Annotated in this window: 47 protein-coding genes, 1 pseudogene and 1 riboswitch (1 of these 49 running past the window's edge); of the genes and pseudogenes, 21 read left to right on the forward strand and 27 right to left on the reverse strand. The window is 70.7% G+C overall.

Translation table 11 applies throughout. The features are described from left to right. Nucleotides 1–239: 239 nt before the first annotated feature. Both Q0937_RS03145 and Q0937_RS03150 read left to right on the forward strand, forming a co-directional pair. Entirely contained in the window at nt 240–1190 is a 951-nt protein-coding gene (locus Q0937_RS03145) for a mechanosensitive ion channel family protein (RefSeq protein ID WP_299299675.1), read from the forward strand. Between the two features lie 54 nt (nt 1191–1244). Next, nucleotides 1245–1694, forward strand: coding sequence for a globin (locus Q0937_RS03150; RefSeq protein ID WP_299299678.1), 450 nt, complete (start codon nt 1245–1247; stop codon nt 1692–1694). Between the two features lie 81 nt (nt 1695–1775). Here Q0937_RS03150 and Q0937_RS03155 read toward each other — a convergent pair whose 3' ends face one another. Continuing rightward, complete coding sequence (locus Q0937_RS03155) at nt 1776–2306, reverse strand: thioesterase family protein (protein ID WP_299299679.1); 531 nt, start codon at nt 2304–2306, stop codon at nt 1776–1778. A gap of 40 nt (nt 2307–2346) precedes the next feature. Here Q0937_RS03155 and Q0937_RS03160 point away from each other — a divergent pair, with 40 nt between their 5' ends. Continuing rightward, the gene (locus tag Q0937_RS03160; protein ID WP_299299681.1) at nt 2347–3276 is read left to right on the forward strand and encodes an acyl-CoA thioesterase II; all 930 of its coding nucleotides are present in this window, start codon (nt 2347–2349) and stop codon (nt 3274–3276) included. Nucleotides 3277–3364: 88 nt separating this feature from the next. On the opposite strand, the gene Q0937_RS03165 is transcribed toward Q0937_RS03160, so the two are convergent. The 6 genes and pseudogenes from Q0937_RS03165 to glgP form a co-directional block, all read right to left on the reverse strand. Next, on the reverse strand, nt 3365–4021 hold the full coding sequence (locus Q0937_RS03165; RefSeq protein WP_299299683.1) for a thiamine phosphate synthase: 657 nt from the start codon (nt 4019–4021) through the stop codon (nt 3365–3367). Beyond that, nucleotides 4018–4794: a hydroxyethylthiazole kinase gene (gene thiM / locus Q0937_RS03170; protein ID WP_299300926.1), complete on the reverse strand. Its 777-nt coding sequence runs from the start codon at nt 4792–4794 to the stop codon at nt 4018–4020. Before thiM ends, Q0937_RS03165 begins: the two co-directional genes overlap by 4 nt. Next, on the reverse strand, nt 4791–6179 hold the full coding sequence (locus Q0937_RS03175) for an MFS transporter (protein ID WP_363323192.1): 1389 nt from the start codon (nt 6177–6179) through the stop codon (nt 4791–4793). The genes thiM and Q0937_RS03175 overlap by 4 nt, the downstream gene beginning before the upstream one ends. Before the next feature lie 304 nt (nt 6180–6483). Beyond that, nucleotides 6484–7818 (reverse strand): annotated as a pseudogene (locus Q0937_RS03180) (bifunctional hydroxymethylpyrimidine kinase/phosphomethylpyrimidine kinase); the annotation flags it as partial. Next, nucleotides 7801–7894, reverse strand: a riboswitch (TPP riboswitch). (Overlaps the previous pseudogene by 18 nt.) 53 nt (nt 7895–7947) lie before the next feature. Next, nucleotides 7948–9267, reverse strand: a complete 1320-nt coding sequence (locus Q0937_RS03185; RefSeq protein WP_299299685.1) for an extracellular solute-binding protein — start codon at nt 9265–9267, stop codon at nt 7948–7950. 37 nt (nt 9268–9304) lie between these two features. Beyond that, nucleotides 9305–11869 (reverse strand): alpha-glucan family phosphorylase, encoded by a 2565-nt coding sequence (gene glgP, locus Q0937_RS03190; RefSeq protein ID WP_299299687.1) that lies wholly within the window; start codon nt 11867–11869, stop codon nt 9305–9307. 325 nt (nt 11870–12194) lie between these two features. On the opposite strand from glgP, the gene Q0937_RS03195 reads away from it, so the two are divergent. Further along, entirely contained in the window at nt 12195–13733 is a 1539-nt protein-coding gene (locus Q0937_RS03195; RefSeq protein ID WP_299299689.1) for a hypothetical protein, read from the forward strand. Nucleotides 13734–13838: 105 nt separating this feature from the next. On the opposite strand, the gene ettA is transcribed toward Q0937_RS03195, so the two are convergent. The 3 genes from ettA to Q0937_RS03210 all read right to left on the reverse strand — a co-directional run bounded on the left by ettA (nt 13839) and on the right by Q0937_RS03210 (nt 17570). After that, a complete protein-coding gene (gene ettA / locus Q0937_RS03200; RefSeq protein ID WP_299299691.1) occupies nt 13839–15521 on the reverse strand; it encodes an energy-dependent translational throttle protein EttA in 1683 nt (560 codons plus the stop codon). Nucleotides 15522–15747: 226 nt separating this feature from the next. After that, complete coding sequence (locus Q0937_RS03205; protein ID WP_299299693.1) at nt 15748–16440, reverse strand: HAD family hydrolase; 693 nt, start codon at nt 16438–16440, stop codon at nt 15748–15750. Further along, entirely contained in the window at nt 16437–17570 is a 1134-nt protein-coding gene (locus tag Q0937_RS03210) for a PDZ domain-containing protein (protein WP_299299695.1), read from the reverse strand. The genes Q0937_RS03205 and Q0937_RS03210 overlap by 4 nt, the downstream gene beginning before the upstream one ends. A gap of 122 nt (nt 17571–17692) precedes the next feature. On the opposite strand from Q0937_RS03210, the gene Q0937_RS03215 reads away from it, so the two are divergent. Further along, nucleotides 17693–19264 (forward strand): zinc-dependent metalloprotease, encoded by a 1572-nt coding sequence (locus tag Q0937_RS03215; protein WP_299299697.1) that lies wholly within the window; start codon nt 17693–17695, stop codon nt 19262–19264. Then, on the forward strand, nt 19254–19895 hold the full coding sequence (locus Q0937_RS03220) for an NUDIX hydrolase (protein ID WP_299299699.1): 642 nt from the start codon (nt 19254–19256) through the stop codon (nt 19893–19895). The genes Q0937_RS03215 and Q0937_RS03220 overlap by 11 nt, the downstream gene beginning before the upstream one ends. Nucleotides 19896–19946: 51 nt before the next feature. On the opposite strand, the gene Q0937_RS03225 is transcribed toward Q0937_RS03220, so the two are convergent. Further along, nucleotides 19947–20561: a M48 family metallopeptidase gene (locus Q0937_RS03225; protein WP_299299701.1), complete on the reverse strand. Its 615-nt coding sequence runs from the start codon at nt 20559–20561 to the stop codon at nt 19947–19949. A 538-nt stretch (nt 20562–21099) separates the two neighbouring features. On the opposite strand from Q0937_RS03225, the gene Q0937_RS03230 reads away from it, so the two are divergent. Next, complete coding sequence (locus Q0937_RS03230; protein WP_299299703.1) at nt 21100–21258, forward strand: DUF5679 domain-containing protein; 159 nt, start codon at nt 21100–21102, stop codon at nt 21256–21258. Nucleotides 21259–21523: 265 nt separating this feature from the next. Here the strand turns inward: Q0937_RS03230 and Q0937_RS03235 are convergent, their stop codons facing one another. From Q0937_RS03235 to nudC, 3 genes are all read right to left on the reverse strand, one after another. Further along, nucleotides 21524–21766, reverse strand: a complete 243-nt coding sequence (locus Q0937_RS03235; RefSeq protein ID WP_363323202.1) for a WhiB family transcriptional regulator — start codon at nt 21764–21766, stop codon at nt 21524–21526. A gap of 371 nt (nt 21767–22137) precedes the next feature. Next, complete coding sequence (locus Q0937_RS03240; protein ID WP_299299707.1) at nt 22138–24264, reverse strand: ATP-dependent DNA helicase UvrD2; 2127 nt, start codon at nt 24262–24264, stop codon at nt 22138–22140. Between the two features lie 83 nt (nt 24265–24347). Next, nucleotides 24348–25265, reverse strand: a complete 918-nt coding sequence (gene nudC / locus Q0937_RS03245; RefSeq protein WP_299299709.1) for an NAD(+) diphosphatase — start codon at nt 25263–25265, stop codon at nt 24348–24350. Nucleotides 25266–25313: 48 nt separating this feature from the next. Between nudC and Q0937_RS03250 the strand changes: the two genes are divergently transcribed. Further along, on the forward strand, nt 25314–26279 hold the full coding sequence (locus tag Q0937_RS03250; protein ID WP_299299711.1) for a phosphotransferase: 966 nt from the start codon (nt 25314–25316) through the stop codon (nt 26277–26279). Nucleotides 26280–26340: 61 nt separating this feature from the next. Here Q0937_RS03250 and Q0937_RS03255 read toward each other — a convergent pair whose 3' ends face one another. After that, nucleotides 26341–29706 carry an ATP-dependent DNA helicase gene (locus Q0937_RS03255; RefSeq protein ID WP_299299713.1) on the reverse strand — a complete coding sequence of 1122 codons (3366 nt, stop codon included), beginning with the start codon at nt 29704–29706 and terminating at the stop codon, nt 26341–26343. After that, nucleotides 29703–32870, reverse strand: coding sequence for a UrvD/REP family ATP-dependent DNA helicase (locus Q0937_RS03260; RefSeq protein ID WP_299299715.1), 3168 nt, complete (start codon nt 32868–32870; stop codon nt 29703–29705). The genes Q0937_RS03255 and Q0937_RS03260 overlap by 4 nt, the downstream gene beginning before the upstream one ends. Nucleotides 32871–33023: 153 nt before the next feature. On the opposite strand from Q0937_RS03260, the gene Q0937_RS03265 reads away from it, so the two are divergent. The 4 genes from Q0937_RS03265 (at nt 33024) to Q0937_RS03280 (ending at nt 37698) form a co-directional block, all read left to right on the forward strand. After that, nucleotides 33024–33686 (forward strand): TetR/AcrR family transcriptional regulator, encoded by a 663-nt coding sequence (locus Q0937_RS03265; RefSeq protein ID WP_299299717.1) that lies wholly within the window; start codon nt 33024–33026, stop codon nt 33684–33686. A 58-nt stretch (nt 33687–33744) separates the two neighbouring features. Beyond that, entirely contained in the window at nt 33745–33966 is a 222-nt protein-coding gene (locus tag Q0937_RS03270) for a DUF3107 domain-containing protein (protein ID WP_299299719.1), read from the forward strand. 23 nt (nt 33967–33989) lie between these two features. Continuing rightward, a complete protein-coding gene (locus tag Q0937_RS03275) occupies nt 33990–35720 on the forward strand; it encodes a metallophosphoesterase (protein WP_299299721.1) in 1731 nt (576 codons plus the stop codon). A 73-nt stretch (nt 35721–35793) separates the two neighbouring features. Next, a complete protein-coding gene (locus Q0937_RS03280) occupies nt 35794–37698 on the forward strand; it encodes a DEAD/DEAH box helicase (protein ID WP_299299723.1) in 1905 nt (634 codons plus the stop codon). A gap of 171 nt (nt 37699–37869) precedes the next feature. Here the strand turns inward: Q0937_RS03280 and Q0937_RS03285 are convergent, their stop codons facing one another. Next, complete coding sequence (locus Q0937_RS03285; RefSeq protein ID WP_299299725.1) at nt 37870–38754, reverse strand: PHP domain-containing protein; 885 nt, start codon at nt 38752–38754, stop codon at nt 37870–37872. Between the two features lie 115 nt (nt 38755–38869). On the opposite strand from Q0937_RS03285, the gene Q0937_RS03290 reads away from it, so the two are divergent. Genes Q0937_RS03290 through Q0937_RS03305 form a run of 4 tightly spaced genes read left to right on the forward strand, consistent with a single transcriptional unit; the run spans nt 38870 to nt 43582 of the window. Next, complete coding sequence (locus tag Q0937_RS03290; RefSeq protein WP_299300931.1) at nt 38870–40360, forward strand: aminopeptidase P family protein; 1491 nt, start codon at nt 38870–38872, stop codon at nt 40358–40360. Beyond that, complete coding sequence (locus Q0937_RS03295; RefSeq protein ID WP_299299727.1) at nt 40357–41703, forward strand: magnesium transporter MgtE N-terminal domain-containing protein; 1347 nt, start codon at nt 40357–40359, stop codon at nt 41701–41703. Before Q0937_RS03290 ends, Q0937_RS03295 begins: the two co-directional genes overlap by 4 nt. A 2-nt stretch (nt 41704–41705) precedes the next feature. Next, a complete protein-coding gene (locus Q0937_RS03300; RefSeq protein ID WP_299299729.1) occupies nt 41706–42308 on the forward strand; it encodes a DUF1003 domain-containing protein in 603 nt (200 codons plus the stop codon). After that, nucleotides 42305–43582: a P-loop NTPase gene (locus Q0937_RS03305; protein WP_299299731.1), complete on the forward strand. Its 1278-nt coding sequence runs from the start codon at nt 42305–42307 to the stop codon at nt 43580–43582. Before Q0937_RS03300 ends, Q0937_RS03305 begins: the two co-directional genes overlap by 4 nt. A gap of 57 nt (nt 43583–43639) precedes the next feature. Here the strand turns inward: Q0937_RS03305 and Q0937_RS03310 are convergent, their stop codons facing one another. Then, a complete protein-coding gene (locus Q0937_RS03310) occupies nt 43640–44053 on the reverse strand; it encodes a twin-arginine translocase TatA/TatE family subunit (protein ID WP_299299733.1) in 414 nt (137 codons plus the stop codon). A gap of 129 nt (nt 44054–44182) precedes the next feature. Between Q0937_RS03310 and Q0937_RS03315 the strand changes: the two genes are divergently transcribed. Continuing rightward, the gene (locus Q0937_RS03315) at nt 44183–44836 is read left to right on the forward strand and encodes an O-methyltransferase (protein ID WP_299299735.1); all 654 of its coding nucleotides are present in this window, start codon (nt 44183–44185) and stop codon (nt 44834–44836) included. Nucleotides 44837–44992: 156 nt separating this feature from the next. Here Q0937_RS03315 and Q0937_RS03320 read toward each other — a convergent pair whose 3' ends face one another. The 4 genes from Q0937_RS03320 to Q0937_RS03335 form a co-directional block, all read right to left on the reverse strand. Beyond that, nucleotides 44993–45160 carry a DUF3117 domain-containing protein gene (locus Q0937_RS03320; protein WP_010551467.1) on the reverse strand — a complete coding sequence of 56 codons (168 nt, stop codon included), beginning with the start codon at nt 45158–45160 and terminating at the stop codon, nt 44993–44995. A 292-nt stretch (nt 45161–45452) separates the two neighbouring features. Continuing rightward, the gene (locus tag Q0937_RS03325) at nt 45453–46202 is read right to left on the reverse strand and encodes a TIGR00730 family Rossman fold protein (protein ID WP_299299744.1); all 750 of its coding nucleotides are present in this window, start codon (nt 46200–46202) and stop codon (nt 45453–45455) included. A 16-nt stretch (nt 46203–46218) separates the two neighbouring features. Further along, complete coding sequence (dapE, locus tag Q0937_RS03330; protein ID WP_299299746.1) at nt 46219–47322, reverse strand: succinyl-diaminopimelate desuccinylase; 1104 nt, start codon at nt 47320–47322, stop codon at nt 46219–46221. A gap of 5 nt (nt 47323–47327) precedes the next feature. Then, nucleotides 47328–49103, reverse strand: coding sequence for an FAD/NAD(P)-binding protein (locus tag Q0937_RS03335; RefSeq protein ID WP_299299748.1), 1776 nt, complete (start codon nt 49101–49103; stop codon nt 47328–47330). 89 nt (nt 49104–49192) lie between these two features. Here Q0937_RS03335 and Q0937_RS03340 point away from each other — a divergent pair, with 89 nt between their 5' ends. After that, nucleotides 49193–50101, forward strand: coding sequence for a hypothetical protein (locus tag Q0937_RS03340; RefSeq protein WP_299299750.1), 909 nt, complete (start codon nt 49193–49195; stop codon nt 50099–50101). A gap of 15 nt (nt 50102–50116) precedes the next feature. Here Q0937_RS03340 and Q0937_RS03345 read toward each other — a convergent pair whose 3' ends face one another. Continuing rightward, nucleotides 50117–50452, reverse strand: coding sequence for a hypothetical protein (locus Q0937_RS03345; protein ID WP_299299752.1), 336 nt, complete (start codon nt 50450–50452; stop codon nt 50117–50119). 129 nt (nt 50453–50581) lie between these two features. Between Q0937_RS03345 and Q0937_RS03350 the strand changes: the two genes are divergently transcribed. Genes Q0937_RS03350 through Q0937_RS03360 form a run of 3 tightly spaced genes read left to right on the forward strand, consistent with a single transcriptional unit; the run spans nt 50582 to nt 53251 of the window. Further along, a complete protein-coding gene (locus Q0937_RS03350) occupies nt 50582–51298 on the forward strand; it encodes a helix-turn-helix domain-containing protein (RefSeq protein ID WP_299299754.1) in 717 nt (238 codons plus the stop codon). Continuing rightward, complete coding sequence (gene dapD, locus Q0937_RS03355; protein ID WP_299299756.1) at nt 51295–52278, forward strand: 2,3,4,5-tetrahydropyridine-2,6-dicarboxylate N-succinyltransferase; 984 nt, start codon at nt 51295–51297, stop codon at nt 52276–52278. The genes Q0937_RS03350 and dapD overlap by 4 nt, the downstream gene beginning before the upstream one ends. Before the next feature lie 22 nt (nt 52279–52300). Then, a complete protein-coding gene (locus Q0937_RS03360) occupies nt 52301–53251 on the forward strand; it encodes a hypothetical protein (protein WP_299299758.1) in 951 nt (316 codons plus the stop codon). Between the two features lie 87 nt (nt 53252–53338). Here the strand turns inward: Q0937_RS03360 and pflA are convergent, their stop codons facing one another. From pflA to Q0937_RS03380, 4 genes are all read right to left on the reverse strand, one after another. Next, on the reverse strand, nt 53339–54190 hold the full coding sequence (gene pflA / locus Q0937_RS03365) for a pyruvate formate-lyase-activating protein (RefSeq protein ID WP_299299760.1): 852 nt from the start codon (nt 54188–54190) through the stop codon (nt 53339–53341). 4 nt (nt 54191–54194) lie between these two features. Continuing rightward, nucleotides 54195–54455, reverse strand: coding sequence for an autonomous glycyl radical cofactor GrcA2 (gene grcA2, locus Q0937_RS03370; RefSeq protein WP_363323203.1), 261 nt, complete (start codon nt 54453–54455; stop codon nt 54195–54197). 77 nt (nt 54456–54532) lie between these two features. After that, nucleotides 54533–56659, reverse strand: a complete 2127-nt coding sequence (locus Q0937_RS03375) for a pyruvate formate lyase family protein (protein WP_299299764.1) — start codon at nt 56657–56659, stop codon at nt 54533–54535. Between the two features lie 264 nt (nt 56660–56923). After that, a protein-coding gene (locus tag Q0937_RS03380) for a citrate synthase (RefSeq protein WP_299299766.1) crosses the window boundary here: on the reverse strand, nt 56924–57671 show its 3' portion. The gene runs 605 nt beyond the window's last position; only the last 748 of its 1353 coding nucleotides appear in the window; its start codon lies off the right edge, out of view; it ends in the stop codon at nt 56924–56926.

Raw genomic sequence — 57671 nt, forward strand, 5'->3', positions numbered from 1 at the left:
ACGGCAGGAGCACAGTCCAGAAAGCACAGCTGAGCGACGTGCTGCGAGCTCGCGAACGGCAGGAGCACAGTCCAGAAAGCACAGCTGAGCGACGTGCTGCGAGCTCGCGAACGGCAGGAGCACAGTCCAGAAGGCACGGCTGAGCGACGTGCTGTGAGCTCGGGGCGGGGTGGATCGGTGACCTACCTCGCCCCGGGCACCTCCAGACTTCTGGTGCCCCGGGGGATATCGTCGAAAGCATGTTGGATGACCCTCTGGACCTCGGACCGCTGCTGTCCTCGCCCACCACCGATGAGGCGCTGACCCTGATGGATCAGCTGCTGCGCTGGCTCGTCACCAGCGGTATCAAGATCGTGATCATCGCGGTGGCCGCGGGAGTGCTGAGCGTGCTCGTCGGCTGGCTGCTGCGCCGCTTCTTCCGCACCATGGTGCAGTCCGGTACGAAGATCTCGACGATGACGGGCACCGTCATCCGCCGCGACCCGAGGACTCAGAAGGCCGCGCAGGCCCGTCGCGAGCAGCGCGCACAGACCCTGTCGAACGTCGCCCGCAACATCGCGCACGTGATGATCTGGGCGATAGCCACGATGATGATCCTCTCCGAGATCGGGGTGAACATCGCCCCGGTCATCGCGAGCCTCGGTGTCGTGGGCCTGGCGGCCGGCATCGGCGCCCAGACCATCATCAAGGATGTGGTCGCAGGGGTGGTGATGCTCTTCGAGGACATCGTCGCCGTCGGCGACTGGGTGGACATCGAGTACGCGGAGGGCACCGTCGAGTCGATCAACCTGCGCGCCACCCAGGTGCGCGGCATCGACGGCGTGCTGTGGACGGTGCGCAACGGCGAGATCATCCGGGTCGGCAACTATGCACGCGGCTTCTCCAATGCCGTGGTGGTGCTCGACATCGACGCCGCGGCCGATGACGACCAGGTGACCACGGTGCTCGAGTCGGTCACCGCCGAGCTGGCCGCGGACCCCGCCTGGAACGATCAGATCCTCGCCGCCGCAGACATCACCGGCATGCTCGCCGTGGACGCGAACCGCTATCAGCGCCGTGTCACGGTGCAGACACCGCCCGGTCAGCAGTGGGGCGTGGAGCGAGAGCTGCGCGCCCGGATCCGAGACGGATTCGCCGCCGCGGACATCGCCTTCGCCATGCCCCGTTTCGTCGAGACCGTCCAGAAGTGACAGCCCGCAGTTGATCTTCCGCACCGTGACCCTGAGCATCGGAGAGCACCAGCCATGACCACCCCGTCCCCCCAGCCCGAGCAGATCAGCTTCTTCGACGCCGTCGGCGGTCATGAGACCTTCGTACGCCTCGTGGACCGCTTCTACGAGGGCGTCGCCGGGGACCCCGAGCTGCGCCCTATGTACCCGGAGGAGGACCTCACCGGGGCGCGTCACCGGCTGTGCACCTTCCTCGAGCAGTACTGGGGCGGTCCGAAGACCTACGGCGCGGAGCGCGGCCATCCGCGACTGCGGATGCGCCATGCCGTCTTCCCGGTCTCCCCCTCGGCCCGCGATGCCTGGCTGCGCCATATGCGCGCCGCCCTCGACACCCTGGACCTTGCGCCGCTGCATGAGCAGACGCTGTGGGACTACCTCGAGCGGGCGGCGCATTCGATGCTCAACACGGTCGACGGCGGCGAGGCACCGGCTGCGGGGCAGACGGTCCCGGACCAGTTGAGCTGAGCCGACGCTGAGCTGAGCCGACGCTGAGCTGGGTGGGCGCTCAGATGACGGAGGGACGAGGTTCCCGCCGCTGGTCCGGGCTCAGTCGCGGAAGGGCAGCGGATCGCCGGAGAACTGCTGGAGCTGGTCGCGGGTCTCCTGCTCCAGGCGGACCGGCGCTCCGGACTCTGCGTCGACCAGCACCACGACGGTGCGGGCCCGGGCATAGGGCTCCTTCGCGTCGGGATCATCGCGGGTGAGCACGAGATAGTCGACGCTCAGGCTGGCACCGCCGATCCGGGAGAGCCACAGCCGCACCACCACGCCGTCGCGGCGGTGGCCGAGCGGCCGTGCGTACTCGATCCGCTGCGAGGCGATGACGGTGCTGAGCGCCGCCCCGGCGCCGCTGACCGGAAATGCGGCCAGCGGCAGCGGAGCACCGAGCTCGAGCTGCTCGGCGGGTGGCTGCCAGAAGGCGGCGATGCGCGCCTCCTCCAGCAGGCGCACCACCGCGGCGTTGTTCACGTGGCCATAGGCATCGAGGTCGGTCCAGCGGACGGGGACCGGAATATCCAGCGGATGTGACTCCCCCGGCGTGAGATCAGGAGCATCGGCGAAGGGATGAGGTGCCATGGTTCTCATCGTAGGCGTCTTCGCCAGTACGATCGGCCGCATGACCTCTGCGCACACCGACCCCTCGAAGATCGCCGCCGATCTCGTGGATCTGCTGGATCTGCGCGAGAGCGCCCCCTTCGGCGAGTTCTCGACCACGGCCACCGTCGCCGCCTACCAGGGTGATTCCTCCCCGCATCCCGGCGGGCACGTCTTCGGCGGGCAGGTGATGGGCCAGGCCGTCACAGCGGTGGGCCGCACGGTCTCCCCCGATCGCCGCATCCACTCGATGTACTCCTACTTCCTCGCCCCGGGCGATCCCTCCCACCCGATCCGCTTCCAGGTGGATGCGCTGCGCGACGGCGGCTCCTTCTCGGTGCGCCGGGTGCTGGCCACCCAGCCCGGCAGGGAGGCGGATGAGGAGGAGCGCACGATCCTCGCCATGACAGCGTCCTTCCAGGAGGACCAGGACGGGCTGGAGCATCAGGAGCGCGCCCCCGAGGCACCGGACCCCGAGGGCCTGCCGACCACCGCCGAGGTGCTCGACGGCATCGATCACCCGGTGGCGCGCTACTGGGCCACCCAGCGCCCGATCGACATCCGTCACGTCACCGATCCGATCTATCTGCGCCCCGACGCAGCGGGCGCCGAGTCGCAGATGGTGTGGATGCGGATGCTCGCTCCGATCGAGGCTGATCCGCTCACGCATGACGCGATCCTCGCCTTCGCGAGCGACTACACGCCCTTCGAGCCGATCCTGCGCCGGCAGGGGCTGAGCTGGATGACGCCCGGGCTGAAGATGGCGACGATCAACCACGCGATCTGGTGGCACAAGCACGTCGACACCAACGACTGGCTGCTGTACGTCCAGCGCTCCCCCTCGGCGGCCGGCGGACGCGGTCTCACCCACGGCCAGCTCTTCGACCGCGCCGGCGACCTGGTCGCGACCGTCACCCAGGAGGGCATGATCCGGGCCACGCAGCAGGGCTGAGTCAGCGCTGCGACCGCCGCGCCGAGGGAACCAGCAGGGGCAGCACGAGCACCCCGTCTCCGGACGTGCCGCACGCGCGGAGCTCCGATCAGCGAGAGATCCGCCCGCTCTCGACCGCCAAGACGATCCCCTGGGCGGCGCGAGCCGGATCATCGGCGTCCATGATCCCTCTGACCAGTGCAACGCCGGCGATCCCGGTGCGGGCGAGGGACGGGACGTCCTCGAGGGTGATCCCGCCGATCGCGACGACCGGCAGCCTGGTCGCCGTGACGAGGGATCGGTACCCGGAGACGCCGAGCGGTTCGCGGCCGGAGTCCTTCGTCGGGGTGGGCCGGAACGGCCCAGCACCGACGTAGTCGAGCTGCTCGTGGAGCTCCTCCGCCCGGCGCACCGTCTCGAGGGTGCCCGTGGTCAGGCCGATGATCGCCTCCGAGCCCAGCAGGGCGCGCGCCGCGCCGACCGGCAGATCGTCCTGTCCCAGATGCACCCCGTGCACCGGCGCCCCGAGCCTGCGCGCGGCGAAAGCCACGTCGGCACGGTCGTCCACCACCACACGGGCTGCGGGGCGTGCACAGTGCACAGCGGCGGCCACCGCACAGGTCAGCTCCAGCAGCTCGGCAGCAGTGGCGCCCTTGGCACGGACCTGGATCATCCCCGCACCCCCTGCGGCGGCGGCCGCGGCGGCGGCCACGGTGTGCCGCCCGGTCCCCGAGGTCACCAGGTAGCAGCGCAGGTCCAGGATCATCGTCCCACCTCGTCGAGTGCGTCCAGCAGGTGCATGCGGAACGAGCCCGGCCGGATGGACCGCTGCTCGGCCGTCTCTCCTGCGAGGGCCATCCAGGTCGTCGCGGCGAGCGCAGCGGTGACGTCATCAGCTTCGACGGCCCGACAGGCCGCGGTGAGCGCGGCGAGCAGGCAGCCGGTGCCTGTCACCCGGGACAGCAGCGCCGTGCCCCGCTCCACCTGGGCACGGCGCGTCCTCGAGAGCACCAGGTCGGTGGGGCCGGACACCGCGACGGCGCCGCCGGTGCGTGCCGCGATCCACTCCGCCGCGCACTCCGCGCGCTCGGAGCCCAGCAGGGAGTCCGCCCCGCGTCCCCCGTTCCCTCCACCGGCGAGGGCCAGCACCTCGGAGGCATTGCCCCGCACCACGTCGGGCCGTGAGTCGAGCAGTGTGCGCGCCAAGGGGGTCCGCACCGGGGCGATCCCGATCGCGGTCGGATCCAGCACCCAGGGCCGGGCATCCTGCACGGCGGCGGCGACGGTCGCCGGGATGCCGTCCATCGCGTCGGTGCTGAGAGTGCCCAGGTTGATCACGAGCGCATCGGCCAGCGTCGTGAGGGCAGGGGCCTCCTGGAGGGTCTCGGTCATCATCGGGCGGGCGCCTGCGGCGAGCAGTCCATCGGCGACGAACCCCATGGAGACCGTTGCGGTGAGGCAGTGCACCAGCGGCTGGCGCCGGCGGACGGCATCGAGCACGTGGGCCACCGGGGCGAGGTCCGGGTCCGTCGGGCTCATCGTGCTCCCTCCGTCGTCTGCATCGGCCCGCGCTCGCGGACCCCGTCGGCAACGGTGTCGATGTCCGCGTCGGTGTCCCGTGAGGAGAGTCGGGGCCCGAGCGCGGCGCCGAGCACGAGGAGCCCGCCGCCCAGGCCGATCAGAGCCATCACCGACCCGTTGCGCCCGAGCGGCGCCTCGAGCCACGGCAGATAGAAGGGGTAGAGCGCGGGAAGGACGAGGGAGAGGCTGTAGCCCATGCCGTAGCCGGTCGAGCGCACCTCGGTCGGGAACCGTTCGGAGAGATATGCCGAGACCGGGCCGTAGGCGGAGACGGTGATGACCTGCAGGACGGCCGCGAGCACTGCCGCACGACCGAAGGACTGCGAGGTGACCGCGAGCCACCACACGAGCGGACCGAGCACCGCAGCGACCAGTCCCCAGGCGATGAACAGCGTGCGCCGACCGGTCCGGGTCGACAGGTGACCGGCGAGCGCCATCACGACCGCTTGGACGATGGAGGCGATCCCGATCGCCATCGAGACGCCGGTCGCGGACAGTCCGGTGTCGGTCCCCAGGCGGCCGGTCAGCAGCAGCACCGTCGTGTTGGTGAGCAGCCAGAGTCCCGTCATGAGGAGGAAGACCTGCCAGAACGTCGAGGCCCAGCGGCCGGCGAGCAGGTCCCTCATGCCCGCTCGCGGACGCGCCGACGTGGTCCGGTCCCGTCGGTGGAAGACCGGGGCGTCGCTCACCTGGCGGCTGTAGTAGATCAGCATGCCGATCGAGGCCAGGGCTCCGAGCACGAAGAGCAGCCTCCAGCCCCACGCCGAGTAGACATCCGGGCCCAGCATCATCAGCAGCATCGCCACCGAGAAGGCGATGCTCGCCTGCGCCCACGGTGCCATCGAGAGGATCAGCCCGCTCATGAGGCCGCGCCGCCGAGGCCGGGACCACTCCATGGCGAGCGGGATGGCAGCCGAGTACTCCCCCGCCACGAAGATCCCGCCGAGGAACCTCAGCGCGAGGATCAGGGCAATCGTCCCCGCACCGAGGATCTCGTGGGTGGGCGTCACGGCGATCGCCAGCGCGCAGGCCGCGGTGCCGGCGATCGCGACCCGGGTGGTGCGGGTGCGCCCGAGACGATCCGAGATGCGCCCGAACACGATTCCGCCGACGGGCCGCCCGAACAGCATCGCGACGACGATCAGGGATCCCGTCGAGGCCGCCGCCGCAGGCCCCGCGAGCACCACCATCGCCGGGGCCAGTGCGGTCAGCGGCAGGAAGACGTGGATGTTGTCCACCCAGTTGCCCACGACACCGGCACGCAGGGCGGCCCGGCCGGCCGGAGGGAGGCTCTCCTCGGTGGTCGCGATCGGGGAGCCCGGCAGCATGTGGGTCCCCCTCACAGCGCCTCCTCCAGGACCTTCTCGCGCTGTTCTGCCGGAACCGGCGCCGCCAGGCGCAGCGCCTGGTCGAAGAACTCCAGCTCGTGCCGGCTGGCGCGGAGATAGGCACGGACCGCCGCGGAGCGCGCCGCCGGGGAGGCGGCGTCGAGCTCCCGCTCGACCTGTTCCAGTGCTCCCTGCGTGGCGAGGACGAAGCCCGGGTCGCGATAGGTCTCGAGCCAGTCCGCATAGGGGTGATCGCGGGGACGGAGGGCAGCGTTGCCCCCGTCTGCGCATACAGCCAGTAACAGGGCAGCACGGCGGCGGCTCCGACTGCACGCTCCTCGCCGAGCACGGTGGCCAGCAGAAAATCGGTGTAGGCGCTGGTCACCGGGGAGATCCCGATGTCCTCCTGCACGCCGAGCCGGTCACGGTGCAGCGCAGACTCGACAGTGAGGCAGCTGCTCGCCCCGCGGGCCCAGAACACCTGGGCCACGACATCGGTCGAGGCGGCCGAGAGCGCCGCGAGCGCACGAGAGTAGCGACGCAGGTACAGGGAGTCCTGGGCGAGGTAGAACGCGAAAGCGTTCGGGGGCAGACTGCCGTCGACCAGCTGACGGATGAGGTCGGACTCCGCGATGTCACGGGCGATGGGTTCCCCTGCTGCCCACAGCGCCCGCGTCCAAGGCCCGGCCGGGGTGACGGCAGGCTCCACCCGCGCCGCTGCCGGGAGTGCGGCACCGAGCGCCGCCGGGATCTGGTCCGGGGAGCCGATGACGGGTGGGACGGTTCTCGGCACGAGCCAGGGGGTGGAATCCCCTGCGGCCTGCAGACGGCGGGCGCGGTGGGAATGGTCCACCGGACCGTGGCCGTTCCCGACCCGCAGCGCCTCCCCGTGGGAGATGGCCTCATGCAGCCACTGGGTGGACCAGGCGAGCGCCTCCTGCGGCGACTCGCCTCCGCCCAATCGGGTGGCGAGCGCCGAAGCGAGGGAGCATCCGGTGCCGTGGGTGCTGGTCGAGCTCACACGCATCGAGGGGACCGGGAGGCAGGTGCCGTCGGGGTCCACCCAGGTGTTCGTCACCGTCGCGGAGTCCAGATGTCCGGTCTTCACCACGACGGCGACACCCGTCCGTGCGGCCCATCCTCGGGCCTGGTCGAGGGCGGCCTGCTCGTCGCGGGCGCGCTCGCTCCCCGTCAGGCGCGCGAGCTCCTCGATGTTCGGGGTCACGACGGTGGCGCGCGAGCAGAAGGTGATCATGGCCTGCTCTGCGTCCGGCTCCAGCAGGCTGTCACCACTGGTCGCGACCATCACCGGATCGACGACGAGGATCTGCGGGGGATGCTCGTCGAGCCACTCGGAGACCGTCGCGATGAGCGCGGCGGTGCCGAGCATGCCGGTCTTGACCGCATCGATCACCACATCGTCGCTGACCGCGCGGAGCTGCTGGTCCAGGAACGGGGCCGGCGGGACGTGGATGTCCCGCACGCCGCGGGTGTTCTGGGCGACGAGCGCGGTGACCACGCTCATGCCGTAACCGCCTGCTGCGGTGATGGATTTGAGATCCGCAGCGGTGCCGGCTCCCCCGGAGGGGTCCGTGCCGGCGATCGACAGCACACGGGGAATTCGGGCAGGGTACGACGGAGCCATGGAGGACATCCCTTCGCTAGTACGAACTAGAGCAGGTTCCACGGGTGTGATCTCAGCGTCGTATGACGCACCCCGTGTCCGCGGCCGAGTATAGGCACAGATCTCGGGGCAGCCCTCACCTCTCCGTCGAAGCCCTGCTCAGCCCATCGCCTCCCGGGCGGCCTGCTGCGCCTCCGGGAGCGCTTCGGCGGCGGTCGCTTCGCCACGGAAGATCTTCGCGATGCCCTGCAGTGCCGTGCCGGTGGCGATCGCCGAACGATCCCCCGTCTCGGGGTGCGCCGCGGACTCGGGCACCTCGATCACCGAGACGTCCACCCCGGCCTCCGCCCAGCTCTCCTCCCAGGCGCCGCGCAGATCGCGATGGGCGGGGATGCCCAGACGGTTCTCCGCGAGCGTGCGCTGACCCTCCGCGCCACCGAGCCAGGTCAGCAGCTCGGCGATCGCCGCGGACCGCTCGTCCTCCTTCGCCTCGACGCCGACGGCGGCGATCGCATGGACCAGCGGGCGGGGACCCTGGGAGCCCGCGACGACGGGATGGACGCCCCAGTCGAAGCTGCCACCGATCTCCTCGGCCACGGTGTGCAGATCGTACGTGCCCGTCTGCAGCAGGCCGAGCTTGCCCTGGAGGAACAGGTTCCGGCACAGCATCGGATCCGCCGTGGTCTCTGCCCCTGCCGGGCCGAGGTGCGAGGAGGCGAGATCGGCGAGGTACTGCACCGCAGCGATGCCTGCGTCGGAGGCGAAGGACATCGTCCCCTCCTCGTCCTGCCAGGTACCACCCTGCGCAGCGATGAAGGGTCCCAGCACTGCGGTGCGGTCGGGATGCGCACTGAACCCGAACGTCGCCCGGGTAGCGGGGTCGAAGCCCTCGTCACCGGGGTGGAGCCCTGCCCCGTCGACGGTGACGGCGCGGGAGAGGTCGCGCAGCGGATCCGTCGGCGCGCCGGGGTCGAAGCTCAGCGCGGTCGCGTCGCCCTCGGCCGCCGCGACCAGGCCCTCATGCGCCACCAGGATGCTCTGCTCCCAGAGCTGAGGGACGCCCCACAGCCCGTCCTCGAGCCGGTAGAGATCGGTGGCGACGCTCTCCCATCGAGACGAGCTGTCGCCGACGAGCTCGCCGATCTCGAGCAGCTGCCCGCTGGCATGCACCTGCGCGAGGTTCGCCGTGTTCATCCACAGCACGTCAGGCAGGTTCTCCTCCGCCACGTCCAAGGGCAGCTGGGTCCAGTAGTCATCCCAGCCGAGCACCTCGACCGCGACCTCGATCCCGGTGGCGGCGGTGAACTCCGCGAGGGATTCCTCGTAGGCCACCGCCGCGGCCTCGCTCCACACCCGCATCCGCAGCGTGTCGCCGTCCTCGAGCTCGACGGACGGATCCGAGGAGCAGCCGCTGAGCGCTCCGACCCCGGCCAGGCCCATCGCAGCGGTGGAGAGCAGGAGCTGGCGGCGGGTCGGCACGGGGTCGGAGCCTTTCGTCGGAGGTGCGGTGGCCCGCTCAGGCGGTGGTGACCAGCCCGAGCTCGGCGCGGGAGGCCAGCACCGGGTGCTGCGGGGTGACCCGCACGGTGTAGCCCACCTCGCCGGGAGCGGCGAGCGCGAACCGTGCGGCCCAGCGGCCGTCGTCCGCGCGCTGCAGAGGGATCAGCTGAGGATCGATGATCTCATCCTCCGCGCTGATCTCGCCGAGGGCCGCCTCGATCAGCACATCCGTGTCGCGCAGACCACCCAGCTCGACGTCCGCCACCAGGGTGACCTCGGCGCCGGTGGAGACCGTCGGTCCGTCGACGCCCTCGAGCGTCACACCGCTCACGGCGACCTTCGACCAGGCCTGCTGCACTGCGGCCTTCCATTCGGTGAACTCCCCGGCCAGCGCCGGATCCGCGGTGAAGGCGGAGGCAGCACGGGCAGCGGGCAGATACAGATCGGTGACATAGTCACGCACCATGCGGGCAGCCACGATCTGCGGCGCGACCTTGACGAGCGAGGAGCGGACCTTGGTCATCCAGCCTCGCTGCATGCCGCGCGCGTCACGCTCGTAGTACAGCGGGACGATCGACTGCTCGAGGATCTCGTAAAGGGCATCGGCCTCGATCCGGTTGCGCTCGGACTGGTCGGCGACCTCGGCGGTGGGGATGGTCCAGCCCGCCTCGTCGTCCTTCATCTCGTCCCACCAGCCGTCGGACACCGAGAAGGTGAGCCCGCCGTTGAGGACGGCCTTCATGCCCGAGGTGCCGGACGCCTCCTCCGGTCGAACCGGGTTGTTCAGCCACACGTCCGAGCCGGCGATCAGCACGGAGGCCATGCGGATGTCGTAGTCGGGAAGGAAGGCGATGCGGTGGCGCACGCCGTGGTCGTCGGCGAACTGCACCAGCTCCTGGAGGAACTCCTTGCCGGGGCGGTCGGCCGGGTGCGACTTGCCGGCGACGATGATCTGGACCGGGCGCTCCTCGTCCAGCAGGATCTTCTTGAGGCGCTCGGGGTCCGAGAGCATCAGGGTCAGGCGCTTGTAGGTCGAGACGCGGCGGGCGAAGCCGATGGTCAGGGCGTTCGGATCCAGGATGTGCTCGGTCCAGGCGAGCTCTGCCTCGTCGGCGCCGCGGCGCAGCCACGACTCCTTGACGTGCTGCCGTGCCATCGTCACGAGGTCCGCACGCAGCGCGTTGCGGGTCTCGGTGAGCTCATGGTCGGTGAGGGTCGCCAGGGCGCTCCAGTCGCTGAGCGAGGAGATGTCGACGTCCCCGAGGGCCTTCTTGTACAGATCATCCATGTGCGCCGAGGTCCAGGTGCGGCGGTGCACGCCGTTGGTGACCGAGCCGATCGGCACCTCGGGCACGTCGAAGCCCGGGTAGAGGTCCTGGAACATGCTGCGGGAGACCGCACCGTGGAGCTTCGCGACGCCGTTGGCGCGCTGGGCGATGCGGAAGCCGAGCTGGGCCATGTTGAACACGTCCCCGCCCTCCTCGATCCCGAGCGCGAGGGCGGCCTCGACGGGCAGTGCAGGGATCAGGCGGGCGATGCCGGACTGATCGGCGTCGAGATAGCTGCGCAGCTGAGCGGCGTCGAAGCGGTCGATGCCGGCGGGCACCGGGGTGTGGGTGGTGAACACGGTGCCCGCGCGCACCTCGGAGACGGCTTCGGAGAAGCTGGCGCCGGCCTCGATCCTGCGGCCCACGCGCTCGAGCCCGGAGAAGCCGGCATGGCCCTCGTTGAGGTGGAAGACGGTGGGTGCCGGAGCTCCGGTCACCTGGGCGTATGCCTCGACCGCGCGGACGCCGCCGATCCCCAGCACGATCTCCTGGACGATGCGGTGCTCGTGATCGCCGCCGTAGAGACGGTCGGTGATCTGGCGTGCGTCCTCGTCGTTGGTCTCGACGTTGGTGTCCAGCAGGAGCAGCGGGACCCGGCCCACCTGCGCCTTCCAGACGGCGATGGCGATCTCGCGCCCGCCCGGCATCTTCACCGACACGGTCAGCTGCTCGCCGGCAGCGGTGAGCACGGGATCGATGGGCAGCTGCTCGGGATCGTTGTGGCGGTAGTTCTCCTGCTGCCAGCCGCTGGGGTCCAGCGACTGGGAGAAGTAGCCCCACTGGTACAGCAGGCCGATGGCCACCAGCGGCACCCCGAGGTCCGAGGCGGACTTCAGGTGGTCACCGGCGAGGATGCCGAGACCGCCGGAATAGATCGGAAGGGTCGGGGTGATCCCGAACTCCATGGAGAAGTAGGCGATCGAGGAGCCGTCGCCATTGCCCTGTGCACCAGGGACGGTGCGCTGGAACCAGCGGCCGGAGCCGAGGTAGGTGCGCAGGTCACCTGCTTCGGAACGCATCTGCGCAAGGAACGTCTCATCGCGGGCCGCCTCGGCCAGACGTCCCGCCGGAACCCGGGAGAGCATGGCGATGGGGTTCTCGCCGCTCGCGGCGAACACACGGGGGTCGAGGGAGCGGAACAGGTCGACGGTCTGCCGACGCCAGGTCCAGCGCAGGTTCATCGCGAGATCGCGCAGTGGCGCGAGGACATCCGGGAGGTCGGAGGAGACCGTGATCGTGGAGAGGGGCTTCATGGCTCCACGGTACCCGAGGAAGCTGAAGATTCTTGCACCGTTCTTGCGAGATAGACGACGATATTCCGCCCACCATTCTCCTCCGTGCCACCAGGGGAGACGTAGATCTGTCGGATCCTCCGACACATACCGCGCCCGTGACATGCAACCTTCTTGCAAGATCTTTCCTGTCGGTGGGACTGCCCATCTCCCGTCGACAGCAGCTTTTCCGCCGCTCCTGCATCACCGCCTGCGACAATGGTGCGGCGCCGTGGGGGACGGTGCCCCACGACGAGAGCAGAACGCACGGAGGCGCCCGATGGGGAGCGACATACGGACCGGGGAGATGCCCGCGATCCCGGAGGACACGGTCGATCTCGGCGAGCGCCTCGACCCGACCAGGACGCTGCTGCGTCGAGCCTCGAGCGCGGATCAGCGTGCCGCTGCCGCGCTGGTGGATGTGCTCGGTCCTCGCATCCACGGTCTTGCGGTGCATGTGACGGGCTCCTCGGCACGGGCGGAGAAGCTCGCCGTGACGGTGCTGCGCTCCTGCCTCCGGGATGCCGGCGATCTCGCCACGAGCGGGCTGCCGGGTGAGGCCGCGGTGCTGGATCGGGCTCGACGGGCCGCGGTGGCCACCGCGCCGAGCGGCGATGTGCGCTCGCTGGTCGCACCTGATCTGGTCAACGATCGCACCCGTGATCGGCGCGAGGTGGAGGTGCTGCGGGTGCTGCTGGAGCTGCCGCCTGCGCATCGCGCTCTGGTCGAGTCCGCAGCCCAGGGCCGGTTCTCCTACTCGGGGCACGTTCGTCCGCAGAATGCCGTGGTCCTCTCCCAGGCGCTCGACCGGCTGGTCCCGTTCGGCGGCCCGCTCGATGTGGAGACCCGGGCGCTGGCGGCTCTCGATGCCCTCGCCCTGGCCGACGAAGGAGAGCGGCTGCGGCTGCGGGAGCTGACCCGGTCTCCGGAGACGGCAGGGATCCACCGTCATGCGATCGAGGCCGCGGCACGCCTGGCACTGCTGACCGCGGTCCCGCCCTCGCGCGATCTGCGCCCGGCCGTGCTCGAGGGCTTCGGTGCCCTGCAGCCCGATCGTCCCCGCGCCCCTCTGCGCCCCGCCCGGCCAGCTGGTCCCGCAGAGCCCGAGCCCAACTACCGCGGCGACTATGCCACCCCGGTGCTCGGGACCGATTCCCAGCGCCGGATGGTCGGCCCGCCGGCGATGGCGGGCGGGCGTCTCTCGAGCGCCGCGGAGCCGTCGGCCAGCTCACCGATGACTCCGATGGCCCCGGGCAGCGAGGCAGCCCCGCCGACGGACGCTCCGGGAGGCTCCCGGTCCCCCGCCTTCTCCTTCCGCGCCACGGATGAGAAGCAGCGCTCGCGTCGCGGCCGCCGACGCGAGAAGCGGCGCGCCAGGCAGGAGCGCCGCGGCATCCCGTGGTTCTCCCGCACCATCGCAGCACTGGCCCTGGTCGCGGCACTCGTGCTCGGCGTCCTGCTGTCGGATGCCCACGATCAGCTCGAGGAGTCCGAGCGTCTCGCCTCGGCCTGGGCGGGTCACACCATGACCACCGGCGCTCAGCTGGTCCCCGGAGTCAGCGACAACGGGACCTGGCAGGCGGTGATCACCGAGGAGGGCATCTCGCTGCGTGCCGAGGGAGTGACGGGCTGGGAGGGCGAGGTCCTCGAGCTCTGGGGAGAGACCGAGGGGGTGCAGCGCAGCCTGGGGGTCCTCGATCTCGCAGACGACGGCTCCATAGAGTTCACGACCGCGGAGAGCGACGAACGTCTCTTCGTCACCCGCGAGATGCCCCCGGGGAACGAGTCCGGCACCCCGTCGGAGCGCATGGTGGCGAGCCTGGACCCCGCCGTGTCCGGGATCTGAGGCACCGGCTCCGTCCGGAAGCGACCCGCCTGAGCATGACGCCGCCCCGCTCGCGATGGCGAACGGGGCGGCTGTGGGGCATGAGCGCTCGACGGAGCGTCGGGCTCAGTCGCGGGTCAGGCGACGGTAGGTCACGCGGTGGGGACGGGCCGCGTCCTCGCCGAGGCGATCGACCTTGTTGGCCTGGTAGGACTCGAAGTTGCCCTCGAACCAGTACCAGTTCGCCGGGTTCTCCTCGGTGCCCTCATAGGCCAGGATGTGGGTCGCCACCCGGTCCAGGAACCAGCGGTCGTGGGAGACGACCACAGCACAGCCGGGGAACTCCAGCAGCGCGTTCTCGAGCGAGCCGAGGGTCTGCACGTCCAGGTCGTTGGTGGGCTCATCGAGCAGCAGCACGTTGCCGCCCTGCTTGAGGGTCAGCGCCAGGTTCAGGCGGTTGCGCTCACCGCCGGAGAGGATCCCGGCCTTCTTCTGCTGGTCCGGGCCCTTGAAGCCGAACTGGCTGACGTAGGCGCGGGAGGGGATCTCGACCTTGCCGACCTGGATGTAGTCCAGCCCGTCGGAGACGACCTCCCAGAGATTCTTCTCCGGGTCGATGTTCTCGCGATTCTGGTCGACATAGCTGATCTTGACGGACTTGCCGATCTTCAGCTCCCCGTCATCCAGCGGCTCGAGGCCCACCATGGTCTTGAAGAGCGTGGTCTTGCCGACGCCGTTGGGGCCGATGACGCCGACGATGCCGTTGGGCGGCAGGGTGAAGGAGAGCCCGTCGATGAGCACGCGCTCCCCGAAGCCCTTCTTCAGGTCCTTGGCGTCGATGACCTGGTTGCCCAGCCGCGGGCCGGGCGGGATGGTGATCTCCTCGAAGTCGAGCTTGCGGGTGCGCTCGGCCTCGGTGGCCATCTCCTCGTAGCGGGCCAGACGAGCCTTGGACTTCGCCTGGCGGCCCTTGGCGTTGGACCGCACCCACTCCAGCTCCTCCTTGAGGCGCTTGGCGAGCTTCTGGTCCTTCTTGCCCTGGACGTTGAGGCGCTCTTCCTTCTTCTCCAGGTAGGTGGAGTAGTTGCCCTCATAGGGGTAGAGGTGACCGCGGTCGACCTCGGCGATCCACTGGGCCACATGGTCCAGGAAGTACCGGTCGTGGGTGACGGCTATGACGGCGCCCTCGTACTGCTTGAGGTGCTGCTCGAGCCAGAGCACGCTCTCGGCGTCGAGGTGGTTGGTCGGCTCGTCCAGCAGCAGCAGGTCGGGCTTCTCCAGCAGCAGCTTGCACAGTGCCACGCGGCGACGCTCACCACCGGAGAGGTGGGTGACCATCTCGTCGCCGGGCGGGCAGCGCAGGGCATCCATCGCCTGCTCGAGCTGGGAGTCGAGGTCCCAGCCGTTGGCAGCGTCGATGTCGGTCTGGAGCTTGCCCATCTCCTCCATCAGCGCGTCGAAGTCGGCGTCGGGCTCTGCCATCTCCTCGCCGATGGCGTTGAAGCGCTGGACCTTCTGGAACAGCACACCCATGCCTTCCTGGACGTTCTCCAGGACGGTCTTGGACTCGTCCAGCGGCGGCTCCTGCAGCAGGATGCCGACGCTGTAGCCCGGGGAGAGCTTCGCCTCGCCGTTGCTGGGCGTGTCGAGCCCGGCCATGATCTTGAGGATCGTGGACTTGCCGGCGCCGTTGGGGCCGACCATGCCGATCTTCGCGCCAGGGTAGAAGCTCATGGAGACGTCATCGAGGATGACCTTCTCGCCGACTGCCTTTCGGGCCTTGTACATGGAGTAGATGAATTCAGCCAACTGGGGTTCCTGTTCGGAGAGGGGTTCTGGGGATTCTCACCGGCGCGCCGCGGAGCGGTGCCGCACGGGATGTGTCGCAGGCCCGACTCTACCTGCTGCCGGAGCTCTGGCCCCCGGTGGCGGGGCCGAGATAGACGCGTGCCACCCTCATCGCCCTTCTGGCGCCGGATCGCTCCCGCGCCCGGATCGCTCCCGCGCGAGAGGGGAGAGTGTGCTCAGTGGAGTCTCAGTCCAGCGGGACACCGCGCTCGGCGAGCACGCGGCGCGCCATCGCCGCCCCGTGCTCGATCCCCTCGGGTCGTGCGTCGCCGTTGCGCGGCCAGAGGTGGGCGTCGATGCCGCGCGCCTTCGCGGCGTCCACGTTCTCCTGACGGTCATCGAAGTAGATGACGGCCGAGGGGATGGACACTCCCCCGGTCTCGTGGGCGAGAACGTCCAGCAGCACCTCGTAGAGCTCGCGGTCCGGCTTGACCGCCCGCTCCTCGCCGGAGACCACGGCGAGGGTGAACGCCTCGAACCAGTCCGCGCGGCGCACCTCCTCCGCGAAGGACACCGAGGCGTTGGACAGCAGGGCCAGGCGCACCTCGTTGCGGGCGAGATCGTGGATCAGCGACCTCGCCTCGGGATCCATCCGCAGGAAGTAGCGGTTGTCCGCCTTCTGCAGCTCTGCGACCTCCTCCTCGGAGAGCTCCTCCACCCCGACGGAGGCGGCCACTGCTCCCCAGTACTCGGCGACGGTCGTGTCCCCGCGGTCGTAGGCATCGCGTTCACGCCACAGCGCCTCCTCGAGAGCCGTCTGCTCGCCGCCGAGCAGCTCATGCAGATCCGCCACCGGGTCGTGCCCGGCGCTCAGCACGCCCCCGTAGTCGAAGACCACGGTGGGCTTCGGCGGAGTGCGGCGGCGATTGCGCTTGCTCATTCGTTGTTCACGTCCTCACAGGTGGGCAGGCCTTCGGCGCTGCCGTTCTCGGCAATGGTCTCGGTGGCGCTGAGCGCGTCCTCGAAGTCGGTCACGGCGACGACCTCGAGTCCGTCGGGTTCGAAGCCGACGACCTCGTCGCAGTTTGCGCTGGGCGCGAGGAAGAACTCGGCGTCGGACTCCTCGGCACCCACCATCTTCTGGCGGATCCCACCGATGGGGCCGACGGTGCCGTCCACGGCGATGGTCCCGGTGCCGGCGATCTGGTGACCGCCGGTCAGAGCGCCGGGGGTGAGTTCGTCATAGACGGACAGCGAGAAGATCATCCCGGCGCTGGGTCCGCCGATGTCTCCGACCCCGATCCGGACGTCCATCGGGAACTCATAGCCGGCGGTCAGCACCACCCCCATCCGGGGCGCTCCCTCGGCCATCTCCGAGGGGACCTCGAGGTCCAGCTCCTCACCGCCGCGACGCACCCGCATCGAGACCGTCTCCCCCTCCGGTGTGGCCCGGATCAGCTCGCGGTAGCCCTCGAGGGAGCTCGCGGTCTCTCCGCCGACGGCGACGATCACGTCCCCACCCTCCAAGGTGCCGTCGGCCGGCGCCCCCTCCTCGACCCCCGCGATCATCACCACGGACTCGTAGTCGAGGCCGAGCTCGTCCAGCGCCACGGCGACCGCACCCTGCTGGGAGGTGCTCATGGCGGCGGTGTTGTTCAGCGCGGTCTGCTCGCGGGTCTGGCCCTCCGGGAACACCGCCTCCTTGGGCAGCACCATCTTGGAGCGGTCGAACCAGGCGGCGACGACCTCCACCGGGGTCACCCGGTATCCCGGCCCGCCGTCGACGGAGACCGTGGTCATCATCAGCGCGCCATCGGTCGGATGGGTCTGGGCACCGTCGATGACCAGGATCTCCTCACCGTCCCACTCGCCGAGCACGTCGATCGCAGGCCCCGGACGCTCGATGACATAGGGCACCGGCAGGAAGGAGCCGACCAGGATCATCACGCACAGCAGCAGCAGCGAGACCACAGCCAGCACCGGACGTGCGAGCTGCGCGTCATCGATGGACCGGGCGAGCAGCTTCTGCGCCCGGCGGGCGGGCGAGGGGTCAGTGGGGTCTTCTGTCACCCCGACATTGTGCCCCACCCTCCGTATTCTCCTGGCGGGGTGCTGAACACGTCCGGCGAGGCGCTCAGCGACGATCAGGCGCGGTCGGTACGCTGGGCCTCCACGCACAGCTGGAGGTGGCCATGAGTGATTCCCCGATCCCGGGTGGACCCGGTGATATGGACGAGGAGGCGCTGAAGCGCTTCCTGAAAGAGACGTTCGGAGACGCCCTGCCCGAGGGCGCCCTGGACGGGTTGGACCTCTCCGCGCTCGCGCAGCAGGCCCATCTCCCCCAGGATCCCGCGCAGCTGCGGGCGGCCGCCGCCCAGATGCAGCACATGTTCGCCGCGCAGGGCGATGACCCTGTGAACTGGCAGATGGCGGAGGACATCGCACGGCGCACCGCCGCCGGGCAGGCCGGGATCCCCGGTACCGAGGAGCTTGCGGGGACACCTGGCGATCCCACGCCCGGCGACGCCGCGATCGCGGAGCTGCGCCAGGCCGCGCAGGTGGCGCGGCTGTGGCTGGACCCGGTGATTGCGATCGACGTTCCCACTGCGGAGCTCGGCGTCTACAGCCGCGGCACCTGGCTGCATCGCACCCTGCCGCACTGGAAGCCCATCGTCGAGCCGGTCGCGAAGTACATGGCCGGCGCGATCGGCGAGGCCATCGCCGCCCAGATGGGGCAGATGGGCGATATGGGTGCCGGGATGCAGATGCCCGGCGGTGATCCGGCCGCGATGATGGAACGGATCGGCGGGACCATGTTCGGGGTCCAGTTCGGCCACGCGATCGGTGCCCTGGCCCGCGAGGCGGCCGGCACCACGGATCTCGGCATGCCGCTGGGCCGGGACGGGGAGCCCGCGCTGGTCGCCGCGAACGTCGAGGATCTGATCTCCGCGCACTCCCTGGATCCTGCGGCCGCACGCATCTTCCTCGCCGCTCGCGAGATCGCGCACACCGCACTGTTCAGCGCCGCGCCCTGGCTGGGCAAGGCGCTCTTCTCCGCGATCGAGGACTACTCCCGCGGCATCACCCTGGACCTCGATGCGCTCGATGAGATGGTCCGGGATCTGGATCTCTCCGACCCGGCCGCGATGCAGGCTCGGCGCCCTGAGGAGATGTTCGTCTTCACCCGCCGCGCCTCGCAGGAGCGGGCGCTCGAGGAGCTGGCCACCACTCTGGCCCTGATCGAGGCCTGGGTGGACCATGTGACCACCAAGGCCCTCGAGGGCAAGCTGCCCGATCTCGAGGCCATGCGGGAGGTGCTGCGGCGACGTCGCGCCGCTGGCGGACCCGCCGAGCAGATGCTCTCGAAGACCGTCGGCATCGAGCTGCGGCCTCGCCGGGTGCGCGAAGCGCTCTCCTGGTGGGACAGCGTGCTGGCCACCGAGGGCGAGCCGGGGCGCGAGGCGAAGTGGGACCATCCCGATCTGCTGCCGACCGCCGAGGTGCTCTCCGGCCGCCCGCAGGCTCCGCAGCAGCCCACCTCCGACGCGGAGGCCGAGGGGCTCGCACAGGTCACGATCCCGGAGGACTTCGACGCCGAGCTGGCGAAGCTGCTCTCCGGTGATGGCCAGGAGCAGGCGCCCCGCGAGGATGAGCAGGGCGGACTGCGCGGGTCAGGGTCTGACGGGCCGGAGGGTCCTGCTGATCCCCAGAATCCCGCCGACCCCGGAGGAGACGACGACACCCCCGATGCCGATGGGCGCTGATCTCCCCGAAGCTGCTCCCCCCAGCGCTGTCGGCTCCGTCGACTCCTCCCGAGCGCTCGCTGAACTGGAGCGGGCCCGATCCGCGATCCATGGGCCCGCTCTTGCCGATCATTACCTCGCGCTGCTGCGGGACAATCCCCGTGCGCTGTACCGGGACGGCGGGCCGCGGCATCTCACCGCGAGCGCGATCGTCATCGACGGCCCCGCCGAGCAGGTGGCACTGGTGTGGCACCTCAAGGGGCGCTTCTGGGTGCAGCCGGGCGGTCACCTCGAGGACGACGAGACCAGCCTGGAGACGGCCGCACGCCGAGAAGTCTCCGAGGAGATCGGGATCGATGACCTCGAGACCGTCGGGCAGGGCCCAGCGGTGCTGAACCGCCATGGCCTCGATGCGGCGTTCGGGGCGTGCCGCGAGCACTGGGACGTGCAGTACCTGTTCCGGGCCCCGGCCCCTGCCTCCGAGCTCCCGCTCACGGTGAGCGAGGAATCCGGCGATGTGCGGTGGGTGCCGTGGCCGCTGCTCGGTGCCGGCCCGGCGCGCGACTCCTCTGCCCTGCCTGAGGGCACCGTGCCCGATCTGGCCGAGAACCTCGCGCGATTGGCGCCCTATCTCGCGCGCTGGAGCGACTGAGCGGTCGCCGAACCCTCGTCGGCGGCGCTGTCATCACCATCCCCGCCGTGGTCATTCACCATCGCCGCCGTGGTCAACGCCATCACTGTCCTCGACGTCGCCGTCGTCTTCGCCCTCCTGCGGGAGGTTCTTCGCCCAGGAGACCCCGTCGAGGAATCCCTGCGCCTTCTGCGCCTGCGGATAGTTGGCCATCAGCGCTTTGAACTCCGGCCCGTGGCCCGGCACCAGCAGATGGGTCAGCTCGTGCATCATCACTGAGCGCACCACATAGTCGGGCATCCCCTGCAGGTGATGGGAGAGCCGGATGGTGCCCTCGGACGGCGTGCACGACCCCCATCGATGGTTCTGCCGAGTGGACCAGGTCACGGAACTGGGATGCGCGCGCCCTCCGAGATAGGCCTCACTGACCTCTCGCGCCATCGCGAGCAGCGAGATGTCGCTGCGGCGCATCGGCGCCCGCCGGGCCTCCTTGTCGACCAGCTGGTCGACCATCTTCGTGACCCACTGGCGTTCCTGTCGCGCGCTGAACATCGCCGGGATCGCGATCACCAGATCGCCCTCACGACGGGTGATGGAGACGGTGCGCTTCCGGCGCGCGCTGCGACGCACCAGCACCCGCTCCCCGCGGGGACCGGCGACATGCTCATGGAGGACGAGATCACTCATGGATCACAGCCTGGCACGACTTCGGGGCAAGAAATATTCATCCACAGCTGTGCACTGCAGAAGTGCCGGTCAGAACGTTGCAGCCAGGGAGTTCGACGGTTCCTCCACAAGCTCGACACTGCGATGGACATTCTGTCCACAGTGGAGGAAGGGTTGTCCACAATTGGTCCCCGTCCGCTCTTTGACCGACCCGGTCTGCAGGCGCTAAGTTCTCCAGCACGTGGGACCCCGGGATAACTAGTAGGACGCACACGGGGAAGGTGCGCGTGGTACTGAGCGCCCCCGAGGTCCCACGGCCCTCCCAGGCTTCATGCTGCCTCGGGGCCTCCGATGTCGGCTCGTTGCGCGCACTTCCTCGGCTCTCTCCAGAGCCCCCTTGACCCGAAGCGCGCGACGGGCCGCCCCGATCGGGCCACATCCCACAGCCTCCTGATTCGTGCACGACCATCCCGCACCACTACAGTGGAGCGGTCCCGGCTTCGTGGCGAGAGCAGCGCATCCGGGAATGTTCATCATCGACAAGCAACGAGGAGCGGATATGGCCGACGAGACCTATGCCGGAGAGTTCTACTGCGTCAAGTGCCGCGAGAAGCGAGAGGCCGAGGGCAACGTCGTCGTCTCCAACGGTCGCCGCATGGCCAAGGCCGTGTGCCCGGTGTGCAGCACCAAGCTGAACCGAATCCTCGGCAAGGCCTGACGTACCCCGTGATCGACGTGCTGCGTGGGACGAGCGGCGGGAGCTCAGGCAGGGCGCGCCCCACCTGATCGACGTACCGAGTCCTGCAGCATCGAAGAAGGCCCTGAACCACACGGTTCGGGGCCTTCTTCGATGCTGGGTGCGCGAGCTCCACACCGAGATCGACGTTCGGTGCAGCTTCCGTGACGGAAGCTGTACCGAACGTCGATCTCGTGGACTTCGGAGCCGACCTGGCGGACGTCGGCGCCGGCGCGGCGCGGGCCGCTCATGCGGCGTCCTGCTCCCGGTTCTTCCGGGGCCGGCCACGGCCGCGCTTGACGGCGATGATGTTGCCGCCGTCGAAGATCGCGCCGCCCCAGACACCCCAGGGCTCTGCCCGCTCGAGAGCACCTTGGCGGCACTCCTCGATGAGCGGGCAGCCCGCGCACAGGGCCTTGGCCTGTTCGAGGTCGGCGGGCCGCTCTGCGAAGAAGAGGTCGGCGGCGTCCGTGTCATGGCACGGCAGCATGGTCGCGGAGTCATCCGCGGGGTTCAGGAAAGTGGTCAGAAGTGTAGTCATCGTCTCGCTGCTTAGAAGTCCGTCGGGAAGGACGTGCCCGGTGGGGGCGAGGGTGCGGCGGCGGTGCCGCACCGGCAGCGAGGAAAGGCCTCGTCAGCTCAGGCTGGGCACCGCGGGGGCATTGCCCCGTTCGCGCTGCAGAAGGGAGGGCGCGCCCGTGGGGCGCAGTCCTGCTCCTGCAATGTTCCAAGTGCTGTTCACAGAGGCCACCCCCTTTCGTAAGCGCGCGTCCCGGTGTCCCGGACCACGACGTGGACGATTGACATGGATGACTCTACACCTCACGCCAGAATCGCAAAAGTATTTTTTGACCTGCAGTTTCAGTCTTTCTCGGTGGGTGCTCCGAGCAGGTCGAGCAGATCCTCGCCGAAGCTCGCGACCTTCCCGGGCCCGATCCCGGGAACGGCCAGCAGCTCCTGCTCGGTGCGCGGGGCCCGCTCGGCGAGCGCCTCGAGGGCGGCGTCGGTGAGGATCGCGTAGGGCGGGGCGCCACGGCGCTGGGCCTGGTCCCGACGCCAGCCGCGCAGTGCGGTGAGCAGCCCTTCCCCGCCGGGCGAGGGGCAGCCGTCATGTCGCCCGCGCCGCTGCTCCTTCGGGGTCACGAGACCCTGACCGCAGACCCGGCATTCCGCATAGACGGTGGCGGTGCGGCGCCCGGTGCGGCGGGCCGCGGCGCCCGGTGCGGTCTTCGGCGCGTCGGGGTGGTCCAGGACCCCGTCGAGGAAGCGCGAGGCCTTGCGTGAGCCGCGGGCTCCCGGGGTGCGCGCGGCGGACCAGCTCACGGTGAGCAGGTCACGGGCGCGAGTGAGGGCGACATAGAACAGCCGTCGCTCCTCCTCGATCTCGGCAGGGGTCTTCGCCATCGAGATCGGGAGCAGCCCATCGCTCGCGCCGACCACGAACACCACCGGCCATTCCAGGCCCTTCGCGGCGTGCACGGAGGCCAGGGTCACTCCGTCCACGACCGGCGCCGCCTGGGACTCCGCCCGCTCCTCGAGTTCGCGGACCACGTCGGCCATGGTGGTGCCCGGCCGAGCGATGATGGTGTCGGTGAGGCCCACCAGGGCGTTCAGCGAATCCCAGCGGTCGCGGATCGCGCCGGTGGTCTCCGGCGCGGTGGGTGCCCAGCCCTGCTGGGAGAGGATGTCGCGCACGGCACGCGCCGGGTCGAGCTGCTCGACCCGGGCGGCGGCACGCAGCGAGACCATGGCGCGGCGCACCTCCTGACGTGCGAAGAAGCGGTCTCCTCCGCGCACCAGATAGCCGATGCCGCGGAAGGTCAGCGCCTGTTCGAGGGCCTCGGACTGGCTGTTGGTGCGGAACAGGATCGCGACCTCGGCAGCGGGCCGCCCCTCGGCCACCAGGTCGGAGATCCGCTCGGCGATGCCATCGGCCTCGGCGGAATCGTCGGCGAAGGACTCCACGATCGGCGGCGGGCCGCTCTCGCGCTGGGAGATCAGGGTGAGGCGGGTATCGCGGGTGCGTCCCTGCGCGCCATCGAGCACGGTGTTGGCCATCCTCACGATCTCCGGGGTGGAGCGGTAGTTCCGCTCGAGCCGGATCGTGCGGGCGCGCTTGAACTCCTTGCGGAAGTCCAGCAGGTAGGAGGCGCGCGCGCCGGCGAAGGTGTAGATGGTCTGCGCGGCGTCGCCGACCACGCAGAGATCATCCGAGGTGCCCAGCCAGAGCCGCAGCAGGGCGTGCTGGAGGGCGGAGACGTCCTGGTACTCGTCGACCACGAAGTGCTTGTACTGGCTGCGCACCTCGCGGGCGACATCCGCGCGCTCGGTGAGGAAGCCGACCATGTGCAGCAGCACGTCCTCGAAGTCGATCACCCCGCGCTCCTTCTTCACCTCCTCGTACTGGGTGAGGATGCGCGAGATGGAGCGGGAGTCGAAGCCCGCGACGCCCGGCCGACGAGTCTGCAGGGCCGCCTCCGGATAGGACTCCGGGGTGAGCATCGAGACCCGTGACCACTCGACCTCGGCGACGATGTCCCGCAGCGCGGCCCGGTCCACGCTCAGGTGCAGACGCTGGCAGGCCTCACCGATGCCGGCGAACTTGTTCGCCATCAGCTCCGGCATCGGCCCACCCACCACACGCGGCCAGAAATGCCGCAGCTGTCGCAGCGCGGCGGCATGGAAGGTGCGGGCCTGCACCGCGGGGACGCCGAGGTCGCGCAGTCGCGAGCGCATCTCGGCGGCGGCCTTGGCGGTGAAGGTCACCGCGAGCACATGACGCGGGTTCAGCTGACCGGTGGCGACCCCATAGGCGATGCGGTGGGTGATCGCTCGGGTCTTTCCCGTGCCGGCGCCGGCGAGCACGCAGATCGGGCTGCCGAAGCTGCTCGCCACCTCGCGCTGCTCGGGATCCAGAGCGGCGAGCAGCGACTCGGCATCGGTGGGTGCGGAGGGATCAGCGGCGGAGGGTGCGGAATGGTCAGTCATCACCGTTCATCCTGCCAGGACCGGGTGACGCTCCGGGAGGCGCTGTGGACGGCGGCTGCCTCACACCACCTCCGGGGGCCGCCTCACCGCTCGGCGGAGCGCCCGTACCAGTCGTCGATGAGGGCGCGACCCATCGAAGCCGAACCTGGCAGAGCGATCTCCTCTGCCTCGAGCGCGGCGGCGAGCTCCTCGCGAGTGAACCAGCGGGCCTCGGCGATCTCCTCATCCTGCAGGGTGAGCTCGGTGCCTCCTGGTGCCCAGGCCCGGTAGCCGAGCATCAGCGAGCGGGGGAAGGGCCAGGGCTGGCTGCCCATGTACTCGACCTCTTCCACGGTGATCCCGACCTCTTCCGCCACCTCGCGGGCCACCGCGTTCTCGAGGCTCTCGCCGGGCTCGACGAAGCCGGCCAGCACGGAATGGAAACGGCTGGGGAAATGCGCATTGCGCGCCAGGAGCAGGCGGTCCTGTCCGTCGCGCACCGCCATGATCACGGCAGGATCGGTGCGGGGGAACTGCTCGACGCCGTCCTCGCTGCAGCGCAGCACCCAGCCGCCCATCTCCGCCACCAGCGTCGCCCCGCACTGCGGGCAGTGCCGCATGGACCGGTGCCAGAAGCCCATCGCCACGGCTGCTGCGGCGAGGTCGGCGTCATGATCGTGGAGCCGGTCGGCGACGCGTCGCAGGTCTCGCAGATCACGGCCGGGGGCGTCGAGCTCGGCGCTGGGCTCGGGGATCTCGACACCGAGCACGCGGTATCCGTCTCGCCGTCCCAGCAGCACCAGCGGCTGCAGGGTTCCGCCGCGCGGGTCCTCGGTCTCCAGCAGCGCGTGGAGCGTGCCGTCCTCCTCCTCGCGCAGGGCGACCGCCCCGGCCCTGCTGACCAGGTAGCGGGCGTCCTCGCCCGGGGAGAGGATCTCCGGGTCGCTGCGCAGCAGTGCGTCGCGGTCGGAGCCGAGGAGGGTGAGCGGGGTGCTGAGGTGCGGGCCACGGATTTTCGCCATGCTCCGAGCCTACGTGGAGCGGACACCTCGGCCGGGTACGGTGGTCAGGTGCATCGCAACTCGTATTCCCTGGCTGCCCTCTCCGCGGCGGCGGTCCCCGGGCTGATCCCGGTGAGGACCATGCCGATCGCCACCCCCGCCGAGGATCTCGACGTCGCCGGCATCGTGGGTGAGGACGGTCGACGGGTGATGATCCTCTCGCCCTCGTCGACCGCTTCGGGGATCCGTCTCGAACGTGACCTCAAGGTGGCCGATGCCCTCGCGGGCACCCCGCTGCGCGGCGTGATCCCGCCCGTGCTCGGATTCGTCAAGCTCTCCGAGGGTGGGCGCTGCGTGGTGACGGAGGCCCCTGCCGGTCGCCCCCTGATGCTCGATGCCCTGCACGAGAGCCCGGACCTCGCCCGCTCGCTGGGTCAGGTGCTGGCCCGGATCCACACCGTGCCCCGCTACGCCGCGGAGGCCGCCGGGGTCGAGTCCTTCACTCCCGAGGTGCTGCTCGCCGAGCATCGCGCACGGATCGCCACCGCCAAGGCCGGCGGGCATCTCCCGGCCGCTGTGGCCCAGCGCTGGGATGCGCTGCTCGACGACGCGGAGCTGTGGGACTTCACTCCGCAGTTCGTGCACGGGGACCTCTCGGAGGAGAGCCTGTTCATGTCCGGTCACCGAGTCAGCGCGTTGCGTGACTGGTCCTCCTCGAAAGTCGCGGATCCTGCCTCGGACCTGGCCTGGCTGATCTCTTCACTGGATCCGGAGCGGTTCGACGAGCTCTACGGCGCATACCGCGAGGAGCTGCCCACGTCGACCCATCCGCGGCTGATCGAGCGCGCTCAGGCGCTCGGCGAGTTCGCCGTCGCCGAATGGCTCGCGCACGGCCTGGAGATCCAGGACCAGGAGATCGTCGCCGACGCCCGCGGGATGATCGCCGACCTCGATGCCGATCTCGCGCAGATCGCTCGTGATGAGGCGGAGCGCGCCTACGAGGAGATGAGCTCCCGGGAGGACGGCTCGCACTGAACCGACCGTCCGGGCGGCGTCCCCGGGAGGGACCCCGCACCGAAGGCGGATCTGCCGGTGATCATAGGCCGGACCCGCGTGTTCGCTGCGCCGTCTTCCCCTCCCCCGCTCCCTCTCCGGCGAGCATCTGCGCGATCCTCTCGCGGGAGGGGTGGCGGCGCACCTCGTGGGTGACTCCGTCGGCCACGAAGTGGAAGGCGGTGCGGATCCGGGCGAGCGGCAGCCCTGTCAGCTCGTGCCAGGCCAAGCGGTAGAGCGAGAGCTGGAGCGCGCGCTCGCGCAGCTGGGCGGGGCGCGGGACCCGGCCGGTCTTCCAGTCCACGATCATCACGCCCTGGGTGCCATCGGTCCCCTCGGGGTCGGCGAAGACGGCGTCGATGATGCCCCGCACCGCGATCTCTCCGATCCGGGTGTGGACGGGCTGCTCGACCGCCAGCGGCGAGCGGTCAGCCCATTCGGAGGCGGTGAAGGCGTCCCGCAGACTGCGGTCGTCGGCTCCCGGACCCTCCTCCTGGTCCTCCGCATCCTCCAGGTCCAGCAGGTCCTCGAGGTCCAGCAGGGTCGCGCTGTCGTAGCGGGACTCGAGCCAGGCGTGGAAGGCGGTGCCGCGGGCAGCGGCCGGGGAGGGCTGGCGCGGCAGGGGGCGCAGCAGATCGATCGCCGCGGCCTGGGGGTCCCGGGCCTGGTGGACCACCTGGGAGGCCGAGAGCCGCGGCGGGGAGTGGACCAGCGGCGGGGCGGCCTGCTGCTCGAGATCCGCGACGGCGCGCCGCACCAGCTCGGCGAGCTGAGGATCCGCCGGCGCGTCGTCCGTCGCGGCGGCGTCGGTGAGCAGCGCGGCGGCGCGGGCCCGGGCACGCTCCTGCTCCCCGGGTGCCGGCGGCCACTGCGCCTGCGGCCGCTCGCTCTCCAGCGGGTTCTGCTCGGGGACCTCCTGGACGGTGCGGAAGCGCTCGGGCACCAGATCCCCCACCTCGGTGAGATAGCGCGAGCGGGGCCGGGCGGAGGCGAGGCCGCTGCGCCAGGCGGCGGAGGTCAGCAGCAGGCGGCGGCGGGCCCGGGTCACCGCGACGTACATCAGTCGACGGTCCTCCCGCAGCGACTCCTCGCCCTGCGCGAAGCGGAACTCCTCGATGAGGCCCTCGGCATCGACCTGGGTGTCCGCCTCGGCCCAGGCCAGCTCCGGGAGCGTGTCGGCGTCGCCGCGCAGGGCGGTGGGCACCGCGGCGGAGGCGAGCTTGCCCAGCCAGCCGTCGCCGGGCACCCGGGTGCGGCCCTCCTCGTCGGTCTTCGCCCGGCGCAGGTCGTAGGAGGGAACGGTGCCCTCGGTGAGCCCCGCGACCGCCACCAGATCCCATTCCAGCCCCTTGGCGGAGTGCATGGTGACGATCGTGACCGCGGACGGGTCGTGCGCGGTCTCGGGCGCGGCGGTGACGGCGAGCCCGGCCTCCTCGTCCTCGCTGATCTCGAGCAGGTCGAGATATGCGCCGAGCCCGCCACGACGGGCAGTGCGATCAAAGGCTGCGGCATGGTCGCGGAACGCTTCGAGATCGGCGAGCGCTCGGGAGTCGGGCTCGGAGGCCAGCAGCGTGAGGTCGACGTCCAGCAACCGGGTCGCGGCGGTGACCAGGTCCGGCAGCGGCAGCGGGAGCAGCCGCCGCAGCTCGCGCAGGAGCTGCTGGACCTGGAGCAGCCGGGCCCGGCCCGTGGCGGTCAGGGTGCGGCCGGCGGGGTCGGTCCAGTCCGCGAGCGGAAGGTCATCCACCGCATCGATGAGGGAGACGGTCTCGGCCTCGTCCTGCCCGCCCGGGGCCTGCCCGTCCCGGCGCAGGCGGGAGCCCATCCGGTCCCGCCAACGGCCCAGCACCGCGAGGTCCCGCGCACCGAGCCGGAACCGGGGCCCGGTCAGCAGGCGCATCAGCGCGTCTCCGCGGCCGGGGTCGTAGGCGCACTCCAGCACTGCGCGGACGTCGGCGACCTCGGGACGGTGCAGCAGCCCGCCGAGGCCCACCACCTCGACGGCGAGCCCCTGCTCCTCGAGCCCTTCGATCAGGGCAGGGATCTGGCGGCGGGCACGCACCAGCACCGCGGCCGACGCCGGTCCGTCCTCCTCGCCGCCTTCCGCGCGGCGCTCCAGGATCCAGCGGCCGATCGCACGGGACTCGGCGCGTTCGTCGGATGCCTCGATGATCTCGCAGGCGCCCTCCCCCGCCCCGGGCCGAGGCTGCAGCTCGGGGATGGTGAGCCCGGCATCGGCGTGGCGCAGCGGGGCAGCGAGCCGGTTCGCCGCCGCGAGCACCGCCTGGTCGTTGCGCCAGGACGTGGACAGCGTGCGCTGCAGGACGCTCTGCTCGGGGGTCGCGAAGGACTCGGCGAATCCGGCGAGCGAGGCGGCGGAGGCTCCGCGCCAGCCGTAGATCGCCTGCTGCGGGTCACCGACGGCGCAGGCGGCATGGCCGGGTCCGAAGAGGTCGGTGAGCATCTGCAGCTGCGCCACGGAGGTGTCCTGGAACTCGTCCAGCAGCACCACCTTGTGCATGCGTCGGGCCAGGGAGCTCGCGGCCGGCACCTCCCTGGCCACCCGGGCGGCGAGGGAGACCTGGTCGGCGAAGTCGAGGGCGGAGGCCTCGGCGCGGATCTCGGCGAAGCGTTCGAGCAGCGGGATCAGCGCGAGCCGGGACTCGAGCGCCCCGAGCACCTTGGCGACCTCCTTCGGGGTGGTGCGGCGGCGCCCCTCGACCTGCAGCGGGATCTGGGAGAGGTGCTCTTGGATCTCGCGCAGGTGGACGGCGAGCTGCGCCGGGGTGACCAGGTGATCAGCCAGCGACGAGGTCAGCGAGAGCAGCGCGGCGGTGAGCGTCGCCGGGGAGGCCTCGAGGTCCAGCGAGTCGTCCCAGCCCTCGATGATCTCGTGGGCGAGCTGCCAGGAGGCGGACGTGGACATCATGGTCAGCTCGGGGTCGATGCCGACGGCGAGCGCATGCTCGCGCACCAGGTCCAGGGCGAAGCCGTTGTAGGTGTGGACCACCGGCCGCTGTCCCACCAGGTCATCACCCCCGCGCTCGAGGCCGCGCGGCAGGGGCAGGCCCTCGGCGCGCAGGGCGGTGGCGAGGGTGCCGAGCCGGGCGCCGATCCGTTCTCCCAGCTCGTGGGCGGCCTTGCGGGTGAAGGTCAGGCCGAGCACCTGGCGGGGCTCGACGATCCCGTTGGCGATCAGCCACACCACCCGGGAGGCCATGGTCTCGGTCTTGCCCGAGCCGGCTCCGGCGACCACCAGCATCGGGGCCAGCGGTGCCTCGATCACCGAGGTCTGCTCGACGGTGGGCGGCGGCTGCTCGAGCAGGGCGGCGAGGGAGGCTGCGGAGTGAAGGGGGCGCACTGCCGGGTCGGCGGGGTCCGTGCTGTCGCGGGTGTGCGGCGAGGTCACAGCTGGTCTCCTTCGGGCTGCAGGGGGCAGCTGCTGCGCACCGCGCAGTGGGTGCAGTGGGTGTTGACGCGAGCGGTGACCTGGTCCCCGGAGACGTCGCGCGAGACCTGGTGGACCAGGTCGTCGAACCAGGCCGGATCCTCGGCGCGGGGCAGGGCGATCTGGGTGCGCACCGCGGCCTTCTTCCCCCCGGTGCCGACGTAGACCAACTGGGCGCCGTTCAGCCGTGCAGGGGCGTCCTCGCCGAGCACCTCGTTCAGCGCGCCCTCGCGCACCGCGGCCTGGTAGGCGGCCAGCTGAAGGTCTTCTTCGGCCTTGGCGGCGCTCTTCGCAGCGCGCCCGGATTTGAGATCCACGACCCGCAGCCCGGTCGCATCGCCCTCGATCCGGTCGATGCTGCCGCGCAGCTGGACCCTGCCGAGCTCCACCTCGAAGGCGGCTTCGACGGCGAGCGGTGCACCGGCGCTGCGCAGATGCTCGGCGAGCAGGTGTGCGGCGTCCTCGGCGCGGCGCACCCGGCGTCGGCCGGACCAGGTCTCGGTGCCGGGCACGGTGCGCAGCAGGGTGTGCAGCTCGCCCAGCAGGTCCGCCTCGGGACCCTCCGGGCCGCGAGGATGGACCTGAGCGAGGTAGTGGAGGGCCGTGCCGATGAGCTGGGCGGGCCCGCCGGAGCGGGTGCCGCCGGCGCGTTCCATCAGCCAGGACTGCGGGCAGTCCACAGCGCGTTCGAGGGCGGAGGGCGAGAGCCCGATCGACGTGCTGTCCTCGTGCAGCGGCTCCGTGGAGCTGGGCTCCTGGTGGTACCAGCGGGCAGGATCGGCGCCAGGGGCCCCGGCGCGGCCGAGGGCGGTCAGGGCGAGGGCCGCATCGCGGACCTGCTCGGGGCCCTCCTCCTGCATCCGGCGTCGCAGCGCCGCGACCAGGCGCCGCGCATCGGGGGCCGGACCCGGGTCCCGGCGCAGGGTCTCGGAGTCGATCCATGGCGCCTCGACCAGCGACTCGAGGGCATCGAAGAGCGCGGAGGGCTCGTTCTGCTCGTCCTCCACCGCGGTGACGAGCACCCGCTGCCGAGCGCGGGCCAGGGCGCTGACGGCCAACCGCAGCTCGTCGGCGACCACCTGTTCGCGCTGGAGCGCCCTCAGCGCCTCGAGCTCGAGCGGGAGCTCGTGGCCATGTCGCGTCCCGGACCACAGCGACAGCTCGGCGGCGCCGAACAAGGTCGAGCGCAGGCGGAGGTCGGGCCAGGCACCTTCCTGCAGGCGGGCGAGCACCACGGTGTCCCGATGCTCGCCGGCGAGCTGGGCGGGGGTGAGCACAGCGATACGGCCACGGGCCGTCGCCGCCGGTGCGAGGGTGTCCTCGACGACGGCTTGGCCGCGGATCTGCTCGACCAGGTCCATCGCCCCGGCCCCGGGCCGGCGATCGGTGAGCCGTTCTGCGGCGGCGAACAGCTCGAGCAGGGCGTCGAGCCGGGAGGAGGCCATGCGCGAGCGTGCACCGTCCACGTCGCCCGCATCGCCCAGGGCGGCGCGTCGCCACCCGCCAGCGAGGCCGGACGCGTCCCAGGCGTGCCAGAGCACCTGCTGGGCGTCGGCCTGGCGATGCTCGCGCACCGCGTGGATCATGTCCCGCACCCGGTGCACGGGGGCGGCGGCACGGCCCTTGGCATCGGGTGCCGGGAGCCCTGGCAGCTCGGGGGCGATCAGAGCACGGGCGAGCAGCTGCTCGCTGGTGGCGGTGCTGTCCGGCTCCGCAGCACGATGGGCGGCCAGCAGCAGCCGACGGATGCGGCGCAGCCGGAGGGTGTCCGCATCCCCGAAGGGACCGCGCAGCAGCTCATCGGCGATCCTCGGTGTGAGCGGCGCCTCCGCGGGGGCGAGGCCGATCTCGAGGATGGTCATCAGGTCCGCGACCGCGGGGACCTCGCGCAGCGGCTGGGGACGGCGCGGCGCCCGCACCGGCAGGCCGGTGCGGGAGAGCAGGTCTGCGACGTCGGCCACGGCGGCGCCGGAGCGGCACACGACAGCCATCTCGTCGTAGGGGACGTCCTCGCGATGGTGGAGGTCTCTCAGCGCGGAGCCGATCAGCCGTGCCTCGTCCAGCGGGTCCTGCGCCCGCAGCGCCACCACTCCCCCGCGCCGGATGCTGCGCGGGCGCCGGGAGTCCGCCGGTGCGCCGGCCAGCGGAAGCCTGCCCCGCAGCGCGTCGACCACGGCGGTCACGCCCTCCGTCTGGGCATGCATGCCGTGAAGGAGCACCTCGGTGAGCGGCCCTGACCGCATCTCGCGCAGCCGGTCCCCGGCATCGGGAAGGGCGCCTCGGAAGGTGTCGACCGCCGTGTCGGGGCTGCTGCACACCATCATCCTCGCTCCGGCCGCGCGCAGCGCCGCGACCAGATCGATCCCGGCGGCGGTGAGGTCCTGGGCGTCGTCCACCACCACGGCACGGAAGGGCAGTGGGGTCTGCGGATCTGCGAGCAGCCGCACGGCACGGCGCACCAGGGCGCCGGAGTCCAGGCGGGGTCCGGCGTCGAGCGCGGCGGAGGCCTCGAGGTCGAGCACCCCGAGGTAGTCGCGCAGCAGGGCGGCGGCGTCCTGCCAGGCGGGCCGACCCCGGTCGCGTCCCAAGGAGTCGAGCTCGGAGGGGGTCAGCCCGAGCTCGGTGGCCCGGGTGATCAGGTCACGCAGCTCGGTGCGGAATCCGGGCAGGGTGCGGGCCGCGGCGTCGACGTCGAGATACCAGGCCTCACGCTGTGCGATCAGCTCGGCCAGCAGCGCATCCTGCTCGGCGCCGGTGACCAGGGTCGGCGCACCCAGGCCTCGACGGAGGGCATCGGCGCGGGTGATCGCATGGCCGAGGGCCGGCGGGGTCATCGCCCGGATCTGCCCGCTGCCGTGCACGGCCAGGGCGTCCCGCAGCCGCCCGGCGGCGATGCGCCGGGGAGCGAGCAGCAGGGTCCCTGCGCCGGAGAGCTCGGCGGCGCTCAGCGCGAGCGCCGTGCGCCCGCTGCCCGGACCGCCGTGGACGAGCACATCGGCCCCGCCGAGGAAGCTCTCCAGCGCCCGGTGCTGGGCGGGGTCCAGGGCGCCGGCGGGGTGGACGGCGGGCAGCGCCTCGAGATCGGGTCCGAGCAGTCTGATCCCCGCACCGGTGATCGTGCCCATCGTTCGCATCGCTCCATTCCACCCCACGTGACCCACAAACGTTCATGCCGCTCGGAGGACCGGACGGCGGTAGAGTGTCCGGGATCACGACGAACCCGACATTTGTCCCGCGGCACGCCTCCCCCGCTGCGGTCCGAGACGGAGGCCGATGCCATGTCCACGTCAGCCACGGCCAGGATGCCTCGTGCGCAGCGCCGCAACCAGCTCCTCGAGCTCGCCACGCGGGTGTTCACCGAGAAGGGGTACCAGGCCACCTCGATGGATGACATCGCGGCGGCGGCGGGGGTCACCAAGCCCGTGCTCTACCAGCACTTCAGCTCCAAGCAATCCCTCTACATCGAGGTCCTCGACATCATCGCCGAGTCGATGCTCGAGGAGGTGCGGGCACTGGGCGAGTTCCAGGGCGACACCAGCTCCCGGGTGCGCAGCGGACTGCAGCGCTTCTACCGGTTCGTGGCGATGGACAACTCCCTGCGGCTGTTCACCGGCCACGAGGTGATCTCCGAGGCCGTGCAGGAGCGGGTGGTCATCGTCCTGGACCGGCTCGCGATCGCACTGGCCGGCGTCCTGACGGCGTTCCGCCAGCTCAGCATCGAGGAGTCCCGGATCCTCGGCCACGGGCTCATCGCCGTCACCCAGACCACCGCGCAGCTGCTCCACAGCGCCGAGGACGAGGCCGCGCGCGAGACGATCCTCCACACCATGACCACCACCGTGGTGCACGGACTGACGGGGTTCGCAGCGCTCGAGAATCCTCGCAGCAGCGAGGTTGTGCTGGGGGCGGACACGGAACCCGGCTCCTCCCCCGACGCGTAGACTTAGGGAGGCACAGCAACGAACGTCCCCGCCCTGGTGGCGGAGGGAAGGTCAGGTCATGGAGATCCGTATCGGCATCCAGCACTCCCCTCGCGAGATCGTGATCGAGTCCGGGGAGAAGGCCGATGCCCTGCTCGAGCGGCTCAGCACCGCCATCGCCGACGGCAGCCCCGTCACCCTGGTCGACGACAAGGGCCGCACCGTGCTGATCCCCGGGTCGAAGGTCTCCTACGCCGAGGTCTCCACCGAGGAGCCCCGCCGCGTCGGCTTCCTCGGCTGAGACCCGATAGTCCCGGAGTCCCTGTGACCTCCGACGAGGACCAGCCCCGCATCGCGCCGGAGCTCGCCGAGGACGACTCCGACCTCTCGGTCGACGAGCATTCCGTCGCCGAGCAGCCGGAATCCGCGGAGTCGCCGACCCGTCGGCGTCGACTGCGGCGCCGCCGCGCGCGCCTGCTGCACATCACCACCACAGCCGTGGTGGCGGTGCTGGGTGGGATCGTGGGCCTGCTCCTGGTCCCCGCGACGACCGTCGAAGTGGGCCCGCTGACCGCGAGCGTGCACCTGCGCCCCTCGCTCTCCTCGCAGACGGTGATCCTCCTGCCGCCGGTGGGAGAGGTCGCCTTCGACACCCATACCGCCCCGGTGCGCATCGAGGCCCGGGTCAAGGGCGTCGACGTCGAGAAGGCGGAAGCGCTGTTCTACGCGGACTCCGGGTTCGCCGAGCTGCAGCAGTCCGCCCCCGAGGCGATCACTGCCGCCGCGGCGAAGAACGCCGCGCTGAACGCGCTGTTCGCCGCCGCCGGTGCGGGGCTCGCCGTGGGACTGACGTTCCGCAGGGTGCGCCGCGCGCTGGTCGCCGGTGGCAGCGCAGTCGCTGTGGTGGGCGCATCGGTGGCCGCGACCTCTGTGACCTTCTCCCCCGCGTCCCTCAGCCAGCCGAAGTTCGAAGGGCTGCTGTCCCAGGCCGCCTACATCGCGGACCTCGGGCAGGGGAAGGTCATCGACTACCAGAGCTATCGCGACACGCTCGCCGAGTTCGTGGGCCAGGTCTCCGCGCTGTACATCGCCGCGGATTCCCTGCCGGTGGGGCTGGATCAGGAGAACCTGATCACCGTCCTGCATGTCTCCGACATCCACGACAACCCGCAGGCCTATGACGTGATCGAGCAGCTGCATACGCAGTTCGCGATCGACGTCGTGATCGATACCGGGGACATCGTCTCCTGGGGGACCCCGCTGGAGAACGAGCTCCTGCACTCGATCGGCACCCTCGAGGTCCCGTACGTCTACGTCAGCGGCAATCACGACGGCGCCGCAGCGGCGGCCACGATCGAGTCCCAGCCCAATGCCACCGTGGTCGACAACGAGGTGGTCGAGGTGGCGGGGCTGCGCATCGCAGGCATCGGCGATCCGCGCTTCGCCGCCGACGACGACTCCGATGCCGGGGGGTGGCGCGAAGGCGACGAGGCCGTGATCGCGAGCGCCTTCCAGCTCGGGGACACCATCGCGGCGTACGACGACGAGCATCCTGAGGGGCCTGTGGACATCGCGCTGTTCCACGACCCGACCAAGCCCGAGGGGCTGCTGGGCCGCACACCGCTGGTGCTGTCCGGACACATGCACACCTCGAAGGTCGAGCTGGATCTCGACGATTCCGGCACCGACTGGCTGACCGTCGGCTCGACCGGCGGTGCGCTCGCCTCCGGTGGCGTCGCACCGGTGATGCAGGGCGGCGATCCGCTGGACCTCACCGCCCGGATGCTCTATTTCGACGAGGACACCCGCCGCCTGGTCGCCTATGACGACATCGTGATGGGTGGGCTCGGCCTGGTGTCGGTCTCCATCCAGCGCTCCCAGATGGCCGACGAGGTGACGGAGCTCGAGATCCCCGAGGACGCCGAGACCCCCGAGGGCACCATCCCGCCCGAGCAGGAGGTCGAGCCCGGCGAGGGCCTGCCCGACGAGGACCGCGTCACGCCGACCGATCCGGTGAGCCCTCTGCCCGATCCCAGCGACGGCGGAGTGGGATAGACCCTGATCCTGGGGTCGTGACGAGCATGGGGGCTACGATGGCCGTGCATATCCATGATCAGAGAGTTGAACGGTGCCTGAAACCATCCCGCACACCGATGAGGCCGTGTCGGCCTCCCCTGCCGTCGAGCTGAGCTCCGGCACCCCCGCCCCGGCCCAGCCGGAGCAGACCTTCGCCGATTTCGATGTTCGCACGGACATCGTCGAAGCGCTGGCCGCGAAGGGGATCACCACTCCCTTCCCGATCCAGTCGCTGACCCTCCCGGTCGCCCTGCGCGGCCGCGACATCATCGGCCAGGCCAAGACCGGTACCGGCAAGACACTCGGATTCGGCATCCCGCTGCTGCAGAACTCCGTGGCCCCGGGCGAGCCCAATCCGCAGAACCGAGTGATCGGAAAGCCGCAGGCCCTCGTGGTGCTCCCCACCCGTGAGCTCGCGGTGCAGGTCGCCCAGGATCTCCAGACCGCGTCGGCGAAGCGTCCGATCCGGATCCTCACCGTCTACGGCGGCCGTGCCTACGAACCGCAGATCGAGGCGCTCGAGAAGGGTGTCGAGGTCGTCGTGGGCACCCCCGGTCGCCTGATCGACCTGATGCGTCAGAAGTACCTGGACCTGTCCCAGGTGCGCACCGCAGTGCTCGACGAGGCCGACGAGATGCTCGACCTGGGCTTCCTCGAGGACATCGAGAAGCTGCTGCAGGCAGTGCCCGGCGACCGGCAGACGATGCTGTTCTCCGCCACCATGCCCGGCCCGATCATGGCGCTGGCTCGCCGGTTCATGAAGCAGCCCACGCACATCCGAGCCCAGGACCCGGGCGATGAAGCGCGCACCAAGGCGGACATCAAGCAGGTCGTCTACCGCGCCCACCAGCTCGACAAGATCGAGGTGATGGCCCGCATCCTGCAGGCCAATGGTCGCGGTCTGTCGATCATCTTCATGCGCACCAAGCGTCAGGCGGACCGGGTGGCCGGCGATCTGGCCGATCGCGGCTTTGCCGCCGCGCCCCTGCACGGCGATCTCGGCCAGGGCGCCCGCGAGCAGGCGCTGCGTGCCTTCCGCAACGGCAAGATCGACGTGCTGGTCGCGACCGACGTCGCCGCCCGCGGCATCGACGTCACCGACGTCACCCATGTCGTGAACTGGAACTGCCCGGACGACGACAAGACCTACCTCCACCGCACCGGCCGGACCGGGCGGGCGGGCAAGAAGGGCACCGCGATCACCTTCGTGGACTGGGAGGACCTGGCGCGCTGGGCTCTCATCGCCCGCCAGCTGGGGCTGGAGTCCACCGAGGCGGTGGAGACCTACTCCACCTCCGATCACCTGTTCGCCGATCTGGACATCCCCGCCGGAGTGAAGGGCACGCTGCCCAAGGGCGCGCGCACCCGCGAGGGCCTCGAGGCGGAGACGCTCGAGGACCTGGGCGGGCCCGACCACTCCGGCCGTGGCTCGCGAGAGGGCCGCGGACGTGAGGGAGGTCGTGAGGGCGGCCGCAGCCGCGAGGGCAGTCGGGAAGGCAGTCGCGGGCGCGACGGCGGTCGAGGCCGTGACGGCGGTCGCGAGAGCGGGCGTGACGGCGGTCGAGACGGCGGGCGTGGACGTGACCGCTCCCGTGGCGGGCGCAGCGACAGCCCCGGTCAGATCGACGAGAGCACGGCGAACGTCGAGAACCAGGACGTCTCCGGTGCGGCCAGCGCCTCGAGCGCTGCTGTCCGCAGCGAGCCCTCTGCCGATCGCCCTCGTCGCAGCCGTTCGCGGTCGCGCACCCGTCGGGTCAACGGCGAGGTCGTCGATGAGACGTCGAGCGGAGACACGGCCGGCGAGAATCTGGGCGGCGAGAGCACGAGCCGCGAGAACAAGAACGACGCCTCGGGCGATGACCGTCCGCGCCGTCGCCGGTCCCGTGGTGGCCGCGGCCGTTCCGGTGGCACCGGCTCCGGCGGCAGCAGCTCCGGTGCCGCCCCACAGGAGGGCTGACGCCCGCGGGATCTCAGCTCCCCCGGGATGCTGAACCCCGCCCTGGTGTCACCGCACGTTCACGATGGCCCATGATCAGGGTGATCATGGGCCATCGTCATGCTCGGGGCCTGGTCATGCTCAGTGCCCGGTCATGCTCAGGGCCTGGTCATGCTCAGTGCCCGGTCATGCTCAGTGCCTGATGATGCCGGTGCCGCTGGTGGCCCGTGCTGCGATCGACTCGAGCACCTCGGCGGCGGTGAGGTTCTCGCCCAGCCGGTTGGGTTTGCCGGTGCCGTGGAAGTCGCTGCCGCCGGTGATCAGCAGGTCGTGTCGCCGAGCGACCTCGCGCAGCCGCGCGGTCTCCGCCTCGTCGTGCTCGCGGTGGTCGACCTCGATGCCGTCCAGGCCGGCCGCGACCATCGCCTCGAGCAGGGCGAGCGGCAGATCGTCATCCCGGGTCACCGAACCGGGGTGCGCGACGATCGAGACCCCGCCCGCCTCCCGGATCGCACGCACGGCGGCCAGCGGCGAGGGTGCGTAATAGGGCACGTAATAGGGACCGGAGGGCCGCAGCACCTCGGTGAAGGCCGCGGAGCGGTTCGGCACCACCCCGGCGGCCACGAGCGCGTCGGCGATATGCGGGCGGCCGATCACGGTGGTCTCGCCGGCGACCTGCGCGGTCACGTCCTCCCAGCTGAGCGGATGGTCCGCGGAGATCAGCTCGACCATCCGCCGGGCGCGCTCCACCCGCGAGGTGCGGGCGCTGGCCATCTCCGCCGCCAGGTCGGAGTCCGGTGAGGGATCCACCAGCAGCGCGAGGATGTGCACACTGCAGCTCTCGTGCTCGCTCGAGACCTCGATCCCGGGCACGGCGGCCACTCCGCTGGCAGCCACCGCGGCCGGCAGCTCGGACCAGCCGGCCACGGTGTCGTGGTCCGTCAGGGCCAGCACGTCCAAAGCCGCCGAGCGGGCCTGCGCGAACAGCTCCCCCACCCCCGTGGTGCCATCGGACCACGAGCTGTGCGAGTGCAGATCGATGCGATGGCTGTCCGGGGAGTCTGACCTCTCACTCATACGTCCAGGGTAGACCGCGACGTGAGAACATCGTGGTGTGAACACTGAGAGCGTCAAGAGCACCCAGAACACCGAGAGCGCCGAGAACGCCGAGAACGTCGAGAGCGCCGAGCGGATGAAGGACCTCGCCTCCCGAGGGGACTCCCGGTCCCAGCGTCCCCACAACGCCGCCTTCCGGGAGTTCATCTCGTCCGGCTGGGACGAGACCGTCCCCGATGCCGCCCGCCTCGAGTCCGCGGACGCCACCCCGGCGAGGCGGGACGCGCTGGTGCGCCGCCTGCCCGGCACCCGGCTGGTGCTGCCGGCCGGAGTGCTCAAGGTGCGCTCCAACGACACCGACTACCCCTTCCGGCCCGACACCGCCTTCGCGTACTTCTCGGGCCTCGGCACCGATGAGGAGCCGGACAGCGTGCTCGTGGTCGAGCCGTCCGCCGAGGACTCCGAGACTGCGGAGGCGACCTACTTCTTCCGTCCCCGCGCCGGCTTCGACACCGACGAGTTCTATGCCGATTCCCGCTACGGCGAGATGTGGGTGGGTCGCCGCCCGACCCTCGTCGAGGCCTCTCAGCGGCTGGGCATCGAGGTGCGGCACATCGAGGAGCTGCGCGATCATCTCGCCAAGGACGTCGGCGCCCAGCTCTCGCTGAGCGTGATGCCGGGTGTGGACGCGGCCGTGGAGTCGATGGTCCAGGAGATCCGCGGTCAGAACGGTCTGCCCGGCGGTGACGAGGCCGTGACCGAGATGGCCGCCTTCAAGGAGGCCGCGAGCGAGCTGCGTCTGATCAAGGACGAGTATGAGATCGGGCAGATGCAGAAGGCGGTCGACGCCACCCTCCGCGGCTTCGAGGACGTCATCCGTCGCCTGCCGGAGGCCGTCGGCCATCCGCGCGGCGAGCGTGTGATCGAGGGCGTCTTCGCCGCCGCTGCGCGGGCCGACGGCAACGGGGTCGGCTATGACACCATCGCCGCCGCCGGCGATCACGCCTGCACCCTGCACTGGACCCGCAACCACGGCGTGGTGCGCGGGGACGAGCTGGTGCTGATCGATGCCGGCGTCGAGGTCGATTCGCTGTACACCGCAGACATCACCCGCACCCTGCCCGTCGCCGGCACCTTCTCGCCGGTGCAGCGGAAGATCTACGACGCGGTGCTGGCGGCCTCGGACGCCGCCTTCGCGGTGGCCCGCCCCGGGCTGCGCTTCCGCGAGCTGCATGCCGCCGCGATGGAGGTCCTCGCCCATACGCTCGAGGAGTGGGGCCTGCTGCCTGGCACTGCGGAGGAGTCCCTCTCCCCCGAGGGCCAGTGGCACCGTCGCTGGATGCCCCACGGCACCAGCCATCATCTGGGCATGGATGTGCACGACTGCGCCCAGGCCCGTCGCGAGATGTATCTCGACGCCGAGCTCGAGCCGGGCATGGTCTTCACCATCGAGCCCGGGCTGTACTTCAAGGAGAACGATCTGCTGGTCCCCGAGGAGCTGCGCGGCATCGGGGTGCGCATCGAAGATGACGTGCTGGTGACCGCCGACGGCGTCCGGAATCTCTCCGCCGCCGCCCCACGCGGCGCGGACGAGGTCGAGCGCTGGATCGCCGAGCTGCGGCAGTGAGCACCACGGCTCAGCCGCGCTTCTACGCGGCCCGGCTCGCCGGCACCTCGGTCTTCGACCCCATCGGAGACGTGGTGGCGACGGTCCGGGATGTGGTGGTGGTGCCGCAGTCCCGCACCAGCGCACGGGCCGTCGGCCTGGTGGTCGAGGTGTCCGTCAAGCGCCGGGTGTTCCTCCCGATCACCCGGGTCACCTCCATCTCCCCCGGCCAGGTGATCTCCACCGGGGTGCTCAACGTGCGCCGTTTCGAGAAGCGCACCGGCGAGCTGCTGGTGATCGGTGAGCTGCTGGATCGGGCGGTGACCCTCCTCGACGGCACCGGCGAGGCGACGGTGCTGGACATCGCGCTGGATCAGAACCGACACCGCGACTGGGAGGTCTCCCGGCTGCACCTGCGCCGGCGTCGGGTGGGCAGCTCTCTGAGCCGGCTGGTCAGCCGTGGCCAGACCCTCACCGTCGAGTTGTCCGAGGTCTCGGGGCTCTACGGCAGCCAGGCGGAGCAGTCCGCGCACCTGCTGGCCGCGTCCTATCAGGACCTCAACCCTGCCGACCTCGCCGAGATCATCCAGGAGCTCGAGCCCAAGCGCCGGATCGAGCTCGCCGGCGAGCTGGCCGATGAGCGCCTGGCCGACGTTCTCGAGGAGCTCCCTGAGGACACCCGGGTCGAGGTGGTCACCGGGATGGACGCCACCCGTGCGGCGGACATCCTCGACGCGATGGACCCCGATGACGCTGCGGACCTCGTCCAGGAGCTCCCGGAGCACGTCGCCGCGCACCTGCTGAGCCTGATGGAGCCCGAGGAGGCGGAGGACGTCCGCCGCCTGCTCGCCTATGACGAGTACACCGCCGGCGGCATGATGACCACCGAGCCGCTGATCGTCGCGCCGGAGACGCCGGTGGCGCACTGCCTGGCGATGATCAGCCGCGAAGCGGTCCACGCCGCCCTCGCCTCGACCGTGCACGTGTGCCGCTCCCCGCTGGAGACCCCCACCGGGAAGCTTCTCGGCATCGTCCACTTCCAGCAGCTGCTGCGGGAGCGTCCGGACCGCCCCGTCGGCGAGATCATCGACCCGGACCGCGTCGCCGTCGAGCCCTCCGCCCCGCTGTCCACCGTCACCCGCGAGATGGCCACCTACAACCTCGTCTCCATCCCGGTGATCGACGAGGAGGGCCGGCTGCTGGGCACGGTCACGGTCGATGACGTGCTGGACCATGTGCTGCCCGATGACTGGCGCGAGCAGGACGAGCCGCCGCCCGCCACCGGTCAGATCGACCTGTCCGAGATCGCCCGGGCCACCGCTCGGGGCACCGGTGCCTCCGGGGACCGCACGAAGGGAGCGTGAGCATGGCAGAGCGCAACCCCGCCCCGCTCGACGATCCGGCGCCGCGGCGTCGGCCGCTGCTGGGCAACCCTTTCCGCGGGGACGCCTTCGGTCGCGGCGCGGAGGGCTTCGCCCGGATGATGGGCACCCCGGCCTTCCTGGTCGGGATGACCATCTTCTGTGCGGTGTGGCTGACCTGGAACTCGGTGATGCCCGAATCGGCGCAGTTCGATCCCCGCGCCCTGAACTTCACCCTGCTGACGCTGATCCTCTCCCTCCAGGCCTCCTACGCCGCGCCCCTGCTGCTGCTCGCGCAGAACCGTCAGGACGACCGCGACAAGGTGCAGCTGGAGCAGGATCGCCAGTCCAATGAGCGCAACCACGCCACCACCGACTTCATCACCCGGGAGATCGCCTCGCTGCGTCTGGCCCTGAACGACGTCGCCACCCGCGACTTCGTGCGCGGCGAGCTGCGCGATCTGCTCGAAGACCTCGAGGCGCCTTCCGCGCCCGCCCCGGACGCCGACGCCCTGCGCGCGATCCTCCGTGAGGAGGTCGAGGCGGCGCTGGGCCGCCGTGACGCAGGCGACGGCGCCACCTCGTCGAAGGAGCAGCACCACCGATGAACGCCTCCGAGCCCGTGAACGCCTCCGGGCCCGTCAACGACTCAGAGCCCGCCAACGCCTCCGAGCCCGTCAACGCCTCCGAGCAGCCCGCCCCGGAGCGCACCGACCCCGCGCCGGATGCCGATCCGCACACCGCGGAGGACGAGCGCGAGGACGAGCGCGTGACACAGATCCATGAGGCGCTCAGCGGGGTGATCGACCCCGAGATCCACCGTCCCATCACCGAGCTCGGGATGGTCGGCTCCGTGGAGGTCGACGCCGAGGGCATCGCGAAGGTCCACGTGCTGGTCACCATCGAGGGCTGCCCCATGCGGGATCGCATCGAGCGCGAGACCGCGGAGGCGACCGCGACCGTGCCCGGGCTCTCGCGGGTCGAGGTCTCGACCAGCGCGATGACCGAGGAGCAGCGCACCGAGCTCACCAAGCGGCTGCGCCAGGGTCGCCGCCAGATACCCTTCAACCAGCCCGGTTCGTTGACGAAGATCTTCGCGGTCTCCTCCGGCAAGGGCGGGGTGGGCAAGTCCACGGTGACGGCGAATCTCGCCGCGGCGATGGCGGCCGACGGACTCCGTGTGGGGGTGATCGATGCTGACATCCATGGCTTCTCGATGCCCGGCATGTTCGGCATCACCGACCAGCCCACCAAGGTCTCCGATCTGCTGATGCCTCCGGAGGCGCACGGGGTGGCGGTGATGAGCATCGGCATGTTCGTGCCCGAGGGGCAGGCGGTCGTCTGGCGCGGGCCGAAGATGCACCGCGCCATCGAGCAGTTCGCCTCGGACGTCTTCTGGGGTGATCTCGACGTGCTGCTGCTGGACCTGCCGCCCGGCACCGGGGACGTGGCGATCTCCGTGGCGCAGCTGCTGCCCAGCGCCCAGATGGTCGTGGTGACGACGCCTCAGCAGTCCGCCTCGACGGTGGCCGAGCGGGTGGGCTCGCTGTCGACCTCGACCGAGCAGGAGGTCGCGGGAGTGGTCGAGAACATGGCCGGGCTGACCCTGCCCGATGGCTCGGTGATGGATGTCTTCGGCACCGGCGGCGGCGATCGCGTCGCCGCGACCCTCGCCCGGGCCGTGGGTCACGACGTGCCCGTGCTGGGACGGGTCGCCCTGGACCCGGCGCTGCGGGAGGGTGCGGATCAGGGTGTGCCGCTGGTGGTCTCCGACCCCGGCTCGCCCACTGCGATGGCGCTCAAGGGCGTGGCCCGAGCACTCGTGCGCAAGCCCCGCGGACTGGGTGGGATGAAGCTGCCGCTGACGGTCGCGCGCTCCTGACGGTGGTGCCCGGTCCTCGGACCTGACGAGTCCGCTCAGGTGGCTGCTGCCGTCGGCTCAGGTGGCTTCGTCGTCGAAGGGGGCCCGCTTCGGAGCCTTGTCCTTCGCCGACTTCGAGCCGGCCTTCGCGCCCTTCTTGGCGGCACCCGCGGCGGCGCCTCCGGCGGCGATGCTCATCGCCTCCTTGCCGGGCAGCAGGTCCTCGATGTCGGTGTCGCCCCAGGCCTCGCGGATGATGCGGCGGGGATCGTACTGGCGGGGGTCGTACTTCCGGAGGTCCTCGATGGCGATGCCCATCTCGTCCTCGACGGTGGAGCGGGAGTCGTCCACCCAGCGGCGCGCCTGACGCACCCACTGGATCAGCTGCCTGGTCACGTCAGGAAGTCGCTGCGGCCCGACGAACACCAAGAACACGACGAGCAGGACGACAAGCTCCCACCCACCGAGGCCGAAGAAGCCCGTGCCGCCCATTGTCCACCTGTACGTCTCGAGGTCCGCTGATGCCTCACATTATTGCATCGCGCGCCGTGCCGGACTCACAGGAGCGGCGGCTGTCGTAGGATCGGCCAGATCAGATGCGTGAACGGAGAGGATGCACAGATGTCGTCGGGAAAGGTGGCCAGCTGGGCCCATGGGGAGGAGTTCGTCGATGAGGCGACCCTCTTCTCCGACGATGGCGTCCTCGCCCGGGCCAGGGATCGCGGTGCCGAGCTCGGGGCCACCCCGGTGCTCCCGGGCGCCGGGTCGCTCATGCGGGTGCTCGCCGCGGCGGTGCACGCACGCTCCGCAGTCGAGATCGGCACCGGCAGCGGCGTCGGTTCCCTCTACCTGCTCTCCGGAATGCACCCCGAGGGCGTCCTCACCACGATCGACCCCGAGGTCGAGAACCAGCGCGCGGCGCGCGAGGCCTTCGCCGAGGCCGGGATCCGCTCCCCGCGGGTGCGAACCATCGCCGGCCGACCCCGTGACGTCGTCGGCCGTCTCACCGACCATGCCTACGACCTGGTGAGCTTCCCCGCCCATGCCCCGCATGCGCTGGACCTGCTCGAGCACGCCCTCCGGCTGCTGCGCCCGGGCGGCGTGCTGGTGATCCCCCACGCGCTCTACCACGATCGAGTCGCCGATCCGGCGGCGCGGGACGCTACCACCCAGGCGGTGCGTGCCCTGCTGAAGGCAGTCACGGACTCCCAAGATCTGGTGGCCGTGCTCACCGGCAGCGGCGACGGCGTGCTCGCCGCAGTGCTGCGCGGCTGAGACCCGACAGGAGAACCCGCCGCGCGCGCCCAGCACCGAGCGGCCAGCACCGGAGCGCCCAGCATCGGAGCGCCCAGCACCGCCAGGCGAACACCGCCTGTGACGACGACAGCCCCGCACCGAAGGGTGCGGGGCTGCGGTCTGGGATGGCGAGTGCTACTTGATGACGCCCTCGAGGGCATCCCGCAGCTCCACGGCTTCCGACGCGGCGATCTCGACGACCAGCCGGCCGCCCCCCTCGAGCGGGACTCGCATGATGATGCTGCGTCCCTCTTCCACGACTTCGAGCGGACCGTCCCCGGTGCGCGGCTTCATAGCAGCCATCGCGTGCCTCCTTGGTGTGTCACTGCCCTTGCGTGGCTCCCCCGGACGGGGCCTCGGGCAATGCGCGTACGGTGGCTATTATCTCAGGTCTCGGGACCTTTTCGCACGCCGGGTCCGCCGAGGCCTCGCAGGGAGGTCGATACCGTCCCCGATCCGACCCGTGGCGACCCCCACCATGAGCGCTCCGACCAGCACTGCGATGAGCAGCAGGAGCAGCACGATCGGGCTTGCTGCGGTCATTCTCCGCTCACCTCCCGCTCGTTCCTCGCAGTGCGTCGGCCGAGGTCGCTCATCACGTGACGGGGTCCTGCCCCACAGCTTCGCGCAGCACCTCGAGTGCTTCCTCGGGAGTGTCCACCACGCGCAGCAGGTCGATGTCGACGGCGTTGATCATCCCGCCCTCCGCCACGGCCGTGCGCAGCCAGTCCAGCAGGCCCTGCCAGTAGGCGCGGCCCACCAGGACGACCGGGAACAGGTCGATCTTGTGGGTCTGCATCAGGCACAGAGCCTCGAACAGCTCATCGAACGTCCCGAAGCCGCCCGGCATCACCACATAGCCGCTGGAGTACTTCACGAACATCGTCTTGCGGGCGAAGAAGTACCGGAAGTCGACCCCGAGGTCCACATATCCGTTCATGCCCTGCTCGAAGGGCAGCTCGATGCCCAGGCCCACAGAGACTCCGCCGGCCTCCTTCGCGCCCCGGTTCCCCGCTTCCATGATCCCGGGGCCGCCGCCTGTGATCACCGCATAGCCCAGCTCGACGATGCCCTTGGCGATCTCCACGGTGCTGCGGTAGTAGGGGTCGTTTTCGCCCAGCCGGGCGGAGCCGAAGATGGAGATGGCGGGGCCGAGCTCGGCGAGCGCCCCGAAGCCCTCGACGAACTCGGACTGGATCCGCATGACCCGCCAGGGGTCGGAGTGAACCCAGTGGCCGTTGCCGCCCTCTTCCAGGAGTCGCTGGTCGGTGGTGCGGTCAGGTCGTTGGGAGCCACGCAATGTGATGGGACCCTTGCGGTGCTGCTCTCGTTCCTCAGGCGTCATGGAGCGAGCGTAACGCTCAGACGGCGAGGAACCGACGCAGCCCCACCAGCGCCGCCTCGAGATCGTGCAGCGGCACGTGCTCGTCATCGGTGTGGGCGAGCAGGGGGTCGCCGGGGCCGAAGTTCACCGCCGGGGTGCCGAGCGCCGAGAAGCGGGCGACGTCGGTCCAGCCCTGCTTCGCGGCCAGCGGCACGTCCTCGCCGAGAGCCGCGAGGAAGCCGCGGGCCGCATCGTTGTCCAGGCCGGGCAGCGCACCCCCGGCAGCATCGACCACGGTGATCTCCAGGTCCAGGCCCTCGAGGGCCTCGCGCACATGCGCCTCGGCCTGCCGCACGGAGGTGTCCGGGGCGAAGCGGTAGTTCAGCACGGCGCTCGCCCGATCGGGGATCACGTTGCCCGCGATCCCGCCGCTGATCGCGACGGCATTGAGGCATTCGCGGTACTCGAGGCCATCGATCACGGCTCGCCGTGCCTCGTAGGCGGCGAGGCGCTCGAGCACGGGGGCGAGATGATGGATCGCGTTCTCGCCCACCCAGTCGCGAGCGGAGTGGGCGGCGATGCCACGGGCGGTGACCTCGAGCTTCATCGTGCCCTTGCAGCCGCCCTCGACCCCGGCCGAGGTCGGTTCACCGAGGATCGCGAAATCCGCCTCGAGATAGTCGGGGTGCTCAGCCGCGATCCGGGTCAGGGCGTTGTCCGCTGCGGCGACCTCTTCGTGGTCGTAGAAGATCCAGGTGAGATCCACGGGGGCGGCGGTGGCTTCGACCGCGAGCTTGAGGAACACCGCCACCCCGCCCTTCATGTCGCAGGTGCCACGCCCCACCAGCTCCTCGCGTCCCTCACGGACCCGGCGGGTCGAGGGCAGGTTGTCCGCGAGCGGCACGGTGTCGAGGTGGCCGGCCAGCAGCACCCGCTGGGGAAGGCCCCGGTGCGTGCGGGCGATGACCGTGTCGCCATCGCGCAGCACCTCGAGGTGGGGCGCGTGGGCGCGCAGCGCCAGCTCGACGGCATCCGCGAGCGCCCGCTCGTGTCCGGAGACGGATTCGATGTCGACGATCGCTGCGGTGAGACCAGCGATGTCGGCGTGGGGGTCGAGGGCAGGTGCGGCCTGGTTGTCCATGGCGATCATCGTGCCACGTCGTCGGCGAGCGCTCCTCCGGCACGAGCCAGCCGCAGCGCTATCGCCTCGGCGTGGCGCAGCAGCTGGGCACCGGTGCCGGGCTCGGCGGAGATCGACGATCCCGGCTGCGCCGTGCTGACGGGCACTCCGACCAGGAGCCGGCGTTCGAAGACGGTGCCGTCCACCCCGATCGGCGCGTACAGGCCATCCACGGCGATCGAGCCGGTGAGCATCCGGCGCCGGGTGCCGCGGGAGGCCCAGGAGTCCTTCTGCGCCTCTCCGCGCTCGCGCCAGGCGCCCAGCAGGGCGCTGCGGTAAGCAGGCAGGTCCACCGGCGGCAGGTGCGCCTCGAGCACCCCGTCGCACATGATGGCCTTCCCCTCGCCCTCGGTGCCGTGCACGGCGAAGCGGCCCGCCTCGTCGTCGATGTCCAGGTGCATGCGCGGGCCCGTGAACTCCAGCAGTCCCGCCTCTGCCAGGGCGAGCACCTGCCGGGCCCGCAGCACGGGCGGGCCCGAGGCCCACGAGGCGAAGGCGTTGCGCAGGTGGCCGTCGATGTCCTGCCGCACGGACTCGGTGGTGTAGGCGCCGAGGTCGGTGAGCCGGTTGACCTGGATCCGCAGGGCGATCAGCACCCGGTAGATCAGCACCCAGGCGGGGTCGGGCTCGGCCGCGGCCCGCAGCGCCTCCTCCAGCACCTCCCGGGTGCTGCGCGGAGGATGCGGGCTCTCCCCGCCGCGGCGGCCGAAGGGGAACAGCAGCGGGAGCAGCAGCTCGTCATGGGCGAGCTCGGGGAAGCCGCCTCGGCGCAATGCTCGGCGCAGCTCCGCGAACATCAGCGGCATCACCTCGCGCTCGTGGTCCACGCCCGCCGGGCGCACCGCGAGCTCGAGCACCCGCTCCCCCGTGAGCACCTCGGGGAGATAGGGCTCGGGCATCTGCGCGCCGAGATCGGGCTTGGGCCGATAGACCATGCCGGAGCGGGAGCCGACGATCAGGCGCGGCTCGCCGCCGCCGGGGACGTAGCGCAGGCCCGACGGCGCGGAGCGATCCGGCTCGAAACGGCCGCCGGCGACGGCGGTGAGCATCCCGATCGCGTCATAGAAGTTCAGGCCCATGCCCTGGACGGCGACGGTCTCCCGTCCCAGCAGGGAGGCGTAGTCCACCTCGAGCGGGTTCGCGGGCCCGAGGTGGACCAGGCCGTGGCGCTCGGCGGCGTCGGCCAGCTGCTGCGAGCGGGGGCTGAGGGCGGTGGGCAGGTGCCCGAGCGCAAGGGCGACCGCATCGGCGCGCAGCACGCGCCCGTCGGACAACCTCACCCGCTGGGGCCCGTCGGCCTCCCCGGTCACATCGACCGCCTCGGCGGTGTGCTCGACGATCCGCAGCCGGGCGGGATCGGCATCGGCCTTCGCGGAGTCGAGCACGTGGGCGAGGTAGCGGCCGTGGGCCGCGCGGGAGGCGAAATCGGTGGGTGCCAGACCCTCGCCGGCCAGGTGGTCGGCGAGGGTCTCGGTGCGTGAGACGGGCAGCACTCCATGGCAGGACTCATCGGGATACATCGTGGTCTGGCAGGTGGTGGTGTTCATCAGCAGCACCTCGGGCTGGTCATGGCGCCAGACCGCACCGCCTCGCCCCACCTGGGGGTCGATCAGGTGCACCGTGAGCGTGCCGTGCCAGTCGGGGCCGGCGGAGGCCGCGACCAGGCGTTCGATGATCGCTGTCCCCCGCGGACCCGCCCCGATCACGGCGACGGTGCGGACGAGATCGGTGGCTGCGGTCATCGCTCCAGTATGGCGCGGTCAGGCCGCTCCTTCGGACGACATCCGGTCGAGATGCCCCTGCGGGTCCGCCGATCTGGGACGATGGCGCCATGTCGACTCCCGCGCCGCCGCCGAGACACCTGCCGCGCTCCGAGTCGGTGACTCCCACGGGCCTGTTCGGCGGGCGACAGACCGCGAGGCTCCGCGCGATCGTCAACGCCGACCTGCTGCCCGAGGAGCGCGCCTCGGCCGATGCGCTGGTGATGACGGCCTGGCTCAGCGCAGCGCAGCGGGCGCACTACGCGCCGTCCCTGCGCGCCGGCCATCACCCCGAGGAGTTCATCCAACGTCTGGCCGATGAGCGCCGGGTCGTGCTCGAGGAAGGCGCCGATCCCGTCGCCGATGAGCTCGACTCTGCGCGCCAGGCCGAGCAGGATGCCCGGCAGCTGCCGCTGCGTCTGGTGGAGGCCGCGCTGCTGCTGGTGGTGCTGGGATGCTTCGTGGCCACGGTGGTGCAGAGCATCCGCTCCGAGGGGTCACGGCTCGCAGATCGCCTCCCGGAGCTGGCCCCGCAACTGCTGGCGACCCTGGTGGTCGCCGCCCTGCTCGCTGCGATCATCGGGAAGGTCGCGACCTGGCGACGCGATCGGATCCTGCTGGACTGGGCGGTCTCCCGGCCCGGTCAGCTCGGTCGTGGGCTGCCGCTGCGCCGCCCGCTGCAGGGAGAGTCGGCCGGTCCCGCGCTCGTGCAGGCCCTGGGACCCGCTCTCCTGGTCGGCGCCGGGGTGCTCGCGATCGTCGCAGGAGCGGCGATCCTGCTGATCACCCTCATGCTCGGCGACGAGCAGGGGATGGGCGAGTACGCACCCTGGCTGCTCGGCGGCGGGGCGGTCTCCTTGGTGGCCGCGGTGCTCGCGATCTATCTGCGCCATCGTCGGCTGCTGAAGGTGATGCGCCGGGAACGGGCGGCGGAGTGGCTCGGGCCTGCGCCGCAGGTGGAGGAGCCGCCCGCGCTGTGAGCAGCCAGGCGCGCCTCAGCGGAGGTGATGGAGGCCGGCGCGGAGGAGGTGCGCCGCCAGCTCCGCCTCGCGGGCAGCTCGGGCCACGGCTCCTGCACGGCCCGCGTCGACACTCGGATGACGCTGGTTCCACCATGTGCGCGCCCTCCCTCCGAGTCGGGGTTCCGAGCGGGGCTCGGAGCGACCGGACGCCGGGCGGGCAGAGCTCGTCGCGACGGACGGCGCATCGAGCATCTCGGCAGGGGTCGCGTCGAGCATTCGCGCAGGGGTCGCGGCGCGCATCGCTGCGGGGGTCGCGGCAGGGGACTGCGCGGAGCTGTCGGCGGGAACGGGTCGGAGGGCGGTGAGCATGGCGGGCTCCTCGATGACGGATCAGGGCCGGATAACCATGAGCAGGACATTACTTCCGCAATAGTTCTTGCGCACCACTTCGTGCGCACTTACTCGTGCGTCACTCCTCCCGGGCCGTAGGATCGCGGTATGAGCCCCGCCGATCCACCCCGGACCGAGGACGTCGCGAGCAGCCTCGGGAACGACTACGCGACTCGGGATCAGCTGCGCGCCATGGCGCATCCGCTGCGGATGCAGCTCGCCGAGCGGGTGGGCCGCCGCGGGACGGCACGCGCCGCGGATCTCGCGGCCGATCTTGAGATCGCCGCGAACTCCGTGAGCTACCACCTGCGGATCCTCGCCCGGGGAGGAGTGATCACCGAGGCACCGGAAGCTGCCCGGGACAAGCGGGATCGGGTGTGGAAGCTCGCCCAGGCGAACTTCCAGCACGCCCCCGCGGAGAATTCCGCGAGCACAGCTCCGCTGGTGGACCACGACTACGTCGAGGCGTCCGGGGCCACGACCCTGGCGGCGTTGGAATGGATCCGCTCCGCCTGGGTCTCCGAGATCGCACAGCGCACCGCGAACTTTCCCGAACCGGCCGAGCAACGGGCGCTCGCCAGCATGTTCTCCTCACCGATGCGACTCTCGCGCGAGCAGTCGCGCGAGCTCTTCGCCGTGGTCCAGGAGCAGCTCCTGAAGTACAACGCGCTGAACCGGGACGAGAGCGGTGCGGATCGTCCCGGCGACCCCGACTCCGGAGGAGACGCCCAGGACGTCCGGGTGCTCTTCACCATGGTGGGTGAGCGGCCGCACGCCGACCCTTCGCAGATCTCCCCCTCCCCCGACTCTAGAATCGCTCCATGACTACGACGACGACGGAAACGCCCGCCACCCACGCCTGGGGGATCGGTCTCAGCACCCTCGCCGCCGATGGCTCCACCCTCGACGCCTGGTACCCCTCCCCCCAGCTCGGGGAGGCGCCCCGGACGCCCGCGAGCCACCCGCTGCACGCCCAGCTGAGCGCTGCGGCGCGCGCCGACGACGTGCGCGGCACCACCCAGGAGGTCGTGGTGCGCGTGATCGAGCTCGCAGCCGCACCGGCGGATGCCGCAGATGCCTACCTGCGCCTGCACCTGCTCTCGCACCGCCTGACCCAGCCCAACTCCCAGAACCTCGAGGGGCTGTTCGGGAAGCTCACCAACGTGGTGTGGACCTCCGAGGGACCCTGCGCCGTGACCGGCTTCGAGGAGACCCGCCTGCGCCTCATCTCCGCCGGCCGCACCCCCACCGTGCTCAGCATCGACAAGTTCCCCCGCATGGTCGACTACGTCCTGCCCGCCGGCGTGCGCATCGGCGACGCGGACCGGGTGCGCCTGGGTGCCCACCTGGCCGAGGGCACCACCGTGATGCACGAGGGCTTCGTGAACTTCAACGCCGGCACGCTCGGCACCTCGATGGTCGAGGGCCGCATCTCCCAGGGCGTCGTCGTGGGCGACGGCTCCGACGTGGGCGGCGGAGCCTCCACTATGGGCACCCTCTCCGGCGGCGGCACCGAACGAGTGAGCATCGGCCGGCGCTCGCTCCTGGGCGCCGAGGCCGGCGTGGGCATCGCGATCGGCGATGACTGCGTGGTCGAGGCGGGGCTGTACATCACCGCCGGCACCAAGGTGGAGCTGGTCGGTGAGGGGGGCGGAGCGTCCGAGGGAGCCCACGTGGTCAAGGCCCGGGAACTCTCCGGCGTGCCGAACCTGCTGTTCCGGCGGAACTCGCTGACCGGCGCGGTGCAGGCGGTGGCCCGGAAGGGCCAGACCGTCGAGCTCAACGCCGCCCTGCACTCGAACTGACGACGGACCAGGAGCACCCGGGATGACATCCCGCGACGGGCGGCGCGCACAGGGTGGCGGCCGGTCCTTCGCCCGCCAGCTCGCGGTTCCCCTGGTGATGGTGCTGCTCTTCGCGGGCATCGCAGGCGGCAGCTATGTCGCGCTGCAGCGCTACGGCTCCCCCGCCCATGAGGGCACCTGCGTGGCCACCGGGCTCGGGACCGGTCACCGCTACAGCACGGACCGGGTCGCCAACGCCGCGCTGATCAGCGCGACCGCCGTGGACCGGCAGCTGCCCCCGCGAGCGGCGTCGATCGCCCTGGCGACCGCCTATCAGGAGTCGCAGCTGCAGAACATCGACTACGGGGACCGAGATTCGCTGGGACTGTTCCAGCAGCGGCCGTCACAGGGCTGGGGCACCGAGGCGGAGATCATGGACCCGATCTACTCCACCAACGCGTTCTACGACGTGCTGGAGACGATCCCGGACTTCCAGAGCGCCGATATCAACGACGTCGCCCAGGAGGTCCAGCGCTCAGGCCATCCCGAGGCCTATCGCGACCACGAGACCGAGGGGCGACTCTACGCCTCGGCGCTGACGGGGCAGAGCGGTGCGAACCTGGTGTGCACGCTCGACTCCGTCGGCTCCACCGTCTCCCCCGAGCAGGTCCGCGCAGAGCTCGCGCGCCAGTTCCCCCTCGCCACCGGGTCCGGGCGACTCACCTCGAGCCTCGACTCTGCCGCGAGCACCGCACCGCAGCTGCCCGCCGAGGCCGGCGCGACCGCGCTGGTGATCGACCCGGGCGGCGATGAGACGCTCGGCTGGGCGCTCGCGAACTGGGCCGTCGCCCGCGCAGCGGACGACGGTGTGGTCCAGGTGTCCTACCGGGGACGCCTCTGGGACCGCTCGCTGCGCGGGGACGACGCAGCGGGCTGGGGCGAGGCCGACGGCGGTGCGACGGACCGCGTGGTGGTGCTGGTCAGCGGGCGCTGAGCCGGCTGCTCAGAGTGTGAGGCGCGTGCATGAGGTGCGGTGCGGACCGTGCGCCGGCAAGAGCGCGCCGGCAAGAGCGCACCGGGATCAGTGCACCGTGAGGCCGCGGGCACGGAACTGGTCCCGCACCCGCTGCATGACCTCCTTCGAGGGTGGCAGGGCGTCGCGCAGCTTATACTCCATGCCGAGCGTGTCCCACTTGTCCTGGCCCATGTTGTGGAAGGGCAGCACCTCGACCCGCTCGATCACGCCCTGCCAGCGCTCCACGATGTCCGCGACCCGCTCGACGTTCTCCTCGTCGTCGGTCCAGCTGGGCACCACCACGAAGCGCAGCCAGATCGGGATGCCGCGGCGTGCGAGCCGGTCACCGAAGTCGATGGTCGGCTGCAGGGCACGGCCGGTGAGCGCCTGGTAGGACTCCTCGCTGCCGGACTTCACGTCCAGCAGCACCAGGTCGACGTCCTCGAGGAAGGCGTCGGACGCCACCGCACCCAGATAGCCGGAGGTGTCGATCGCGGTGTGGACACCCATCTCCTTTGCCGCGCGCAGCACCTTCCCGGCGAAGGCGGGTTGCATCAGCACCTCTCCCCCGGACAGGGTGATCCCGCCCCCGGAGGCGGCGAAGACGCGACGGTAGCGGCGGACGCGGCGCACGATCTCCTCGATCCCCACATCCTGCCCGCGGCGCATCTCCATCGTGTCGGGGTTGTGGCAGTACACGCAGCGCAGCGGGCAGCCGGCGAAGAAGAGGGTCAGCCGGGTGCCCGGACCGTCCACCGCGGTGACCAGCTCCCAGGAGTGGAGCGAGGCTACGCTCCCCTCCCGGACCGCGGCCAGCCGCTCGGAGCGTTCGAGCTCGACCTCGGCCATGCCCTCGATCCCCGCGCCGCTGCGCCGGTTCCGGGTGGGCGTGGCAAGAAGGTCGGCGCTCTGCTCCATGGCGTCAGGCGCCCTGGTGGAAGGTGCGGTCCAGCACGTCCAGCTGCTGCTCGCGGGTGAGCTTGACGAAGTTGACCGCATAGCCGGAGACCCGCACGGTGAGGTTCGGGTGGTCCTCCGGCTTCTCCATCGCCTCCACCAGGGTCTGCTTGTTCAGCACGTTGATGTTCGCGTGGAAGAGGCCCGATTCCATGGTGTTCTTCGCACGGTTGGCCTTCATCGATGCCAGGCGTTCGTCATAGGTCGCGACGGGGCGGGTGGTCATGGTGGTCTCCTCAGGGGTGATCGCGGTGGTCATGGCTGCGGTGGGGGTGGTGGTGGTGCCCTGGTCGGCTCGGGTGGTCACTGCTCATCCCTCGGCTCATCCATCACGAAGCCGGCGTCGAGGATGCCGACCAGGTTGGTGACCTGCTCGTCCTTGGTGCGTCCCAGTCCCTGCGGGGTGATGGTGCCCGTCAGCGAGATCCCGTCGAGGGCGTCGTGATAGTCGAGCTTGCCCACGCTCAGCATCGAGGCGACCATCCCGTGGGTGTCGGCCCCGTTCTCGGGGTTGGCTCCGGGCGAGAAGGGGGTGCCCGCGCGGTGGCCGGAGGGGAAGGATCCCGTGGCCTTGCCGTAGACGACGTTGGAGGTGATGGTCAGCACCGACTGGGTGGGGATCGCGTCGCGATACATCGGGATCGCCGCGATCTTCTGCATCACGGTGTGCACGATCGTGGCCGCGATGTCATCGGCGCGATCGTCGTCGTTGCCGTAGCGGGGGAAGTCGCCCTCGGTGAGGTAATCGACCACCAGCCCGGTCTCATCACGCACCGGGGTGACCGTCGCGTGCTTGATCGCCGAGAGGGAGTCCGCGACGATCGAGAGCCCGGCGATGCCGCAGCCCATCGTGCGCACGATCTCGCTGTCGTGCAGCGCCATCTCCATCGCCTCGTAGGCATATCGGTCGTGGCTGTAGTGGATGATGTTCAGCGCCTCGACGTAGGTGCCCACCACCCAGTCCAGCATCTGCTCGTACCGGTTCCAGACCTCGTCGAAGTCCAGCGGCCCGTCCCCGGCGATCGGGGTGAACTCGCCCTCGGTGGTGACCTGCTTCCCGGAGACCTCGTCGCGGCCGCCGTTGATCGCGTAGAGCAGCGCCTTGCCGGCGTTGACCCGGGCACCGAAGAACTGCATCTGCTTGCCGACCTCCATCGGCGAGACGCAGCAGGCGATCGCCGCATCATCGCCCCAGCGGTCGCGGATCTGCTCATCGGACTCGTACTGGATCGAGGAGGTCTCGATCGAGATCGCCGAGCAGAACTCCTTGTACCCGGCCGGCAGCTCCGGGTCCCAGAAGATGGTGATGTTCGGTTCGGGGGCGGCGCCGAGGTTCCGCAGGGTCTGCAGCAGCCGGAACGAGGTCCTGGTGACCTGGGCACGGCCGTCGGCGGAGAAGCCGCCATCTGACCAGGTCGCCCAGTAGGGATCGCCGGAGAAGATCTGGTCGTAGTCGATGGTGCGCAGGAAGCGGACGATGCGCAGCTTGATCACGAGCGCATCGATGTACTCCTGCGCCTGCGATTCGGTGATCGTGCCGGCGGCGAGATCGCGTTCGACGTACACGTCGAGGAAGGCCGAGAGGCGGCCGATGGACATCGCCGCGCCGTCCTGGCTCTTCACTGCGGCGAGATAGGCCATGTAGGTCCACTGCACGGCCTCCTGCGCGTTCGCGGCTGGGCGGCGCAGGTCCAGGCCGTAGGAATCTCCCAGCCGCACCAGCTTCGCGAGCGCTCTGATCTGTTCGGAGTGCTCCTCACGGTAACGGGCCCAGTGCTCGGAGAAGGGCTGCTCGGCCACCTCATCCTTGGCGCGCTTCTTGTCCGCGATCAGTGCGTCGGCGCCGTACAGGGCCAATCGGCGGTAGTCGCCGATGATGCGGCCGCGGCCGTAGGAGTCGGGCAGCCCGGTGATGATATGGCTCGAGCGGGCGGCGCGGATCCGCGGGGTGTAGATGTCGAAGACGGCGTCGTTGTGGGTCTTGCGGTACTGGGTGAAGATCTTCTTGACGTTCTCGTCGACCTCCTTGCCCGCCTCCTTGAGGGCGGTCTCCACCATCCGCCAGCCGCCGGCGGGCATCATGGCGCGCTTGAGCGGCACGTCGGTCTGCAGGCCGACGATCACGTCGTCGTCCTCGCTGATGTACCCGGCGGGGAAGGCGTCGACGCCCGCGGGGGTGTGGGTGTCGACGTCGTAGACGCGGCGGCGCCGCTCCTCGGAGAGGTAGTGGGCCTCGAGATGGTCCCAGAGGCGCAGCGTCTTCTCGGTGGGTCCGGTCAGGAACGAGGCATCCCCGCCGTAGGGGGTGTAGTTGCGCTGGATGAAGTCGCGCACCTCGATGCCTTCCTGCCAGGGACCGGGAACGAAGCCGCCCCAGGCGTCTCTGCCTGCGGCCTCGGTGCCGGGGTGATCGGTGGTGGCAGTGGTCATCGGGTCCTCCTCGCTGGGCGGAAGGACCTCGGTGGTGCAGGCCCTTCACGGATGCCTTCAGGTTAGGGCGAGGAAAGCGGCAGGAGCGGGCGGAAGGTCCCGATGAGAACGCCCTGACCAGCGACACTCTCCATGAGGAGGGTCGGGGTCAGGGCGTTCAGGTGCGAATGGTCTCGCAGGTGGGTGGTCTCGGAGATGGGTGCCTCAGAGCCAAGTGCCTCGGAGACAGGTTCCTCCGAGGAGTGCGGCCTCGGAGGTACGGGGTCAGCCGCGCTTCTCGATGTCGGACTGGAGGGCCGACAGGCGCAGCTCGCTGGTGCCGGTGCGATCCTCCATCGCCGTGTAGCTCCGCTCGGCATGGCCGGTGTAGATCTGTCGCGGGCGACCGATCTTGGTCTCCGGATCGTGGACCATCTCCTCCCACTGGGCGATCCAGCCCGGCAGACGACCGATGGCGAACAGGACGGTGAACATCTCCGTCGGGAAGCCGATCGCCTTGTAGATCAGGCCCGTGTAGAAGTCGACGTTCGGATAGAGCTTGCGCTCGACGAAGTAGTCGTCCTTCAGTGCGATCTCCTCGAGCTTCATCGCGAGCTCGAGGCGGGAGTCGTTGACGCCGAGGCGCTCGAGGACGTCGTCCGCGATCTTCTTCACGAGGCGCGCGCGGGGATCGTAGTTCTTGTACACGCGGTGGCCGAAGCCCATCAGGCGGATGCCGTCCTCCTTGCGCTTCACCTTCTCCATGAAGTCGCGCGGGTCCATGTTCTCGGCCTCGATCTGATCGAGCATGTCCATCACCGCGGCGTTGGCGCCGCCGTGGGCGGGACCCGAGAGTGCACCGATCCCGGCGGAGATCGAGGTGAACAGGTTCGCCTGGGCGGAGCCGACGAGGCGGACGGCGGAGGTCGAGCAGTTCTGCTCGTGGTCGGCATGCAGGATCAGCAGCTGCTCCATCGCGCGCACCACGACGGGATCCGCGATGTAGTCCTCCACCGGGAACCCGAAGGTCAGG

It is taken from the genome of uncultured Brachybacterium sp., assembly GCF_947500705.1.
Lineage (GTDB): Bacteria > Actinomycetota > Actinomycetes > Actinomycetales > Dermabacteraceae > Brachybacterium.

Excerpts from the sequence above, each read along its gene's own strand:
- dapD (WP_299299756.1), top strand. The coding sequence starts at position 51,295 with ATGACTACGACGACGACGGAAACGCCCGCCACCCACGCCTGGGGGATC.
- Q0937_RS03145 (WP_299299675.1), top strand. The coding sequence starts at position 240 with ATGTTGGATGACCCTCTGGACCTCGGACCGCTGCTGTCCTCGCCCACC.
- Q0937_RS03225 (WP_299299701.1), bottom strand. The coding sequence starts at position 20,561 with ATGAGTGATCTCGTCCTCCATGAGCATGTCGCCGGTCCCCGCGGGGAG.
- Q0937_RS03205 (WP_299299693.1), bottom strand. The coding sequence starts at position 16,440 with ATGAGCAAGCGCAATCGCCGCCGCACTCCGCCGAAGCCCACCGTGGTC.
- Q0937_RS03240 (WP_299299707.1), bottom strand. The coding sequence starts at position 24,264 with ATGACTGACCATTCCGCACCCTCCGCCGCTGATCCCTCCGCACCCACC.
- thiM (WP_299300926.1), bottom strand. The coding sequence starts at position 4,794 with ATGAGCCCGACGGACCCGGACCTCGCCCCGGTGGCCCACGTGCTCGAT.
- Q0937_RS03310 (WP_299299733.1), bottom strand. The coding sequence starts at position 44,053 with ATGGGCGGCACGGGCTTCTTCGGCCTCGGTGGGTGGGAGCTTGTCGTC.
- Q0937_RS03290 (WP_299300931.1), top strand. The coding sequence starts at position 38,870 with ATGAAGGACCTCGCCTCCCGAGGGGACTCCCGGTCCCAGCGTCCCCAC.
- Q0937_RS03215 (WP_299299697.1), top strand. The coding sequence starts at position 17,693 with ATGAGTGATTCCCCGATCCCGGGTGGACCCGGTGATATGGACGAGGAG.
- Q0937_RS03305 (WP_299299731.1), top strand. The coding sequence starts at position 42,305 with ATGAACGCCTCCGAGCCCGTGAACGCCTCCGGGCCCGTCAACGACTCA.
- Q0937_RS03220 (WP_299299699.1), top strand. The coding sequence starts at position 19,254 with ATGGGCGCTGATCTCCCCGAAGCTGCTCCCCCCAGCGCTGTCGGCTCC.
- Q0937_RS03155 (WP_299299679.1), bottom strand. The coding sequence starts at position 2,306 with ATGGCACCTCATCCCTTCGCCGATGCTCCTGATCTCACGCCGGGGGAG.
- Q0937_RS03375 (WP_299299764.1), bottom strand. The coding sequence starts at position 56,659 with ATGACCACTGCCACCACCGATCACCCCGGCACCGAGGCCGCAGGCAGA.
- Q0937_RS03285 (WP_299299725.1), bottom strand. The coding sequence starts at position 38,754 with ATGAGTGAGAGGTCAGACTCCCCGGACAGCCATCGCATCGATCTGCAC.
- Q0937_RS03360 (WP_299299758.1), top strand. The coding sequence starts at position 52,301 with ATGACATCCCGCGACGGGCGGCGCGCACAGGGTGGCGGCCGGTCCTTC.
- Q0937_RS03230 (WP_299299703.1), top strand. The coding sequence starts at position 21,100 with ATGGCCGACGAGACCTATGCCGGAGAGTTCTACTGCGTCAAGTGCCGC.
- Q0937_RS03320 (WP_010551467.1), bottom strand. The coding sequence starts at position 45,160 with ATGGCTGCTATGAAGCCGCGCACCGGGGACGGTCCGCTCGAAGTCGTG.
- Q0937_RS03195 (WP_299299689.1), top strand. The coding sequence starts at position 12,195 with ATGCCCGCGATCCCGGAGGACACGGTCGATCTCGGCGAGCGCCTCGAC.
- Q0937_RS03160 (WP_299299681.1), top strand. The coding sequence starts at position 2,347 with ATGACCTCTGCGCACACCGACCCCTCGAAGATCGCCGCCGATCTCGTG.
- Q0937_RS03235 (WP_363323202.1), bottom strand. The coding sequence starts at position 21,766 with ATGCTGCCGTGCCATGACACGGACGCCGCCGACCTCTTCTTCGCAGAG.
- pflA (WP_299299760.1), bottom strand. The coding sequence starts at position 54,190 with ATGGAGCAGAGCGCCGACCTTCTTGCCACGCCCACCCGGAACCGGCGC.
- Q0937_RS03350 (WP_299299754.1), top strand. The coding sequence starts at position 50,582 with ATGAGCCCCGCCGATCCACCCCGGACCGAGGACGTCGCGAGCAGCCTC.
- grcA2 (WP_363323203.1), bottom strand. The coding sequence starts at position 54,455 with ATGACCACCCGCCCCGTCGCGACCTATGACGAACGCCTGGCATCGATG.
- Q0937_RS03260 (WP_299299715.1), bottom strand. The coding sequence starts at position 32,870 with ATGGGCACGATCACCGGTGCGGGGATCAGACTGCTCGGACCCGATCTC.
- Q0937_RS03270 (WP_299299719.1), top strand. The coding sequence starts at position 33,745 with ATGGAGATCCGTATCGGCATCCAGCACTCCCCTCGCGAGATCGTGATC.
- Q0937_RS03265 (WP_299299717.1), top strand. The coding sequence starts at position 33,024 with ATGTCCACGTCAGCCACGGCCAGGATGCCTCGTGCGCAGCGCCGCAAC.
- Q0937_RS03325 (WP_299299744.1), bottom strand. The coding sequence starts at position 46,202 with ATGACGCCTGAGGAACGAGAGCAGCACCGCAAGGGTCCCATCACATTG.
- Q0937_RS03165 (WP_299299683.1), bottom strand. The coding sequence starts at position 4,021 with ATGATCCTGGACCTGCGCTGCTACCTGGTGACCTCGGGGACCGGGCGG.
- Q0937_RS03150 (WP_299299678.1), top strand. The coding sequence starts at position 1,245 with ATGACCACCCCGTCCCCCCAGCCCGAGCAGATCAGCTTCTTCGACGCC.
- glgP (WP_299299687.1), bottom strand. The coding sequence starts at position 11,869 with ATGAAGCCCCTCTCCACGATCACGGTCTCCTCCGACCTCCCGGATGTC.
- Q0937_RS03335 (WP_299299748.1), bottom strand. The coding sequence starts at position 49,103 with ATGACCGCAGCCACCGATCTCGTCCGCACCGTCGCCGTGATCGGGGCG.
- Q0937_RS03315 (WP_299299735.1), top strand. The coding sequence starts at position 44,183 with ATGTCGTCGGGAAAGGTGGCCAGCTGGGCCCATGGGGAGGAGTTCGTC.
- dapE (WP_299299746.1), bottom strand. The coding sequence starts at position 47,322 with ATGGACAACCAGGCCGCACCTGCCCTCGACCCCCACGCCGACATCGCT.
- Q0937_RS03340 (WP_299299750.1), top strand. The coding sequence starts at position 49,193 with ATGTCGACTCCCGCGCCGCCGCCGAGACACCTGCCGCGCTCCGAGTCG.
- nudC (WP_299299709.1), bottom strand. The coding sequence starts at position 25,265 with ATGGCGAAAATCCGTGGCCCGCACCTCAGCACCCCGCTCACCCTCCTC.
- Q0937_RS03300 (WP_299299729.1), top strand. The coding sequence starts at position 41,706 with ATGGCAGAGCGCAACCCCGCCCCGCTCGACGATCCGGCGCCGCGGCGT.
- Q0937_RS03345 (WP_299299752.1), bottom strand. The coding sequence starts at position 50,452 with ATGCTCACCGCCCTCCGACCCGTTCCCGCCGACAGCTCCGCGCAGTCC.